Here is a 50,463-nt window from a genome sequence, read left to right as displayed (position 1 = left end):
CCTCGACCGGCTGGCCCTTGGCCCGCGAAATCACACCACGCACTGTCTGAGTCATGCCTGAGACCCTAATGGGTCCGGCACACTCGAGACATGTCTGACCGCATGCCCGCGGTGTTCCTGTCCCACGGCGCTCCACCCCTCGTCGACAGCCCGCAATGGGTCGCCCAACTCGAGGGGTGGGCGCGTGCTCTTCCGACGCCGTCGGCGGTCCTCGTCGTCTCGGCGCACTGGGAGGCCGCCCCGCTGACCATCGGCTCGACCGATCCCCGCACACCGTTGACGTACGACTTCTGGGGCTTCCCGGACCGCTTCTACGACGTGACCTACGCACCGCCGGGAGCAGCCGATGTCGCCACCGCGGTCGAGAAGCTGCTCGGCGGCAGCGAACCGGTGCGCCACGACCCCGATCGCCGCCTGGACCACGGTGCCTACGTGCCGCTGACGGTGATGTATCCGGCGGCGGACATCCCCGTGCTGCAGATCTCGCTACCCACCCTGGACCCGGAACGCCTGCTGCATCTCGGCGAGCGGTTGCGACCGCTGCGTGATGCCGGGGTGCTGATCATGGGTTCGGGTTTCACCACCCACGGGCTGCCGTTCCTGCACGACCCGTCACCGGACGCCGAACCGCCGGGCTGGTCCGTCGACTTCGACGAGTGGGCGGCCGACCGCATGACTGCCGGAGATGTGGACGCGCTCATCGACTTTCGGGTGCAGGCGCCCGGTATGCCCTACGCGCATCCGACGATCGAGCACTTCGCCCCGCTGTTCGTCGCACTCGGCGCATCCGACGATCCGGGACAGCGCCAGAAGCAGGTGGTCGACGGGTATTGGATGGGGCTCGCCAAACGATCGGTCGAACTGGTGTGACCGGCCACCGGGCTCGGCTCAAATATGCTCGGGCGCGATGAGCGCACTCGACATCCTCGACGACTGGCCGGTCCCCACCGTCGCCGCCGCGGTGGTGGGGACCTCCGGCGTGCTGGACCACCACGGCGACGTCGACCACCGCTTCGCGCTGGCGTCGGTGACCAAACCGCTCGTCGCCCGCGCCGCACAGGTCGCCGTCGAGGAAGGGGCCGTCGAACTCGACACCGAGGCCGGGCCGCCGGGGTCGACGGTGCGCCACCTGCTCGCACACACCGCCGGCTACGAGATGACCTCGTCGAAGGTGCTCGCCGCGCCCGGCACCCGCCGCATCTACTCCAACCACGGGTTCACGGTGCTGGCCGAGGCGATCGAGGCCGCGACCGAGATCCCGTTCCCGGACTACCTCGCCGAGGCGGTGTTCACCCCGCTGGGAATGACAGCCACGCACTTCGACGGCGGCACCGAGGCCGCCGGCTACGGTGCGACGTCCACGGTGACCGACCTCATCGCGTTCGCCGCCGACCTGCTCGCCCCCGCGACGGTGTCTGAGCAGATGCACAGCGAAGCGACGAGCGTCCAGTTTCCGGGTCTCGACGGGGTGCTACCGGGCTTCGGCGTGCAACGCCCCAACGACTGGGGCCTGGGTTTCGAGATTCGCGGCAACAAGTCTCCGCACTGGACGGGCGCGCAGAATTCACCGCGCACCTTCGGTCATTTCGGCCAGGCCGGGACGTTTTTGTGGGTCGATCCGGTCGTTTCGCTGGCGCTGGTCGTGCTGACCGACCGCAAATTCGGCGAGTGGGCCCATTCGGTGATGCCGGCACTGTCTGATGAAGTCCTAAGAGAGTGGGGGGCGGACTAGCGCAACATGCGCCTCACGAGGCACAATGGACCCGCAAGTCACAACTTCATCGAACATAACGCGCACCTACCCGTGCTGCTCGGAAACCACCAGGTCGTTGGGGAAGACGTCCCTCGTGGAACCGAAGGAGCAGGAGATGCGTGCAGCGAACCAATTCGCCGACGCGACGACGGGCGTGGTCTACATCCACGCGTCGCCCGCGGCGGTGTGCCCGCATGTCGAGTGGGCGTTGTCGTCGACCCTCAACGCGAGGGCGAATCTGAAGTGGACCCCGCAGCCGGCCATGCCCGGGCAACTGCGCGCTGTCACGAACTGGGTCGGCCCGGTCGGGACCGGCGCTCAGCTGGCAAACGCGTTGCGGTCCTGGTCGGTGCTGCGCTTCGAGGTGACCGAAGACCCCAGCCACGGCGTGGACGGACACCGCTGGTGCCACACCCCGCAACTCGGTCTGTGGAGCGGTGCGATGAGCGCCAACGGCGACGTGATGGTCGGTGAGATGCGGTTGCGCGCCCTGATGGAATCCGGCGCCGACATGCTGGCCGCCGAACTGGACGGGGTGCTCGGCACCGCCTGGGACGAACAGCTCGAGGCCTACCGCGACGGCGGCGAGGGCGCCGAGGTCAGCTGGCTGAGCAGAGGAGTCGGCTAGGCCGGCGATCCGGCCGGGCGCAGCACCGTCAGTGCGTCCGGCACCGCTGACACCCGCACCGGCAGCGGGCACACGTACTCGCCGTCGGCGTAGGCGGTGATCTCCGGTTTCCCGGGGCACTCGACCGTGATGGTGCGCGCACGCCGCGTGCTCACCTCGTCGAGATCGACGTGCGTGCCCTTGAACACCGTCGGGAACAGCCGGATCAGCCGCGTCCGCGACGCCGACGCGACCATCGTCCCGTCGAGCATCCCGTCGCGCGGATCGGCGCCGGGGCAGATCTTCATCCCGCCGCCGTAGCTGCGGGTGTTGCCGAACGCCGCCAGCGTCAGCAACGTGTCGTACTCGTCGTCATCGTCGAAGGCCAACCGGAACGGCAGCAGCCGCAGCTGCGAGATCTCGGCGATCATCGCGAGGTTGTAGCGCATCCGGCCGTGCGGCCAGCGCATCCGGTTGGTCCGATCGGTCACCAGTGAGTCGAACCCGGCGGCCATCACCGTGCCGAACCAGCGGTCGGTGCCGTCCGCGCCCGAGATTCGGCCCAGATCCACCCGGTCGGCGATCCCGTCCACGATCACGTCGGCGGCGGCCTCGGGATCACGGGTCGGGACACCGAATTCGCGGGCGTGGTCGTTGCCGGTGCCGGCCGGGATGATGCCGAGCGGGACGCCGGTCTGCGCGAGCACCTGAAGCGCCAGCGAGATGATTCCGTCGCCGCCGACGACGACGAGCGCATCCATCCCGCGGTCCAGCGCGCCCTCGACCAGGGTGCGGGCGTGGGCCGAGTCCCTGCCCGCGATCGCGACGACGTCCACACCCCGCCGGTGCAACTGCGTGATCGCACGCTCGGCGGCGTGCGGTGCGCTGCCGTGTCCGGAGGCCGGATTGGTCAGCACGGTGACGCGATTCACGGAATCAGCTTGCCCGGGTTCAGGATTCCGGCCGGATCGAGGGCGGACTTGACCGCCCGCAGCACGGCGACGCCGAGGTCGCCGACCTCGTCGCGCATCCACGGCCGGTGGTCGGCGCCGACGGCATGGTGATGGGTGATCGTCGCGCCGGTACGCACCATCGCGTCCGAGGCCGCGGCCTTGGCCGCACGCCACTGCTCGATCGGGTTGCCGCGCTGGGCGGCCACCACCGTGAAGTACAGCGAGGCGCCGGTCGGATACACATGCGAAATGTGGCACAGCACCAGCGCCGGTGTCCCGGAATCGGCGAGCGAACCGGTGAGGGCTTCGGTGACAGCGGATTTGACCGCGGGCACGTTCGACCAGTTGGTCGCCGTCTCCAGCGTCTCGCACAGCGCGCCCGCCGACAGCAGCGAGTCACGCAGATACGGCGCGTTGAACCGGCCGTGCTCCCACGCGCGCGCGGGTTCTTCGCCCAGCGACGTTGCGCCCTTGGCCAGCAACAGGTCCCGGGTCTCGGCGTGCCGGCTCGCGACGTGCGCGTCGGTGCCCTCGAACACGGTGATCGCCAGGCACCCGCCGGAGGCGGTCTGCTCCTCGCCGATGCTCTCGACGGTTGCGAGGTTCACCCCGGTCTCGGCCTCGTCGGACAGCCGGATCACGGTGGGCCCGGTGCCGGTCTGCACCACCGCGCGCAGCGCGTCGGCTCCGGTGGCGAAATCCGGGAACGACCACGCCTCGTAGCGGGTCGCCTCCGGTACGGGGTGCACGCGCACACGAACCCGGGTGATGATGCCCAGCGTGCCCTCCGAGCCGATCAGCAGCTGCCGCAGATCCGGCCCGGCCGCCGACTCCGGGGCCCGGCCCAGGTCGAGGACACCGGCCGGGGTGACGGCCCGCAGTCCGCGGACCATGTCGTTGAACCGGCCATAACCCGCGGAATCCTGACCGGACGAGCGGGTGGCGGCGAAGCCCCCGATCGTCGCGAACAGGAAACTCTGCGGGAAGTGGCCCAGCGAGAAGCCGCGTTCGCCGAGCAGGCGTTCGGCCTCGGGCCCGGTCAGGCCGGCACCGAGTTCCGCCTCCCAGGACACCTCGTCGAGGGAATGCAGTGCGTCGAGTCTGCGCAGGTCCAGCGAGACGACGGCCTTGAAGTCACCGCGCGTCGGGTCCAGGCCGCCGACCACACTGGTGCCGCCGCCGAACGGGACGACCGCGATGCTGTGGTCGGCGCAGAACCCGAGCACCGCGGCGATCTCGTCCTCACTGCCCGGAGCCAGCACCGCGTCGGGCGCGTCCTGGATGCCGAAGTCCTTGCGCCGCAACAGGTCCAGTGTGGATTTGCCGCCTGCCCGCAGTAGCCGGGCGTGGTCGTCGACGGTGACGTGTTCCGTGCCGACGAGCGCGGTGAGCCCGTCGCGGTCGGCCGGTGACAAGGCCGACGGACGCAGCTTGACCTGTTCGAGGGTGGGGGCCGCGACGGTGTCGGTGTCGATCCCGAGCGCCTGGTGCAGCAGTGACCGGATACCGGGGGACAGCGGCTTGGCGGCTGCGGGGTCGCCCCAGGCGTTCCATTGCATCATGCGTTACAGTATTACAGATGGTGTCAATCAGTAAATCTGATTCGAGCGTCGAGCAGCGGATACTCGACGCCGCCGCGGCGTGCATCGTCGCCTACGGCATCGAACGGACGACGGTCACCGAGATCGCGCGCCGGGCCCGGGTGAGCCGGCCGACCATCTACCGCCGCTGGCCCGATATCCGCTGGGTGATCGCCGAACTGCTGACCGTGCGGATCACCGGGGTGCTCGAGGCTGTCCCGGCGGCCGGGGCCGGCCGCGAGGACCTGGTGAACCGGGTGGTCAGGATCGCCGAGCGCCTGCGCAGCGACGAGGTGGTGATGTCGGTGATCTTCAACGCCCCGACACTGGCGATGGTGTACATCACCGAACGCCTCGGCACCAGCCAGCAGCTGCTCGTCGACACGCTGGCCGACGCGATCGCGGCGGGGCAGGAACACGGCAGCGTGCGCCCCGGCGACCCGCACCAGATGGGCGCGATGTGCCTGTTGATCACCCAGTCGACGATCCAGTCGGCGCAGATGGTGGAGAAGATCCTCGACCGCGACGCGCTGAACGCGGAGTTGGCGCTCGCACTGAATGGATACCTGAAACCATGACGGGCTCAACGGCTTTGAACGCCACCCGGCGGGCGGCCGAGCTCGCCGCGCTCGGCGACGGTGCGACTGTCGACCTGGTGGTGATCGGCGGTGGCATCACCGGTGCGGGGATCGCGCTGGACGCGGTCACCCGCGGGCTGTCGGTCGTGCTGGTCGACAAGCACGATCTGGCGTTCGGGACCAGCCGGTGGAGTTCCAAGCTGGTGCACGGCGGGCTGCGCTATCTGGCCACGGGGAACGTGGGCATCGCTCGGCGCAGCGCGGCGGAGCGCGGAATCCTGATGACCCGCAACGCGCCGCACCTGGTGCACGCGATGCCACAGCTGGTGCCGCTGCTGCCGTCGATGAACACCCCGTCCCGCGCGCTGGTGCGGTTCGGTTTCGCCGCCGGTGACGGGCTCCGCAAGCTCGCGGGCACCCCGGCGTCGGTGCTGCCGCGGTCGCGCCGCGTCGACGCGCAGCGGGCGATCACGCTGGCGCCCACCGTGCGTCGTGCCGGACTCGACGGCGCGTTCCTGGCCTACGACGGCCAGCTCGTCGATGACGCCCGCCTCGTGACCGCGGTCGCGCGCACCGCCGCCCAGCACGGCGCGCGGGTGCTGACCCGGGTCGCGGCGTCGGCGGCGTCGAGCAACTCGGTCACCCTGGTCGACACACTGACCGGTGAATCGCTGGATGTGCCGGCGCGCGCCGTCGTCAACGCGACCGGGGTGTGGGCGGGGGACCTCGACGCGTCGCTGAAGCTGCGGCCGAGCCGAGGCACGCACCTGGTGTTCGACGCCGCGGCGTTCGGCAATCCGACTGCGGCGCTGACGGTCCCGATCCCCGATGAGATCAACCGGTTCGTGTTCGCGATGCCGGAACAGCTCGGCCGGGTCTATCTCGGCCTCACCGACGAGGACGCGCCGGGTCCGATTCCCGACGTCCCGGAGCCGACGCTCGCGGAGATCACCTTCCTGCTCGACACCGTGAACACCGCACTGGACACCGCGCTGCGCCCCGAGGACGTCAGGGGTTCCTATGCCGGGCTGAGGCCGCTGATCGACACCGGCACCGGCCGCACCGCCGACGTGTCCCGAGAGCACGCGGTCACCGAGTCGCCGTCCGGGGTGATCAGCGTGATCGGCGGCAAGCTCACCGAGTACCGCTATATGGCCGAGGACGTCGTGAACCGTGCCGTGGAATCACGCGGGCTGGCCGCGGGGGTGTGCCGTACGCGCAACCTGCCGCTGGTCGGTGCGCCGTCGAACCCGGTGGCGACGCTGCGGTCCCCGGTCGAGCTGCCCGGTTCACTGGTGGCCCGGTTCGGCGCCGAGGCGCCGAACGTCATCGCGCGGGCGTCCTGCGAACGCCCGACCGACCCGGTTGCCGACGGAATCGACGTCATCCGAGCGGAATTCGAGTACGCCATCACCCACGAGGGTGCGCTGGCCGTCGACGACATCCTGGACCGGCGCACCCGGATCGGCCTGGTCGCCGAGGACCGCGCCGCGGCGGAGGCCGTCGCGGCGGAGATCCTGGCACAGGCGATCTGAGGCTTACAGCGGGATGTTCTTGTGCCGGCCGCGGCGCATCGGTGCCTCGGCCAGCGCCTGGGTCACCCGGGAGCGGGTGTGCGCCGGGTCGATCTTCTCGTCGACGACGCCGATCTCGATCGCCGAATCCACACCGCCGGCGATCCGCTCGTGCTCGATCGCGAGCTCCTCGTGCAGCGCCTCACGCTCGGCCGAGTCCTCGACGGCGGCCAGCTTCTTCTTGTGCAGGATGCCCACGGCCGCCTTGGCGCCCATCACGGCGACCTCGGCGTCCGGCCACGCGAACACCTTGGTGGCGTTCAGCGACCGCGAGTTCATCGCGATGTAGGCGCCGCCGTAGATCTTGCGGGTGACCAGCGTGACGCGCGGAACCGACGACTCACCGAACGCGTGCAGCAGCTTCGCGCCGCGACGCACCACGCCGCCCCACTCCTGGTCCACACCGGGCAGGTAGCCGGGTACGTCGACGATGACGACCAGCGGGATGCCGAACGCGTCGCACAGCCGCACGAAACGTGCCGACTTCTCCGCGCTTTCGGAGTTCAGGCAGCCGCCCAGGCGCAGCGGGTTGTTCGCGATGACACCGACCGTGCGACCGGCGAGCCGGCCCAGACCCACGACGATCGACGGCGCCCAGCGGGACTGGAACTCCTCGAAGGGCACACCCTCGTCGAGCAGGGCCTCGATCAGCGGGTGCACGTCGTAGGCGCGCCGGGCGGACTCGGGCAGCAGCGCCTTGAGGTCGGTGTCGCCGGCCTCGGCCTTGGAACGGTCGAAATGGCCCTGCTGGCAGAACAATCCGACCAGGCGGCGGCCGCGCTCGTAGGCGTCGAGCTCGTCGTCGGCGACGATGTGGCACACACCGGACTTCTTGTGGTGGGCCTCGGGGCCGCCGAGCGACACCATGTCGACGTCCTCGCCGGTGACGCTGCGCACGACGTCGGGACCGGTGACGAAGACCTTGCTGTCGGGGGCCATCACGATGACGTCGGTCAGCGCCGGGCCGTATGCGGCACCGCCGGCGGCGAATCCGACGACCACCGAGATCTGCGGGATGTAGCCGGACGCACGGATCATGGCCTCGAAGACCAGACCGACCGCGTGCAGCGCCTTGACGCCCTCGGCCAGCCGCGCACCGCCGGAATGCCAGATGCCGACGATCGGGCTCTGTTCCTCGATCGCGACGTCGTAGGCGTCGACGATGTGCTTGCAGCCGTCGACGCCCATCGCGCCACCCATCACGGTGCCGTCGGTGCAGAACGCGATGGTGCGCACTCCGTTGACGGTGCCCGCCGCGGCGAGGACGCCGGACTTGTCGCGCTCGTGCAGCAGCTCGACGCTGCCGTCGTCGAAGAACGTCGCCAGGCGCAGCAGGGGATCGCGGGGGTCGAGGGATTCGTTCGCCGCACCGGGTGCGGGCCGGTTCTCGATGGTCGTCATGGTGTCTCCTGCTCTGCTTCAGTACTTGCCGAAGGCGAGTGCGACATTGTGCCCGCCGAATCCGAACGAATTGTTGATGGCGTACTCGTAGTTTCCGGTCCGAGGGCTGCCTGCGACGACGTCGAGGTCGATCTCGGGATCCAGGTTCTTCAAGTTCAGCGTCGGCGGAATGACTCCGTCCCGCAACGCCTGCACCGTGAGGATCGACTCGACGGCGCCGACGGCGCCGACCGAGTGACCCAACGCCGACTTGGGTGCATAGACCGCGGGGCGGTGACCGCCCAGCGCTTTGTTGATCGCTCTGCCTTCGGCCACGTCGCCGACGGTGGTACCTGTCGCGTGTGCGTTGACGTGGTCGATGTCTTTGGGGGACAGGCCGGCGAGTTCCATGGCGCGCGTCATCGCGTACGCCGCTCGTTCACCGTCCGGGTCCGGGGCCACCATGTGGAAGCCGTCGGAGGTGATGCTGGCCCCCATCAGGCGGGCCAGCGGTGTGGCGCCACGGGCTTTCGCGTGCGCCTCGGTCTCGATCACCAGGAGCGCGCCTGCCTCGCCGAAGACGAACCCGTCGCGGTCCCTGTCGAACGGGCGGCAGGCGCCGGCCGGGTCGTCGTTGTTCGTCGACATCACGATGCGCATCTGGGCGAACGCGGCGATGGGCACCGCCTCGATGCGCTGCTCCACGCCGCCGCAGATCGCGATGTCGGCTTCACCCAGCACGATGTTGCGCCAGGCCTGGGCGATGCCCTCGGAACCGGAGGCGCACGCCGAAACCGGTGTCACCACACCGGCTTTGGCGCCGCGCTCCAACCCGACCACCGCGGACGGGCCGTTGGGCATGTACATCTGCACCGACAGCGGGGACACGGCGCGAAGGCCCTTTTCCCGCAGTCCGTCGTAGGCGAAGACGAGGGCCTCGGCGCCGCCGAGGCCGGTTCCGATCGACACCAGGAGCCGTTCGGTGTCGACCTCGGGTGCGCCGGCGTTCTCCCAGACACGCCGGCCCAGCACCGTGGCCATCTTCTGGATGTAGGACATGCGCCGGTTCTCGACCTTGTTGAGCTGAGAACTGAACTCTTCGAGCAGGTGCCCGCCGATCCGCACGGGAAGATCGAACTGCTCGACGAACGGGTCGTCGAGCCTGCGGATGCCGCTCTGGCCGTCCAGTACGGACTTCCAGGTGGTTTCGGCATCCGTCGCCAGAGACGTGGTCATCGCGATACCGGTGACCACGACGTCCGGCAGTCCGTTACCCGTCGTCGGCGAACTCATACTCGAAACGCGCGCCCTTTCCGCTGTTTAGTAGCGACCAAACGCCAGGGCCACATTGTGGCCGCCGAACCCGAAGGAGTTGTTGATCGCGTACTGGTAGTCGCCGTACCGAGGCTCACCCGCAACGACATCGAGATCGATCTCGGGGTCGGGCGTCTCGTAGTTCAGCGTCGGCGGAATGACACCGTCACGCAGCGCGAGGATCGTCAGCAGGGACTCCAGGGCGCCGACGGCGCCGATCGAGTGGCCCAGCGCCGACTTCGGCGCGTACACCGCGGCGTGCTCCACACCGGCGACACGGATGGCGTTGGCCTCCGCGGTGTCACCGATCGGGGTGGCCGTGGCGTGCGCGTTGACGTGGCTGATGTCCTTGGGGGACAGGCCCGCCGTCTCCATCGCCCGCTTCATCGCGTGACCGGCCCGAAGACCGTCCGCCGCCGGAGCGACCATGTGGAACGCATCCGAGGTGACACCGGCACCCAGCAGCCGGGCCAGCGGCTCGGCGCCGCGGGCCAGGGCGTGCTCCTCGGTCTCGATGATCATCATCGCGCCGGCCTCGCCGAAGACGAAGCCGTCACGGTCCTTGTCGAACGGCCGCGACGCCCCGGCGGGGTCGTCGTTGCGCGTCGACATGGCCCGCATCATCGAGAACGCGGCGATGGGCAGCGCCTCGATGCCGCCCTCGACACCACCACAGACGGCGAAGTCCGCGTCACCCATGACGATCTGGCGCCATGCGTGGGCGATGGCCTCCGAACCCGACGAGCACGCCGAGACCGGGGTGATGACCCCGGCCCGGGCGCCCAGCTCGAGCCCGGCGACCGCCGCCGCACCGTTGGGCATGATCATCTGCACGGCGAGCGGGGACACCTTGCGGGGCCCGCCCTCGTTCATCGCGTCATAGGTCTCGACGATCTTCTCGCCGCCACCCAGACCCGTGCCGATGACCACCGAGAAGCGGTCCGGGTCGACCTCGGGGGTACCCGCGTTCTCCCAGAGCCGCCGTGACAACAGCTTCGACATGCGCTGCACATAGGACATGCGGCGCATCTCGATGCGTGTCATGTGGCTGTCGATGTTGTCGACCAGGTGGCCGCCGATTCGCACCGGCAGGTCCCACTTCTCGACGAAATCGTCTTCGAGGATCCGGATACCGCTCTCGCCGGCCAGCAGACCCTTCCACGTGCTCTCGATGTCCGCCGCGAGGGCCGTGGTGGCCTCTATGGCGGTCACCACGACGTTGGGAAAACCGCCGTTAGCAGTGGAAGGACGGGTCACTTGTCGCCCTGGATCTGAGCGCGGATGGCGGCAGCAGCCTCGGGGTTCTCTTCCTCGAGCTTCTGGATGTAGGCGACGACGTCACCGACGGTGCGCAGACCGGCGAGGTCCTCGTCGGGGATCTTCACGCCGTACTTGTCCTCGGTCTGCACGGCGATCTCGACCATCGACAGCGAGTCGATGTCCAGGTCGTCGACGAAGCTCTTCTCCGGGGTGACCTCGGAGGGCTCGATTCCGGTGACCTCTTCGATGATCTCGGCGAGACCGGCGATGATTTCGTCCTGGCTGGCGGCCACGATGGCTCCTTCTATCTATTTCTTGTTACTTGAACTGGATGTGATCGAGCTGTGTAAATGGTTCTGAACGGCGGCGACGGGCTAGAACAGCCCGGCGACCTCGTCCAGATCAGCGGGGGTCTTGACGGCGTGCGTCGGCGTCCCCCGAAGTTCTCGTTTGGCGATCCCGGCGAGCGTCCCGGCCGGCGGGAACTCCACGATCGCCGCGACGCCCAGTTCCTTCATGGACGCGGTGCACAGGTCCCAGCGCACGGGGCGGGTCATCTGGGCGACGAGCTTGGACAGCGCGTCAGAGCCGCCCGCGACCGAGCGTCCGTCCGCGTTGGACAGCAGCGTGACGTTCGGCTCCTGCGGGGTGATCCGGTCGGCCACCCGGGTGTACTCGGCCAGGGCCGGTTCCATGTAGCGGGTGTGGAACGCCCCCGCGGTGGCCAGCGGGCGCACCCGGGCGCGTGCCGGCGGATCCTCGGCGAGCTTCTCCAGCGCGGCCAGCGCGCCGGCGGCGACGATCTGGCCGGCGGCGTTGCGGTTGGCGGGGATCAGGTCGAGTGCTTCCAGGCGGGCCAGCACCTCGGCTTCGTCGCCGCCGAGCAGCGCCGACATCCCGGTGGGCTCCAGTGCGCAGGCCTTGGCCATCTCCTTGCCGCGGGTCGCGGCCAGCGAGACGGCCTCGTCGGCGGAGATGACGCCGGCGATGGCGTACGCCGCGATCTCGCCGACGGAGTGGCCTGCGGCCACGATCTGCACATCGCCGAAGTCGGCGCGCTTGGTCAGTTCCTCGTAGGCGAGCAGGGTGGCGGCGACGACGAGCGGCTGGGTCACCGCGGTGTCGGTGATCTCCTCGGCGGTGGCGGTGGTGCCGAGCCGGCTCAGATCAAGTCCGCTGATCTCGGACCACGACGCGATGCGCTCAGCGGCTCCGGGAAGCTCGAGCCATTCGGCGAGCATGCCGGGAGTCTGCGAGCCCTGTCCGGGCGCGAGGAATGCGAGCACAGTCGTCTGAGGCACTTCTTAAGGAAACATTGTGAAGTTGGATTTGAGGGGTGTAAGAGATTATGAACCTCGTCTTAGGTTTTTGTAGGTAGTCAACAAATCCGCATGTGATGCGACTTCAACGAGATCTCGGCGCAACATCTGACGTCTAAGACTGTCCGGCCGATGTGACCGACGCGACAGGGTCGACCCGTCCGGATATGCCTCTTTGTGGGGTAGAGAGCGTGGCCTGGTGCGACAGCCTGCCCAGCGAGGTGGCCACCCGCAATACGTACGCATCCCGCGGAACCGTCGGATCGCGGCCGGTGAAGTCGGTGATCCGCTTGAGCCGGTAGCGGACGGTATTTGGATGAACGAACAATTTGCGGGCGCAAGCTTCGATCGCTCCGCCGGAGTCCAGATACGCGTCCAACGTCTCCATCAGGGCCGGACCGGCATCCGCCAGCGGGCGCATCACCTCGGTTTCCAGCGCCGCACCGGCCGTCGCGTCGCCGAGCAGCGCGCGTTCGGGAAGTAGCTCGCGGGCCGAGACCGGACGTGGCGCACCGGCCCAGCCCGCGACCGCGTTCATCCCAGCCAGCGCCTCGGTCGCGCTGCGGTGCGCGGCGCCGAGCGTCGGGGCGGTCGGGCCGATCACCACCGCGCCGTCGGCGAACACCTTCATCAGGTCGGCCATGAACCGTTCGGTCGGTGACAGTCCACCGGAGACGATCGTGACCAGCCAGGTGCCGTGCACATCGCACAGCGCCCCGCGGTCGTGCCGGGCCGCGGCGTCGTGGACGTCCTCGCCGACGAACTCGAGCCGGTCGGGCCGCGGTGTCCCGACGATGACGGTCGCGGGGGCGGTGGCATCCCAGTTCAGGGCCGCGGCCTGGGACTGCAGATCCGGCCCGACGTCACCGCGCACCACGGCGTCGACGAGGTTGGCCTCCATCCGGGTGTCCCACGCACCGCGCGCCTCGGCCTGGTCGGCGTAGGCGCTGGCCGCGGCGAACGCCAGGTCGCGGCTGTAGCGCAGGATGCCCGCGGTGAGCGCGGTCAGCTGCTGCTCGGTGCGGGCCAGCAGCGGTACGACCTCCTCGAAGTACTCCATCGTGACGCGAACCATCTCGACGGACTGGCGCAGCGCGATGCGCCTGCGCAGATCCTGGGGCACGACCTCGAACGCCTGCGCGGTGTAGCTGACGTTGCTCTGCGGGTCGCGCATCCACTCGACGAAGTTCACGACCGCGGTCTGCACCACCAACTGCACGCTGGCGCGCTGAGACGCGTCCATGTCGGCGAAGAACGGCAGCCGCTCCTCCATCGCGTGCACGGCCTCGGTGGCCAGCCGGCCCGAGTACTGCTTGAGCCGACGCAGCGCCGCATCGGGGACGCTTTCGAGCACCTCGACGGTGGATCGCGGCGGGACGAACCGATTGTTGTCGGCCATCCCTAAAATCTACGCCTGTTTTTGTGCAGAACCTCCAGCGGCCCTACGTGACTCTCAGGCTGAATGTCGTCGCTACGCGACCCCGGGATCCGACGTCTGCTCCGGCGCCGCCATCACATCGTCGATCTCGTACTTGCGCGCCGCCTCCGCGGCCGCCGAGATGTCGATGTTGCCGTCGCGCGCCAGCCCCTGCAGCACCGCGACGACGATCGACTCGGCGTCGGTGTTGTAGAACCGGCGGGCGGCCGGGCGGGTGTCGGAGAAACCGAAGCCGTCGGTGCCCAGCGTGACGTAGGTGCCCGGCACCCAGGGCCGGATCTGCTCGGGAACCGCGCGCATCCAGTCCGACACCGCGACCACCGGGCCCTCGGCGTCGGCCAGCGCCTGCGTCACGTGCGGCGTCGCGGCCGGGCGGTCCGGGTGGCGCAACTTCTCCTTCTCGATCGCCACGCCCTCCCGGTTGAGCTCGCCCCAACTGGTCACCGACCAGACGTCGGCGGCGACGTCCCACTCGTCGGCGAGCATCTCGGCGGCCCGCAGCGCCGACGGCATCGCGACCCCGGACACCAGGATCTGTGCGCTGTTGGACTTGCGCTCCGGCGCCGCCCGGTAGCGGTACATGCCCCGCAGCAGACCCTCGACGTCGAGGTTCTCGGGCTCGGCGGGCTGCACGTAGGGCTCGTTGTAGATCGTCATATAGAAGTAGACGTTCTCGGGGTTCTCGCCGTACATGCGGGCCAGCCCGCTCTCGATGATGTAGGCGATCTCGTAGGCGAACGCCGGGTCGTAGGCCACCACGGCGGGGTTGGTGGCGGCCAGCAGCAGCGAATGCCCGTCGGCGTGCTGCAGACCCTCGCCGACCAGCGTGGTGCGGCCCGCGGTGGCGCCCAGCACGAAACCGCGCGCCATCTGATCCGCCGCGGCCCAGAAGCCGTCACCGGTGCGCTGGAACCCGAACATCGAATAGAAGATGTAGATCGGGATCATCGGCTCGTTGTGCGTGGCGTACGACGTGCCGACCGCGGTGAACGACGCCGTCGAGCCGGCCTCGTTGATGCCCTCGTGCAGGATCTGGCCGACCTCGGACTCCTTGTAGGCCAGCATCAGCTCCGCGTCCACCGACGTGTAGAGCTGCCCGTTGCGGTTGTAGATCTTCAGCGACGGGAACCACGAGTCCATCCCGAACGTGCGGGCCTCGTCGGGGATGATCGGCACGATGCGCGAGCCGATGTTCTTGTCGCGCAACAGCTCCTTGAAGGTGCGCACAGTCGCCATCGTGGTGGCGACCTCCTGTTTGCCGGAACCCTTCTTGAGCGCCTTGTAGGTGTCGCTGCCGGGCAGGGTCAGCGCCTTGGTCTTCGTGCGCCGCTCGGGCAGGAAGCCGCCGAGGGCACGCCGCCGGTCGAGCATGTAGCGGATCTCGGGGGCCTCCGGGCCGGGGTGGTAGTACGGCGGCAGGTACGGGTTCTCCTCGATCTGCTGATCGCTGATCGGGATCCGCTGCACATCACGGAAATCCTTGAGATCCTGCAGCGCAAGCTTTTTCATCTGGTGCGTGGCGTTGCGGCCCTCGAAGTGCTTGCCGAGGGTGTAGCCCTTGATGGTCTTGGCCAGGATCACCGTCGGCTGGCCCTTGTGCTCCATCGCCGCGTGGTAGGCCGCGTAGACCTTGCGATAGTCGTGGCCGCCGCGCTTGAGGTTCCAGATCTCGGCGTCGGTCATGTTCTGGACCAGCGCCTTGGTGCGCGGATCGCGGCCGAAGAAGTGGTCCCGCACGTAGCTGCCGTCGTTGGCCTTGTAGGTCTGGTAGTCCCCGTCAGGGGTGGTGTTCATCAGATTCACCAGCGCGCCGTCGCGGTCGGCGTGCAGCAGCGCGTCCCACTCGCGGCCCCACACCACCTTGATGACGTTCCAGCCCGCGCCGCGGAAGAACGACTCCAGCTCCTGGATGATCTTGCCGTTGCCGCGCACCGGGCCGTCGAGGCGCTGCAGGTTGCAGTTCACGACGAACGTCAGGTTGTCGAGCCCCTCGTTGGCCGCGACCTGGATCAGGCCGCGCGACTCCGGCTCGTCCATCTCGCCGTCACCGAGGAACGCCCACACATGCTGCTTGGAGGTGTCCTTGATGCCGCGGTCGTGCAGGTAGTGGTTGAACCGCGCCTGGTAGATCGCGTTCATCGGGCCGAGACCCATCGACACCGTCGGGAACTCCCAGAAATCGGGCATCAACCGGGGGTGCGGGTAGGACGGCAGCCCGCCGCCGGGGTGGCTGTGCTCCTGGCGGAAGCCGTCGAGTTGATCGGTGGACAGCCGCCCCTCCAGGAACGCCCGGGCGTAGATGCCGGGGGAGGCGTGGCCCTGGATGAAGATCTGGTCCCCGCCGCTGGGGTGGGACTTGCCGCGGAAGAAGTGGTTGAACCCGACCTCGTAGAGCGCGGCCGACGACGCATACGTCGAAATATGGCCGCCGACACCGACACCTGGCCGCTGCGCCCGGTGCACCATGATCGCGGCGTTCCACCGGATCCAGGCGCGGTAGCGGCGCTCGACGTCCTCGTCGCCGGGGAACCAGGGCTCCAGCTCGGTCGGGATCGTGTTGACGTAGTCGCTCGACGTCAACGCCGGGATCGCGACGCGCTGCTCGCCGGCGCGCTCCAGCAGGCGCAGCAGCAGGTAGCGGGCCCGCGCGGGGCCGGACCGGTCGAGCAGATCGTCGAACGACTCAAGCCATTCGCCGGTCTCCTCGGGGTCGATGTCGGGCAGATACGACGCGACACCCTCTCGGATGACCCGAACACGATCGTGTTCGGCTGTGCTGCTGGAGTTTTGGGCCAGATCCTGGCGCACGAACTCGGTGGTCAACTTCCGCTCCTTGTCAGGCGGTGAACATGCACGGACACGTCGGCTCGGTTGGTCACCCAGCGTTCGGTGCACGCGCCTCCATCCTCGTCTAATCCTGCCCCATTCGCACCAGCGGGTGGGCCAGTGCGCAGAACCTGGGAACGCCGTTCGGAACACCCGGGTGCCCGGTAACCTCTGCAGGCTGTGCGCAACGGCTCGGAGACCGCCCGCGGGGTGCGGCTCGCGGCCCTTGTGACCGGCGCTTCGGCGGCGATGGCGATGATCGTCGTGGGCTGCACCAACGTCACCGGGGGCGACGCCGAGGTGGCAGCCGGGGAAGCGCCGCTGTACCGGGCGTCGGTGACGGCGTCGCGCGAGGAGGCCGCGGCCAGTTCCAGCGCCCGCGAGTCGCAACGGCAGGCGTCGCTGACCGCCGAGGCGGTACGGACGTCGTGCGAGGCGATGAGTTCGAGCAGCGCCGAGGCCGTCGCGTCGGTGAACAAATACGTCGACGCGATGAACGACAGCCCGGCCGATGTCGCGCGCACCGCGGGCCCTGCCGTCGACGCGCTCAACCACAGCGCCGATCTGGTCGCGGGAAGCCTTTCCGATCCGTTGACCTCGGAGTTGAGGGATGCGCTGAACGCCTGGGTGGACGCCGCGCGCGGCGTCGCGACGGCCATCGCGGGAAATTACGGGGTCGACGATTTCAACACGGCGATCCAGGTGTTGAACGAGGCCAAGACCACCGCGTTGGACCGGTGCGATGCGGCATACCGATGAACCTGCGGCTAGATGTCTTGCTGAGGGCCGCAAGCATGCGACGATAGTGCTGTTCACACATGTAGCGAGCGCATCTGCGCCGTGTCGGCTGAAGGAGGACTGACCGTGGTGTCGGCGGGTGACCCCCCGAACTACGCCCGAAAGCTGGGCATCCAAAAAGATCAGGTTGTGCAGGAGTTGGGCTGGGACGAGGACGCCGACGACGACATCCGAGCCGACATCGAAGACGAGATCGGCGGTGAGCTTCTCGACGAGGACGCAGACGACGTCGTGGACGTGGTGCTGCTGTGGTGGCGGGACGACGACGGAGACCTCGTCGACAGGTTGATGGACGCCATCACCCCGCTCGCCGACGACGGTGTCATCTGGGTCGTGACTCCCAAGACCGGCAAGCCCGGGCACGTCCAGCCTGCCGAGATCGCCGAATCCGCGCCGACCGCCGGCCTGATGCAGACGTCGTCGGCGAATCTGGGGGACTGGATCGCCAGCCGCCTGGTGCAGCCGAAGTCGAAGGCCGCTGGGCGCCGATGAGCGCTTGCGCGAAGAGCAGACAGTCGCGCTAGTGGTCTCCGTCGGTGACACGGCGCCGGACTTCACGCTGAAGGATCAGAACAACCAGCGGGTGACGCTCGGCGATTTCCGCGGCGTGAAGAACGTCGTGCTGGTGTTCTTCCCGCTTGCCTTCACCGGTATCTGTGAACGTGAACTCGACGAAATCCGGGACCACATCGACGATTTCGTCAACGACGAGACCGCGACGCTGACCGTCTCGGTGGGGCCGTCGCCCACCCACAAGGTGTGGGCGCGCGATCGGGGATATTCGTTCCCGGTGCTGTCGGACTTCTGGCCGCACGGCGCGGTCAGCCAGGCCTACGGCGTGTTCAACGAGCCCTCGGGGTTCTCCAACCGCGGCACGTTCGTCATCGACCGCGCCGGCGTCGTCCGGTTCGCCGAGTGCAAGGAACCCGGTGAGGCCAGGGATCAGGCGGTGTGGACGGCGGCGCTGGCGGCGTTGGCGTCCCGGAAGGCCTGACCGGATTTCCAGTTGACCTGCGAATCCGTGTAACCTGCCCGGGATCGGGCGCGTAGCTCAGTGGTAGAGCTCTGGTTTTACACACCAGCGGTCGGCGGTTCGATACCGTCCGCGCCCACCACCTAAATTCAGTTGCCGCAGCGGAATCCGCCCGGCAAGGTGACGGCCATGCAGGGTGCTCCCAACCGCTCGGAGACCCTGCTGGTGTCGGCCGCTGCCGGGGTGACGGTCCTGCTCTGGTCCTCGTCGTTCGTGGTGATCCGCGCCGTCGGCGAGGTGCTGTCCCCAGGGCCGCTGGCGTTCCTCCGGATGCTGGTGGGTGCGACGGTGCTGGTCGCCGTCGCGGCGTGGTACCGCAGACCGGTGCCGCGCGGCCGCACCCTGGCCCTGGTGGTCGGCTACGGCGTGCTGTGGTTCGCCCTGTACACGGTGCTGCTGAACTGGGCCGAACAGCACCTCGATGCCGGAACCGCGGCGCTGCTGGTGAATTTCGCGCCGATCATCGTCGCCGTGTTCGCCGGCCTGTTCTTCGGCGAGGGCTTTCCCCGCACCCGCGTCGTCGGCATCGTCATCGCGTTCGCCGGGGTGGCGCTGATCGCCGTCGGCGGGTCCGGCGGACCGGGCAACGACCGGTTGGGCGTGGCCCTTGGCCTGGTCACGGCGGTGCTCTACGCGGCGAGCGTGCTGATGCAGAAGGTCGCGCTGCGCTCGGTGGATGCGGTGACGGCCACCTGGGTGGGCTGTGTGGCGGGCCTGGTCGCGACCACGCCGTTCGCGCCGGCAGCGTTCGGCGAGCTCGCCGACGCGCCCGCGGGCGCAGTGGCCGGGGTGGTGTTCCTCGGCGTCGGGCCGACCGCCATCGCGTTCCTCACGTGGGCGTACGCGCTGTCGCGCACCGATGCCGGGGCCATGGCGGCGACCACCCTGGCGGTGCCCGCGGTGGCCATCGGCCTGTCCTGGCTGGCGCTGGGTGAGCTTCCGACGGTGCTGGGCTTCGTCGGCGGTGCGCTGGCGCTTCTCGGGGTGGCCATCACCCGGCGCCGCCGAACCGGACAACGGGCCTGACCGTTTCTCCTACGATCGATGGAGCCAGGCACCGTCGACGGAAGCGAGAGCATGATGTCCGACAGCGCGTTTCAGATGGTGGCGATCGGCCTGTACTTCGCCGCGATGATCGCCATCGGCTTCTACGCCTTCCGCCGGACCAGCGACCTCGACGATTACATGCTCGGCGGCCGCAAGCTGTCCCCGGGCGTGGCCGCGTTGTCCGCCGGGGCGTCGGACATGTCCGGCTGGCTGCTCCTCGGCGTCCCCGGCGCCATCTACGCGTCCGGGCTGATCGAGTCGTGGATCGTGATCGGCCTGGTGGTCGGCGCATGGCTGAACTGGAAGTTCGTCGCGCCCCGGCTGCGGGCCTACACCGAGATCGCCAACAACTCGATCACCGTGCCGAGCTTCTTCGAGAACCGGTTACGCGACAAATCGCATGTCCTGCGCATCGCGGCCGGCGCCATCATCCTGGTCTTCTTCACGTTCTACGTGTCGTCCGGCATGGTCGCGGGCGGGGTGTTCTTCGAGTCGTCGTTCGGCTCGTCGTATCTGACCGGCATGCTGCTGGTCGCCGGGGTGACGCTGTGCTACACGCTGTTCGGCGGGTTCCTCGGGGCGTCGCTGACCGACGTCGCGCAGGGTCTGCTGATGCTCGCGGCGCTGATCACCATTCCCGTCGCCGCGATCATCGCCACCGGCGGACCCGGTGAGGTGGTCAACCTGGTGCAGGCCGCCGACGCCGCGCACAACGCGGCCAACCCCGGTGACGAAATCCACCGCACATCACTGTTTTTCGGCGGTAGCTTCCTCGCCATCGTATCCGCTGCGGCGTGGGGGCTCGGCTACTTCGGCCAGCCGCACATCATCGTCCGGTTCATGGCGATGCGTTCGTCGGCCGACGCCAAGGCCGGTCGCCGAATCGGTATCAGCTGGATGATCCTCACGTCGCTGGGCGCGATCATCACCGGTTTCGCCGGCCTGGCGTACTTCTTCCGCGAGGGCGTGACACTGGACAATCCCGAGACGGTGTTCCTTCGGCTGGCGCAGGTGATGTTCCATCCGTTCGTCGCCGGCGTCGTGCTCGCCGCCGTGTTGGCGGCGATCATGTCGACGGTCTCGTCGCAGCTGATCGTATGTTCGTCGGCGCTGGTCGAAGACATCTACCGGGCGTTCGGCAAAGAGGCGAGCTCGGCGAGGCTGGTGCTGTTCGGCCGCCTCGGGGTGCTCACGGTGGCGGTGGTCGCGGTCCTGTTGGCGCTCAACCCCGATGGGACGATCCTCGACCTCGTCGGCTTCGCCTGGGCGGGGTTCGGTGCCGCGTTCGGCCCGTTGATCATCCTGTCGCTGTTCTGGCGCAAGCTCACGTCACCGGGGGCGATCGCCGGCATGATCGCCGGTGCGGTGGTGGTCGGCATCTGGGGCCAGACCGACGCGTTGTCGAGTGCGATGTACGAGATCGTTCCCGGCTTCATCGCGTGTCTCGTGTTCGCGGTCGTCGTCTCGCTGGTGACGGCGCGCGAGGACGACGACATCCAAACCGAGTTCACCGAGATGGCCGAGGCCTCATCCGGGACGGCGGCCAAAACGGCCTAGCCGGACGCCTCCACCAGGACGGCCACCTCGTTGCGCCGCCGGAACGGCAGCGTCCACGGCGGATCGTAGAACCATGCCACCGGATCGCCCTGCGGCTGGAAAGCGCTGTCGCGCAGGGCGTCGAGGAGGTCGCGGCCCTTCTGTGCGACGGCCTGGGGGCTGCGGTCCCCGGTGAAGCGAAGCACCGCGTACGTCTCACCCGGCACCTCGACCAGCTCCACGCGCTCGTCGTCGGGTTCGGGAAGCAGATCCATCGACCACTTCGACGGCATGTAGAACCGGATGACCGATTCGCCGCCCGCCCCGCGTGACTGCGCCACCGGTGCGGTCATCGCGATCTTCTCGTTCTGCTGAGCGACCGGTGCGGTCATCGCGATCTTGGTCTGGCGGTGGTTGCCGCCGAAGATGTAGTTCGCCAGCCGGCGAAACCCGTCGCTGCGTGCCGACTCCTCGGAACCGGTCACCGAGGTCTGCGCGGCGATCCGCGGCCCGTAGCGCCGGATCTCGACGGCGGACCCGAGGGTGCCCTCGGGCACGTACATCGGTTCCTCGGTGCCTGCACGGATGCCGACGAGTGCGCCGACGCCCTCGGCGACCTGTTTTGCGGTGTCGATGATCTTGGCCAACATGGCGACGGGGTACCCAGTTTTCAGCAGCAGCCCTTGGCCGCGCCCTGCCCCAGGTGGGCGTGCTCGGTCACATCGGTGCCGCCGACGGCCGTCAGGAACTCGTCGAGGTCGATCCGGCGCCCGCCCAGCCAGGTGCCCCCGACCCGGACCCGATCGATCAACTCCGAAGGGTCGACGGTCCACGGGTCGGCGGACAGCTCCACGAAGTCGGCCAGCTTGCCCACCTCGATCGAGCCGACCAGGTGGTCGCGGCGCAGCGTGCGGGCCGCGTCGATCGTCTGCGCCCGCCACGCCTGATCCAGCGTGATGGCCTGGTCCGGCCGGTGCACCCCACCGGCGCGGGTGCGCCGGGTGACCGTGGTCGCGATGTTGACCACCGGCGTCGGCGGCGACACCGACCCGTCGTTGTGCAGCGACACGCATGCCCCGGATGCGACCGCATCGCCGAACGCGGCCCACCGCGATCCGTGCTCGTGGTCGAACATCGCGCCGTCGAGCAGATCGCCCCAGTAGTAGTACTGGAACGGCGACAGCGACACGTGCACGCCCAGGCGTGCGGCCCGGTCGAAATGGTCGCGGGTGCCTGCGCCGCAGTGCTCCAGGCGCCACCGGTGGTCGGTGCCGAGCAGGTTGTGCCGGGTCAGCGCGGCCTCGTACGCGTCGAGTGCGAGGTCCAGCGCCAGATCGCCGTTGGCGTGGAACGCCATCTGCCAACCGGCCGGTGCGGCGCAGTCCAGGATCGCGTCCAGTTGCTCGCGGCTGTAGTTCATCGAGTCGACGCCGCCCGCGGTCGCCGGGTCGATCCCGGCCGTCCTGGTGGCCTCGGTATCCAGATACGGGAACGAGATCGCGATGTTGCCGACCCACGGCGAACCGTCGGTCCACAGCTTCACGCCGGCCTTCGTCAGCCATTCCTCGCCGGCGGTGAAAGTCATGGGCTGGGAATAGGTGTCGCTGGTCGACACCTCCCACATGCTGATCCGTAGCGGACACGACGGGGCCGCCGCGAGAGCCCCATAGCCCGCCGCGAACTTCGGGTCGAAGGTCATGTCCGACGTCGAGGTGTACCCGCCGCGCGCCATCAGTGCGAAGTACAGCGCTCCGGCCACCAACGGGTTGCCGAGTTCGGCCATGATCGGGCCGGTCACCTCCGTGAGGACCGGCAGTTCGAAGCCCTGCCCGTTCAGCGTGCCGTCGGGATTGCGCCCGTAGTGCGAGGCGACGGGATCGGCGGGCGGATTGGTGTCCCAGCCGTAGCTGCGGATCAGTGCCGAGTTGAAGTACACGCCGTGGCCGGAGTTGTCGGTGACGAGCGCGACCCGATCGCCGAAGATCGCGTCGAGTTCGGCGGCGTCGGGTTTCGGGTGGCCGTGCAGCAGCGCGTCGAATCCGGCGAACAGCAACGGGGTGTCCGGGTCGCTGGTCGCCAGTGTCTCGGCGAACACGTCGAGCACTTCGGCCCACGTCGGGCAGTCCCACGGCGCGATCGAGCGCGCCGGTGCCTGCGTGGCGACGCCGCTGATCAGCGGATGGCTGTGCGGCTCAACGAAACCCGGGGCCAACGCGGCGGCCCCGGTGTCGACGATCTCGGCATCGGCGAGTACCGCCCGGCATTCGTCGACGCTGCCGACCGCGACGATCCTGCCGTCCGAGACCGCCACCGCGTCGGCGCGGGGCGCGTCCGCGTTCATGGTGATGACCGTCTTTGCTGTCAGGATCGCGTCTGCCATCGGCACAGTGTGTCACCCGAACCCCGTCGCACCCGCCGAACATGCTGTGAGACGCTGCCGGCATGTTCGCTCGCGGATTGGGCATCGCCGCCGGTATCGCCGCCGACACCGTGTTCGGGGATCCGCGCCGCGGTCATCCGGTGGCGCTGTTCGGCGGTGCGGCAGCGGCTTTGGAGCGCCGCAGCTACGCCGACACGCGCGGCGCGGGTCTGCGCCACACCGTCGCGCTGCTGGTTGCGGTCGGCGCGGCGGGTGCCGTCGCACAGCGGATGGGGCGGCGCCGCGGCGCGGTGGGTGAGGCCGCGGTCGTCGCGGCGGCGACGTTCGTCGCGGCGGGCGGGACCACGCTGTGCCGCACCGGGGAGCAGATGGTGGCGTTGCTGCGGGCCGACGACGTCGACGGCGCGCGCCGGTTGCTGCCGTCGCTGTGCGGGCGGGATCCGTCGGTGCTCGACGCGTCCGGCCTGACGCGCGCGGCGCTGGAGTCGATCGCCGAGAACACCTCCGACGCGCAGATCGGGCCGCTGGTGTGGGCCGCGGTCGGCGGGACGCCCGGGGTGCTGGTGTACCGCGGCGCCAACACGCTCGACGCGATGATCGGCAGCAAGTCTGCCCGCTACGCCCGGTTCGGTTGGGCCGCAGCACGCTTCGACGACCTGCTGAACCTGGTCCCGGCCCGGCTGACCGGGCTGCTGGTGGTGGCCTGCGCGCCGGTCGTCGGCGGCTCGCCCGCCGGCGCGTGGCGGGCGTGGCGACGGGACGCGGCCGCCCATCCCAGCCCGAACGCGGGGGTCGTGGAGGCGTCGTTCGCCGGGGCGCTCGGGGTGCGCCTTGGCGGGCCCACCCGGTACGCACACCAGCTGGAGATCCGGCCCACCCTGGGCGACGGGCGGGTGCCCGAGGTCGACGACCTCGCCCGCGGGGTCCGGCTGTCGCGGGTGGTGCAGTTCGCCGCGGCCCTGCTCGCGGTCAGCTGCGCTTGCCGTACCGGTCGGCGAGTTTCTGCTCGGTGGTGAGCGGCGCCGGTGCGTCGCCGGCGTTCTCGCCGGACTCCGTGGCGGCGTTCTTGGCCGAGTTCTTGGCGGCGGCCTCGGCCAGCGCCTTCTCCCGGCGCCGTACCTTGATCTCGGACCACACGAAGTAGCCGACGCCGATCGGCGCGATGATCCCGAACGCGATCCACTGGATTCCGTAGGACAGGAACGGCCCCGGGTCGAGGTGCGGCAGCGGGATCGTGCCCAATCCACCCGGTTGGCCGTCGACCAGTTGCAGGTAGGAACCGGCCAGCGGGACGCCGGTCAGCGTCGAGATCTGCTCGATGTTGATCGAGTAGACCTGCCGGATCCCGTCGGCCTCGAACGGCTCCTTGCCGCGCGCCAGCCCCTCGGAGTCCCGCAACCGCGCGGTGATCGTCACCGTCCCGCTCGGCGGAGCGTCGATCGGGGGCACCCCGGAGCCCTCGACGGGGCGCACATAGCCGCGGTCCACCAGCACCGTCGGGCCGCCGTCGACGGCGAACGGCACCAGCACCTCGAACGCGGGATCGCCCTCGACCGAGCGCAGCCGGGCCAGCACCTGCGCCTCGGGCAGGTAGCGACCGGTCGCCGTCACCCGCTGCCACTGCTCGTCCGGTGCGGCCGAATCCTGGTGCGGCAGCACCGACGTCACCGGCATCGGATCGGCGTTCAGCGAGCGGGAGATCTGGGCGTTCTCGCGGTTGGTCTTGGTGTTCTTGCCGAGCTGCCACGGCGCGAGCACCGTGAAACACAGGTAGGCGAACGCGAGCACCACGACCAACAGCGCGAGCCACTGCGGCCGCAACAGGAACGCCCACCGACGCATGTCAGCCGGCCTGTTCCCGGCCGGCCAGCTGCTCGTCGACCCAGCGGTGCAGGCCGGGCAACGCGGCGTCGATGACCGTGTACGTGGTCTCGAAGTCGTCCTGGGTGCCGTAGTAGGGATCCTCCACGTCCTGGACGTGGGCGCCGGAGCGCGGGTCGAAGGCGCGCAGCATCCGCAGCCGGTCGGCGGGCACGCCCATGTGCTGGAGCATGCGCAGGTGGTTGCGGCCCAGCGCGACCAGCAGGTCGGCGGCGAGGTGATCGTCGGTCAGCTGTGCGGCGCGGTGCGCGGTCGGGTAGCCGTGGGCCCGCAGCGTCTGCGTCGCGCGGCGGTCGGCGGGTTCGCCCTCGTGCCAGTGCCCGGTGCCGGCGCTGGTGACGCGCACGATGCCGGCCAGGCCACGCCCGTCGATCTGGTGGGCGAACATCTTCTCCGCCATCGGGCTGCGGCAGATGTTGCCGGAGCATACGAAGCTGACGTGCAGGTCAGACACCGAGCACCTCGCGCAGTTCGGCGACGACGGCGACGTGGGCGATTGCACCGCCGTCCCCGTCGGCGAAGTCGTGCCGTCCGTATCCCCAGCCCACCACGATGGTGCCGATGCCGTGGACCGCGGCGCCCTCGACGTCGTGCGAGCGGTCACCGATCATCACCACGTTGTCCGGGACCGGCGTCAACTGGCCGAGCGCATGGGCGACCACGTCGGACTTCGCCGCACGGGTGCCGTCGGTGCTGGCCCCGGCGATGACCTCGAAGAAACCGTCCAGGCCGAAATGCGCCAGGATCCGCTGCGCGGTCGGCTCGGCCTTCGACGTCGCCACCGCGAGCCGTACGCCCGCGTCCCGCAGATCGGCCAGCAACTCGGGGATGCCGTCGAACGGCCGGTTCATCGACCAGCCGCGGGTGGTGTAATCGGCGCGGTAGGCCGCCATCGCGTCGGCGGCGGCGTCGCCCAGACCCATCCGCTGGAAGGTCACGTGCATCGGCGGACCGACGATCTGGCCTGCCAGGTCACCGTCGGGAACGGGCGCGCCGACGGTCTGCAGTGCGTGCCGGAAGCTGGTCACGATGCCCTCGGCGGAGTCGGTCAGGGTGCCGTCGAGATCGAAGAGAACCAGATCGCCGCGTCCGACGGGGGCGACGCGGCGAGTGCCGTCCAGCATGTCTGTCACCCGACCATTGTCCCGCAGCCGGGTGGCTGCCCCGGCCGCAGGCCCGAGCGCACTACTGTCGTGCTGTGGCAAGTGTCCGTCTAATCGACCTCATCGACGTACTCGAAGCTGCCTATCCGCCCGCGCTGGCGCAGGGCTGGGACTCCGTCGGCCTGGTCTGCGGGGATCCGTCCGAACCGGTCGAATCGGTGACCGTGGCGGTGGACGCGACCGCCGAGGTGGTCGCCCAGGTTCCCGAGCGCGGCCTGCTGCTCGCGCACCACCCGCTGCTTCTGCGTGGTGTCGACACCGTGTCGGCGGGGACCGCCAAGGGGGCGTTGATCCACTCGCTGATCCGGTCCGGCCGGTCGTTGTTCACCGCGCACACCAACGCCGACAGCGCCTCGCCGGGGGTGTCGGACGCGCTCGCCGACGCGCTCGGGCTCGAGGTCTGCGAGGTGCTCTCGCCGGTGGCGGCCGGCCCGCCGCTGGACAAGTGGGTGGTGTACGTGCCCGCCGAGAACGCCGAGGCGGTGCGGTCGGCGATGTTCGCCGCCGGCGCCGGACACATCGGCGACTATTCGCAGTGCAGCTGGAGCGTGCCCGGCACGGGGCAGTTCCTGCCCGGCGAGGGCGCGTCACCGGCGATCGGCGCCGTCGGCACCGTCGAGCACGTCGCCGAGGACCGGGTGGAGATGGTCGCGCCGGTCGCGCGCCGCTCCGCGGTGGCCGCCGGGCTGCGGTCGGCCCACCCGTACGAGGAACCGGCGTTCGACCTGATCGCGCTGCAGTCGCCGCCCGGTGACGTCGGACTCGGCCGGATCGCCACATTGCCCGAACCGGAACCGCTGGCGGCGTTCGTGTCCCGGGTGCGCGCCGCACTGCCCGCGACGTCCTGGGGGGTCCGCGCGGCCGGCGACCCGGCGACGACGGTGTCTCGGGTCGCGGTGTGCGGCGGCGCGGGCGATTCGCTGCTCGCCGAGGTCAGCGCGTCCGGCGCGCAGGCCTACGTGACCGCCGACCTGCGCCACCACCCCGCCGACGAGCACCGGCGCGTGTCGGACGTCGCGCTCGTCGACGTCGCGCACTGGGCCAGTGAGTTCCCGTGGTGCAATCAAGCCGCGGCGTTGTTGCGCGAGCACTTCGGGCCGTCGCTGCCGGTCACCGTGTCCGATGTGCGCACCGATCCATGGAATGTCGAGGGATGCTGACGTGAAAGCCGATGTGGCTCAACAGAAACTGCTGCTTGAGCTCGCCGAGGTCGATGCCGAGATCACCCGGGCCGAGCACCGCACCAAGAATCTGCCCGAGCAGAAGGCCGTCGACGAGGCACAGGCCGCCCACCGCGAGGTCGGCGACCGACTCGCCGCGATCCGGCTGGCGCTCGACGACATCGACGCCCAGGTCGCCAAGCTCGAAACCGAGATCGACGGGGTGCGGCAGCGCGAGGACCGCGACCGCGCGCTGCTCGACGGCGGCACCGTCGACGCCAAACAGCTCACCGATCTGCAGCACGAGCTGGAGACGCTGCAACGCAGGCAGGCCAGCCTGGAGGACTCGCAGCTGGAGCTGATGGAGAAGCGCGAGGAGCTCGCCGCACAGGAGGCCGAACAGGTCGCGGCGAGCGAGCAGTCGCAGGCCGCGCTGACCGATGCGCAGCGGGCGGCCGACGACGCGCGGGCCGAGCTGTCCCAGACCAAGGAGCGCGCGGTGTCCCGGCGCGCGGAGGTGGTCGCGGCCCTCGACGACGAACTGGCAACGCTCTACGAACGGCAGCGGACCAGGTCCGGCGTCGGAGCCGCACCGCTGCAGGGCCGTCGGTGCGGGGCGTGCCGGATCGAGATCGACAGGGGCGAATCGGCGCGGATCGCGGCCGCCGCCGAGGACGACATCGTGCGCTGCCCGGAATGCTCGGCGATCCTGTTGCGGTTCAAGGGCGCCAACGCGTGAAGGCCCACGCGTGAGGGTCATCGTCGAAGCCGACGGCGGGGCGCGCGGCAACCCCGGACCGGCCGGGTACGGCGCCGTCGTATGGAGCGCCGACCACGAATCGGTGCTCGCGGAAGGCAAGGCGGCGATCGGCACCGCGACCAACAACGTCGCCGAGTACCGCGGGCTGATCGCCGGGCTCGAGGCCGCCGCCGAGACCGGTGCCACCGACGTCGAGGTCCGGATGGACTCCAAGCTGGTGGTCGAGCAGATGTCGGGGCGCTGGCGGGTCAAACATCCCGATCTGGCTGTGCTGCATCGTCAGGCCGGTGAGCTGGCGCGCCGCTTCGACTACATCGACTACACCTGGATCCCGCGGGACAAGAACAGCTACGCCGACCGGCTCGCCAACGAGGCGATGGACGCCGCGGCGGGGGAGTCCGCCACTCCCGCCGCCACTCCCGCCGCCACACCTGCCTCGACGGAGGTCGTCACGAACCCGGCCGGATGGACCGGCGCCACGGGCGCGCCGACCCGGCTGCTGCTGCTGCGGCACGGCCAGACCGCGCTGTCGGTGGAACGGCGCTATTCGGGCCGAGGCAATCCCGAACTGACGCCGCTGGGCGTCCAGCAGGCCGATGCGGCCGCACGGTATCTCGGCGAGCGCGGCGGGATCGGTGCGGTGATCGCGTCGCCGCTGCAGCGGGCCTTCGACACCGCGGCCGCCGCGGCGAAGGCGCTGGGCCTCGACGTCACCGTCGACGACGACCTGATCGAGACCGACTTCGGCGGGTGGGAGGGGCTGACGTTCGGGGAGGCCTCCGACCGTGACCCGGAGCTGCACCGTCGCTGGCTTCGGGACACCTCCGTGCCGCCGCCGGGTGGCGAGAGCTTCGACGCGGTCGCGACGCGGGTGCACCGCGCGCAGCGCCGGATCGTCGACGAGCATGCAGGGCAGACCGTGCTGGTGGTCTCGCACGTGACCCCGATCAAGACCCTGCTGCGGCTGGCCCTCGATGCCGGCCCGGCCATCCTGTACCGCCTGCACCTGGATCTCGCGTCGCTGTCGATCGCGGAGTTCTACCCCGACGGTGCGGCGTCGGTGCGGCTGGTCAACCAGACCGCCTACCTCTGATCGGTGTGCAGGTGCACGCGTTCGCCGTGCAACCCGAACAGCGCGATGGCCTCGACGGCACCGTCGACCGCGCCGAACCAGTGCGGCGTCCACGTCGAGAACTCGACGGCCTCACCGGGTTTGATGGTGAAGTCGCGGTCACCCAGGATCAGCCGTAACCGTCCGGACAGCACGTACATCCAGTCGTGCCCCTCGTGCACCGGTAGCTCGGCCGGTGGGGTGCGCCGGCGCGCGCTGATCCGGATCTTGTGGGCGTGCAGCCCGCCGGCCGGGCCCTGTCCGGTCAACGGCCAGAACGTGATCTGGTTGTGGGTGTGGGACCGGTTGCGGATCCGCGGGTCCTCGACCTCCGGGGTGCGCAGCAGTTCATCGGTGGTGACCGACAGCGCCGCGGCCAACCGGGGCAGATGGTCGAGCGCTAGGCGGCGCTTGCCGGACTCCAGCCGGCTCAGCGTGGACACGTCGATGTTGGAGCGGGTCGCCACGTCCTCCAACGTCATTCCGCGCTGCAGGCGCAGATCCCGCAGCCTTCTGCGGACCCGCGTGTCGACGCTGTCGTCGGTGTCGTTTGCCTCCATGGCAAAACAGCTTGGCATCGGGCGGGGGCGGGGGCAAGGTGGCGGTATGAGCGAGATCTGGGAGTGCGTGGTCATCGGCGGCGGGGCCGCAGGACTGAGCGCGGCGCTGGTGCTGGGCCGGGCCCGCCGTCGCACCCTCGTCGTCGATGCGGGACAGCAGAGCAACCTGGCCGCCCACGGGATCGGCGGTCTGCTCGGATTCGACGGGGTGCCGCCCGCCGAGTTGTATGCGCGGGGCCGCCGGGAGTTGACGCGCTATCCGGCCGTGCGCGTGCACGACGGCGAGGTGGTGTCGGCCGCGCCGTCCGAGGACGGCTTCACCGTCGGGTTGGCGGGCGGGCAGACGGTACGCACGAGGCGGATCCTGCTCGCGATGGGGATGCGCTACGAGTACCCGCAGGTGCCGGGTATCGCTGAGCTGTGGGGGAATTCGGTGTTCCACTGCCCGTTCTGTCACGGCTGGGAAGTGCGGGACAGACCACTGGCGGTGCTGGCCGCGGGGGAGCGCGGCGTGCACATGGCCACGCTGCTGCGGCGGTGGAGCGACGATGTCGTCCTGCTGGCCGCCGATCTGACCGACGATCAGCGGATGCGTCTCGCCGGCGCCGCGGTGGATGTCGACGAGCGTCCGGTCGCCGAATTACGGTCGGCTGACCGGGAATTGACCTCCGTGGTGTTCGAGGACGGGACCGACATCGCGCGCGGCGGCCTGCTGGTCGCGACGACACTGCACCAAAGAGCTTCGCTGGCAACCGAGTTGGGCGTCGGATTCGCCCCGCCGAACCCGGTCACGGCGGAATCGATCGCGATCGACGCGATGTATCAGACCACCGTGCCCGGGGTGTTCGCCGCGGGGGATGTCAGTGCCCAGATGCCGCAGGTGGCTGCGGCGATCGCGGCCGGTTCGGGCGCGGCCGCTTCGGTGGTGGCAAGTATCTCAGAGGAGGAGAAATGACCGACGTCAAACAACATTGGGAAGAGCGGTACGGCCAGCGTGACCGGATCTGGAGCGGACACGTCAACCGGTGGCTCGCCGAGATCGTCGCGCCGCTGGCACCGGGCCGGGCGCTGGACCTCGGATGCGGGGAAGGCGGGGACTCGCTGTGGCTGGCCGAACACGGCTGGGACGTGGTCGGTGTCGACATCTCCGACACCGCACTGGGTCGCGCCGCCGAGGAGGCGGCCAAGCGCGGGCTCACCGCGAAGGTGCGGTTCGTGCAGACGAATCTGTCGGAGTCGTTCCCCGACGGCGTCTTCGACCTGGTGTCCGCGCAGTTCCTGCAGTCGATGGTGCACCTGGACCGCGAGCGGATCTTCGCCGCGGCCACGCGGGCGGTGGCCGTGGGCGGGGTGCTCATCGTCGTCGACCACGGCGCCGCGCCGCCGTGGGCTCCGCCGGAGGTTCACGAGCACCGGTTCGCGACGCTCGACGAGGTGCTGGCGTCGATCGACCTCGGCGACGGCACGTGGGAGCGGTTGCGGGCCGAGGTGGTCGAGCGCGACGCGGTCGGCCCCGACGGGCAGGCCGGGGTGCTGTCGGACAACCTGATCGTGCTGCGGCGCGTGGCGTGAGTTGTCGGTGCGGCGCGCTAGCGTCGGAGCCATGTTCGAAAGTTTGTTCGATGTGGATGAGGCGGCGTCGCAGGCCGAGCTGCGCGCCGTCGTCGAGGACTGTGAGCGGCTGAAGTCGGCCGCTGCGGCGGCGCAGGCACGCGCAACCGCGTTGTGGGCGGCCAAACGCAGGTTGGCCGAGCTCGCCGCGGGTGTGCCGGCGGCACGGCGGGGCAAGGGGTTGACCTCCGAGGTGGCGCTGGCCCGCCGCGATGCCCCGGTGAAAGGCAATCAGCACCTGGGCTTCGCGAACGCGTTGGTGCACGAGATGCCGTACACGCTGGCAGCTTTGGAATGCGGCGCGTTGTCGGAGTGGCGCGCCACGCTGATCGTGCAGGAGTCGGCGTGTCTGAGCGTGGCGCATCGGCGGCAGCTGGACGAGGAGCTGTGCGCCGACCGTCCCGGTTCGAGGGCTGGGGCAGCAGGCGGGTCAGGGCCGAGGCCAGGAACATCGCGGCCCGGCTGGATGCGGCGGCCGTCGTGGACAGGGCCGAGAAGGCGGCCGCGCAGCCGCGGGTGAGTTGCCGGCCCGCGCCCAACGGGATGGTGTATTTCACGGCACTGCTGCCGCTCGCGCAGGGCGTCGGGATGTACGCGGCGCTGAAGCGGCACGCGGACACCACATTCGACGAGAGGTCCCGCGACAGGGTGATGGCCGATACCGCTTTCGAGCGGATCACCGGCCGCGCCGCCGCCACGCCGCTGCCGGTCGAACTGAACCTGGTGATGGCCGACACCACCCTGGCCGGCGACGACGACGCACCCGGCTGGCTCGACGGCTACGGGCCCGTGCCCGCGGGGTTCTGCCGGGGTCTGACCGGTGACGCGGTCGCGGACGCCGAGCCCAAGGCGACGTTGCGTCGGCTGTACCGCCACCCGAGAAGCGGCCAGCTGGTCGCGATGGAATCCCGGGCGCGGATCTTCCCGAAAGGACTGGCGACGCTGCTGAACCGGCGCGACCGGACCTGCCGGACCCCGTACTGCGACGCCCCGATCCGCCATCACGACCACGCTACGCCCGACCGCGACGGCGGAAAGACGAGCGCGGCCAACGGACTCGGCGCCTGCGAGGCGTGCAACTACGCCAAGGAGGCGCCAGGGTGGCGGGTCACCACCTGCGAACGCGACGGTGCGCACACCGCGCAGTACGTGACCCCGACCGGGGCCACGCACTACTCGATCGCGCCTGCGCTGCCCGGCCCGCCCGTCTACCGACGGGTGAGCCGGATGGAGGGCCGGTTCAGCGTCGACCTGATCACGTTCGACGCGGCCGCCTAACCGATCACCGGCACCTCGGCGAGCTGGGTGAGCCGGACGCTGTTGCCGGACGGGTCGCGGAAGCCGCAGTCGATTCCGTACGGCATGTCGTGCGGTTCCTCGGTGAACTCGACGCCGCGCGCCTTGAGCTCGCGATAGCTGGCGTGGCAGTCCTCGGTAGTCAGAAAGATGGTGCCCGCGAAGCCTTTTGCGGTCAGGTCGAGCACCTGCTTTTTGGTGGGCTCGTCCATCACCGGTTCACCCGGCACCGCCATCAACACGATCGACACGTCGTCCTGGCCGGGCGGACCGACGGTGAGCCAGCGGAAGATGCCGTCCACGTCCGGCAGCGAGACGTCCTGGCGCACTTCCATACCGACCTTCTCGGTCCAGAACTTCAGCGCGGTTTCCTGGTCGTGCACCCACAGGTGTGCACTGGCGATTTTGATCATGATCTGAAGCTACGGAGCAGACGGGGCGTCCGTCTTCTCCCCGTGTGCTGTCTTGACCGCCTTCGGCCGGGTGTCGCGGCGCAGGATGCAGCTCGGGATCCGCGCGTGGACCGCCGCGGGCGGCATCGAGGCCCGGTAGGCGGCGGGCGGCAGTCCGTAGGCGCGCGCGAAGCTGGTGGTGAACGAGCCGACGCTCTGCAAGCCGACCATCACACAGATGTCGGCGACCGAACGGTCGGTGTGGCGCAGCAGTGCGGCGGCCCGTTCCAGGCGGCGCGTCTGTAGGTAGGCCCGCGGCGACTCTCCGAACGTCCGGGTGAACATCCGGCTGAAGTGGGCCCGCGACAGGCCCGCGGCGGCCGCGAGGTCGTCGACGGTGATCGGCTCGGCATAGCGCGCGTCGACCAGATCCTTGGCCCGCATCAGGTAGCGGGCGGGTGGCGCCTGCGTCACAGACCCCAGTATTACCGGAAACGCCGCGCCAGCGATTACCTTGTTAGGGCGGATGAGCTGGCTGGGCGGCCGCGGCCCCCGATGGGGGTCGAGGAAAGTCCGGACTTCACAGAGCAGGGTGATTGCTAACGGCAATCCGAGGTGACTCGCGGGAAAGTGCCACAGAAAACAGACCGCCGCCTCCGGGAGACCGGGGGCGGTAAGGGTGAAAAGGTGCGGTAAGAGCGCACCAGCATCCCGGGTGACCGGGGTGGCTCGGTAAACCCCACCCGAAGCAAGGCCAAGAAGGCCGCAACCTGGTTGCGGCCGCGCAGGCGCTCGAGGGTTGCTCGCCCGAGCCTGCGGGTAGGCCGCTCGAGGTACCCGGCGACGGGCTACCCAGATGGATGGTCGCCGCCCTGCAGCCAGATGGCCGCGGGGAACAGAATCCGGCTTACAGGCCGGCTCATCCGCCCCTACTTGGCGACCGCCTTGTGCAGCTTCTTCAGCGCGTCGTCGAGACCGTCCTCGCAACGGCGGCCCAACTCGTCCTCCCGCTGATACAACAGCCCGTAGGTGAACGTGTCCTCGCCCGCGGCGTGCGCCGCATCGGCCTGCCGGCTCAGGTGCGCGCGGCTGACCACGCTGTCCTGGTGATCGCCGAGCAGCGTCTGCACGACTTTCGCGCGTTCGGCGACCCGGTTGTCACCCGTCGCGGCGGCCGTGTATCGAAGAGCCTTGGCGCGCTTACGGATCCGGTGCAAGGACTCGTCATCCCCGACGCGGGCGGCCTTTTTGGCGGCCTTGCGCAGCCGCTTGTAGGCGGCGTCGATGCTCAGCTCGGCCGGCTTGCCGCCCTTCGCCGCCGCCGGCGGCTCGGACGCGACGAGCGATTCGAGCGCGTCGAGCAGGCGGAAGTAGCGCGGCGAGCGCATCGCCGCCAGCGCACGCCGCCATCCGGTCTGATAGCGCTTCTTGGCCCCGTCGACCAGCCGTTCCCGCACCGGGCCGCGCACGTTCGCCTCGGGCAACTCGGCCAGTGCCGTTTCGTACCGCTGGGCCAGCACCTCGGCGTCCCGGGCGACGCCGAGCACGGCCGCCAACTCCCGAAGCTCGTCGAGGATCCACTGGTTCTCGGCGATGTCGAATGACTCCTCGGCCGACTGCAGCAGGCTGCGGATCTTGCGAGTCGTCACCCGCATCTGATGCACCGAGTCCCAGGCGTCGGCGCGCACCGCGCGGTCCCACTCGATGAGTTCGGCGATGTGGACCGCGACGGCACGACGCAGTGGATCGTCGGCGACCACGGCCGTGTCCGGCGTGCCACCGAGCACCCGGGCCAGCTTCGACCCGTGGCCGGCCGGGACCGCCCCGGCATCCAGCAGCCGGTTGGTCAGCCGGTCGAAGACGTCGGGGTCGCCGCCGGGACCGAGCTCGAGCTCCCACTCCCGCCACGACTGCTCGTCCCCGCCGACGGCGCTCGCCGCGACCTGGTCGTCGCAGAACTCCGCCACCACCGCACCGTCGGGCCCGTGAAGCAGCTCGAGAACCCTGGTGGTGTCGATCCGCGCCACCGGTGCCAGCGGGCGATCCCGCACGATCGCCGCCACCACGTCGCGCAGGCTCTCGGGCACCGACGGTTCGGGGGTGTCGTCGTCGAGCGGGGCGTGGATCTCGGTGCGGGAATCCGTGCCGGCCGGCAGCTTCAGGTGCCAGGCGGCGTCCGTCCCGCCGGTGCGCCGGCGCAGGGTGATCCTGTGGCACGCGAGATCGCGATCCGGTGTGTCGAAATACACAGCGGCCAGGGTCTGTGACGGGGGGCGTTCGACGCGCGCGACCGCCGACAGCCCGTCGAACGACGGCGCGACGGTGGCCTCGACCACCTCGAACTTGCGCTCCGTCTCCGTATACCTGGAGGTTTTCGACGATTTGGCGGCCATGGTCACCCTTGTTTCAGACGTGGTCTCCGGAGCGGCATCAGGGGTAGACAGCGTCCCATACCCAATATTGGCATCCGGCGCGCCAGCGCCGGATTACCCGTTTTCGGGGGTCGTCCTCTTAGGATGCTCTTATGAGTCCAGAGTTGCGGCTCGACGATTACCTCGACCGCGAAGGCAACATCGCCATACCGGCGGGTACGACGCTGACCTCATTCCTCGGCCGCAATGCCGTGGAATTCGGCGACACGCCCGCTTACCGGTACCTGGATTTCGACCATGACCGCGTTGTGGAGCTGACATGGTCGCAGCTCAGGGCCCGGTTGGATGCCGTGGCCAACCGCCTTCGCCAGGTCACCCAACCCGGAGACCGGGTGGCGATCCTGACCCCGCAGGGTGTCGAGTACGTCGTCGGCTTTTTCGCTGCCATCGAGGCCGGCACCATCGCCGTCCCGCTGTTCGCCCCCGAGCTGCCAGGTCACGCAGAGCGCCTGCACGCCGTGCTCGCCGACGCCCAGCCGTCCGTCGTGCTGACCACGTCGTCGGCCGCCGAGGCGGTCCGGGACTTCCTTCGCGTCCTGCCGCGCGACCGTCGTCCACGGATGATCGCCGTCGACGCGGTGCCGGATTCCGTCGGCATCGGTTTCGAGCGTGCGCCGCTGCAGACCGACGACATCGCCTACCTGCAGTACACCTCGGGGTCCACCCGGACCCCGGCCGGTGTGGAGATCACGCACCGCTCGGCGTGCACCAACGTCGTGCAGATGGTGCTGTCGGTCGGGCTGGACCGCGACATCAACAGCGTCAGCTGGCTGCCGCTGTTCCACGACATGGGTCTGCTGATGATCATGTTCCCGGCCCTGGCCGGGGGTTACCTGACCCTGATGTCGCCGGTGGCGTTCGTCCGCCGGCCGTACCGGTGGATCAAGGAACTCGGCGCCACGGATCGGCCGATGTTCGCCGCGGCGCCGAACTTCGCGTTCGCGCTGGCCGCCCAGCGCGGTCTGCCGCCCGCCGGCGAGTCGCTCGACCTGAGCAATGTGGCCGGCCTGATCAACGGATCCGAACCGGTCAGCGTCGCCGCGGTCGAGGCGTTCAACGCGGCCTTCGCCCCGTACGGGCTCCAGCCGACGGTCATCAAGCCGTCCTACGGCATGGCCGAGGCCACGCTGTTCGTGTCGACCACGCCGCCGGAGGCGCAGCTCAAGGCGGTCCATGTGGACCGCAAGCAGCTCACCGCCGGGCGCGCGGTACCGGTGGACCCCGATCACCCCGATGCGACGGTGCAGGTGTCCTGCGGCATCGTGGCCCGCAGCCAGTGGGCGGTGATCGTCGACCCGGCCACCGAGTCGGAGCTACCCGACGGGTGTGTCGGTGAGATCTGGCTGCACGGCGATAACATCGGCCACGGCTACTGGCAGCGCCCCGAGGAGACGGAGCTGACGTTCCGCAACAAGCTGCAGTCGCGGCTCGCGCGCGGCAGCCATGCGGATCGTTCCGCCGATTCCGCGCAGTGGCTGCGCACCGGCGACATGGGCGTCTACATCGACGGCGAGCTGTACATCACCGGGCGGATCAAAGACCTGATCATCGTCGACGGCCGCAACCACTACCCGCAGGACATCGAGGCGACGGCTGCCGACGCGTCGCCGTCGGTGCGGGCCGGGTTCGTGGCCGCGTTCTCCGTTCCCGGCGAGGAGCGCGAAGAGGTCGTCATCGTCGCAGAGCGCGCGCCGGGAGCCGGCCGCGCCGAGGCCGCCCCGATCCAGGAAGCGCTCCGCGCAGCGGTGTCCCGTAAGCATGCCGTGCCGGTCCGCGAGGTGAAACTGGTTGCCGCGGGCGTGATTCCGCGCACCACCAGCGGTAAGCTCGCGCGCCGCGCGTGCCGTGCGGAGTATCTCGACGGCACGCTGTAGAAGCGGGGCGTTACAGTCCCGGGTGTGACTGACTACCAGACCATCACGCTCGAACAGACCGGCGCCGTCGCCCGGATCACGCTGAACCGGCCCGATGCCGCAAACGGCATGAACGGCACCATGACTCGTGAGCTCGCCGACGCCGCGGCACGCCTGGACGCACCGGGGACCAAAGTCGTCGTGATCACCGGCTCCGGCCGGTTCTTCTGCGCCGGCGGCGACTTGAAGGACTTCGCGTCGGCGCCCAGCAGGGGGCAGCACGTCAAGGGCGTCGCCGACGATCTGCACCGCGCCGTCTCGACGTTCGCGCGGATGGACGCCGTCGTGATCACCGCGGTCAACGGCACCGCCGCGGGCGCGGGTTTCTCGCTGGCCGTCTCGGGTGATCTGGTGCTGGCCGCGCTGTCGGCGTCGTTCACGATGGCCTACACCCGGGTCGGGCTCAGCCCCGACGGCAGCGCGTCCTACTTCCTGCCGCGCCTCATCGGCGTCACCAAGACCAAGGAACTCATGCTGACCAACCGCACGCTGTCTGCCGACGAGGCGTCACGCTGGGGTCTGGTGACCGAGGTCGTCGCCGACGACGAACTCGCCACCCGCGCCGATGAACTCGCCGCGCAGATGGCCGCGACCGCGGCCGGGTCCAACGGGGGAGTCAAGGCGCTGCTGCTCGACACCTTCTCCAACGGCCTCGAACAACAGATGGAACTCGAAGGACGCCTCATCGCGCAGCGCGCGGAGTCCGCCGACGGCCGCGAGGGTGTCGACGCGTTCCTGGCGAAGCGCAAGCCCGCCTTCTCCTAGTAGGAGTGCTCCTCGGCGGGGAAGACGCCGGTGGCCACTTCGCGGGCGTATTCGGTGGCGGCGCGGCGCAATTCGTCGCCGACCGCACCGAAACGCTTGACGAACTTGGCGGTCTTGCCGTTGGTCATGCCCGCCATGTCCTGCCACACCAGGACCTGCCCGTCGCAGTTGGGCCCGGCACCGATGCCGACGGTGGGGATGGTCAGCTTGCCGGTGATCTGGGTGGCCAGCTCGGCGGGCACCATCTCCATCACGACGGCGAACGCACCGGCCTCCTGGACCGCGATCGCGTCGTGGATGGTCTGCTCGGCGGCGTCGCCGCGGCCCTGGACACGGAAACCGCCGAGGCCGTTGACGCTCTGCGGGGTGAAGCCGATGTGGGCCATCACCGGGATGCCCGCGGCGGTGACCGCCGCGATCTGCTCGGCGACACGCTCGCCGCCTTCGAGCTTGACCGCGTGCGCGCCGGTCTCCTTGAGCATGCGGGTCGCGGTGGCCAGCGCCTGCTGCGGGCCGGCCTCGTAGCTGCCGAACGGCAGGTCCGCCACCACGAGGGCGTGCGGCGCGCCGCGGACCACGCCACGCACCAGCGGGATCAGTTCGTCGAGGGTGACCGGGACGGTGGTGTCGTAGCCGTACACCACGTTGGCCGCGGAGTCACCGACCAGCAGAACGGGGATCTCGGCCTGGTCGAACACGGCGGCCGTGGAGTAGTCGTACGCGGTCAGCATCGCCCACTTGTGGCCTTCGGACTTCCACTTGTGCAGGTGATGGGTGCGCACTTTCACGCGCGGCTTGGAGGTCTCGGCGACAGCACCGTACACGGACTGTTCAGACATCGTTGTCCCCTCATCGGGTTAGTCGTTTCGAAGCCTCGAGGCCACTGCAGGGTCCCCGGGATCGCTGACACGAACAGTCTGCCACCACGTCACTGTGAGTTGAACAACGCGTTAAGTGGATTTCCTCACACGCCCGTGGCCTGCCAGCACTGATTCGGACTCATGGCAGCATGTGGCCCATGAAGCTCACGACCGGGGTTGTCCGATCCGGCCTGCTCCTGACGATGCCGGCGCTGCTTGTCGCCGGCTGCAGCCAGGTGGTGGACGGGGCCGCGACGATCTCGGTGCCGCGGCCGGGGTCGCCCATCGAATGGGGTCCGTGCGAGGCCGGACCGTCGGATCAGACCGGGATCCCGCCCGGTGCCGAGTGCGGCATGCTGTCGGTGCCGGTCGACTGGGACAAGGCCGACGATCCCGACGGTGACGTCGCGCAGCTGGCCCTGCTGCGGGTCAAGGCCACCGGGAACGACACGATCGGGTCGCTTCTGGTGAATCCCGGCGGACCCGGTAAGTCGGGCAGGGAATCCGTGGCGGTGATGGCCCCGAAACTGCCCGACGAGGTGCGCGAGAAGTTCGACATCGTCGGGTTCGACCCGCGCGGCGTCGCAGGCTCCAATCCCGCGGTGTGGTGCAACAGCGACGCCGACAACGACCGGCTGCGCGCCGACAACGTCGTCGAGTACACCGCCGAAGGCGTGGCGCACATCGAGAAGCTCACCAAGGAGTTCGTCCAGCGCTGCACCGACAAGATGGGCACCGACTTCCTGGCCAACGTCGGAACCGCAAGCGTGGTGAAGGATCTCGACGCGCTGCGCCAGGCGCTCGGTGACGAGAAGCTGACCTACGTCGGCTACTCGTACGGCACCCGGATCGGCGCGGCCTACGCCGAGGAGTTCCCGCAGAACGTCCGCGCGATGGTGCTCGACGGCGCGATCGACCCGAATGCCGACCCGGTGGAAGCCGACGTCCGGCAGGCCGCGGCGTTCCAGCAGGCGTTCGACGACTACGCCACCGACTGCGCCATCGACGAGAACTGCCCGCTGGGCACCGATCCCGCCAAAGCCGTCGACGTGTACCACTCGCTGGTCTGGCCGCTGGTCGACGAACCGGCCGAGACCCGGGATCCGCGCGGCCTCAGCTACAACGACGCGGTGGTCGGCACCATCCTGCCGCTGTACTCCCCGGCGCTGTGGCGGCACCTGACCCAGGGCCTCACCGAGATCAAGGAAGGCCGCGGCGACACCATGCTGGCGCTGGCCGACCTGTACATGGAGCGCAACGCCCAGGGGCACTACACCAACAGCACCGACGTGCGCATCGCGGTGAACTGCATGGACAAGCCCGCGATCAGCGACCGCGCGACGCTCGTCGAACAGGACCGCCGGGTGCGCGAGGCCGCCCCGTTCATGGCCTACGGCGAGTTCACCGGGCTGGCGCCGCTGCCGACCTGCGCGTTCTGGCCGGTGCCGCCGACCAGCGAGCCGCACGAGATCAGCGTGACCGGTCTTCCGCCGATCCTGGTGGTGTCCACCACCAACGATCCGGCCACCCCGTACCAGGCCGGCGTCGACCTCGCCCGTCAGCTCGGCGGCACCCTGGTCACCTTCGAGGGCACCCAGCACACCGTTGCGCTGCAAGGGGATACCTGCATCGACGACATCGTGACCCCGTACCTGGTGGACGTGACGGTCCCGCCGCCGGACACCCGGTGCTGACGATCTCGGTGGTCGGCGAGGCCGATCTGGGCGAGCTGGCGCCGATGATGCGCGCGTACTGCGAGTTCTACGAGGTCGACCCACCCGATGAGGACCTCGCGGCGATGGCGCGCGCGTTGATCGCCGAACCGGCCGAGGGACTGCAGCTGATCGCGCGTGCAGCGGATACGACGCCGCTGGGGTTCGCGACGATCTTCTGGACGTGGCAGACCCTGTACGCCGCGCGGGTCGGCGTCCTCAACGACCTGTACGTCGTGCCGGCATCGCGCGGCACCGGTACCGGCCGGGCGCTGATCGAGCACGGCCTGCGCGTGTGCCGCGAGCGCGGCGCACAGCGGTTGGTGTGGGAGACCGCGCCCGACAACACGACGGCGCAACGGCTTTACGACGGGATCGGCGCCGAGAAGTCGACCTGGCTCACCTGCGAACTGGCCGTCCGATAACAGCCAGGTCACCGTTGGGCTCCAGGGGGAGACGGTGCCGCGCAGCCGTGCAACGATGACAGCCATGCTGCGCGCCGTACGGATGATTGCGGCGCTCGCGCTGATCGCGACTGCGCTGTGCCCGTCGGCGTCGGCGGCGCCTGAGGCGTATACCGCTGCGCCCGTGTGGGGTTCGTGCAGCGAGTTCTTCCCCGTCGGCCCGGTCCGTGTCCCGACCGCCCAGTGCGGGACGGTGGCCGTGCCGATCGACTACGCCGACCCCGACGGTGCGAAGGCCCAGTTGGCCGTGATCCGGATCCCGGCCACCGGGCAGCGCATCGGCACGCTCGTGGTCAACCCCGGCGGCCCGGGTGCGTCGGCGGTCGACACCGTCGCGTCGATGGGACTCGCGCTCGGCGGCAGCGAGATCGGCCGCGCCTTCGACCTCGTCGGGATCGACCCGCGCGGGGTCGGACATTCCACACCGCAGCTGCGCTGCCGCACCGACGCCGAGTTCGACGCGTTCCGGACCGAGCCGATGGTCGACTACAGCCCCGGCGGCGTCGCGCACATCGAAGGTGTCCTGCAGCGGTTCGCCGACGGGTGCCTGAACCGGATGGGCCCCGAGTTCCTCGCTGGGGTCGGCACCGCCACCGCGGTGCGCGACATGGACGTCGTCCGGGAGGCGCTGGGGGAGAGCCAGATCAACTATCTCGGGTTCTCCTACGGCACCCAGCTCGGCGCCGTATACGCCGCGCGCTATCCCGATCGGGTGCGGGCCATGGTCCTCGACGGCGCCGTCGACCCCGGTCTCGCGCCGATCGACGAGAGCCTGACCCAGAGCGCTGGATTCCAGCGCGCCTTCGACAGGTACGCCGCCGACTGCGCGAAATCGGCGGGGTGCCCGCTGGGTACCGATCCGGCGCAGTTCGTCGCCCGCTTCCATCAGCTCGTCGACCCGTTGGTGGCCCGCCCCGCCGCGACCACCGATCCGCGCGGGCTGAGCTATCAGGATGCGATCACCGGCACCGTCAGCGGGCTGTACTCGCCCCGGTTCTGGCCGTACCTGACCAGTGGCCTGCTCGGCTTGCAGCGCGGCACCGACCCCGGTGATCTGCTGGTGCTCGCCGACGATTACCAGCGCCGCGACCGCGACGGGCATTACCGCAACCAGCAGGACGCGTTCACCGCGATCCGTTGTGTGGACGCCGATTTCCCGACCGACCCGCACGCGTGGGTCGAGGCCGACCGCCGCTCTCGGGAGGCCGCGCCGTTCCTGTCCTACGGGCAGTTCACCGGGTTCGCGCCGCGCGACGTCTGCGCGCTGTGGCCCGTGCCCGCCACCTCGGTGGTCGCGGACGCGACCTCCCCGGGACCGGGCAAGGTCGTCGTCGTGTCCACCACCGGTGACCCGGCGACACCGTACGAGGAAGGCGTCGAGCTGGCCCGGCAGATGGACGCCCGGCTGATCACCTTCACCGGCTCCCAGCACACCGTCGTCTTCAACGGCGACGCCTGCGTCGACACCGCCGTCGTCGAGTTCCTGCTCAACGCGACCCCGCCGGCGCCCGGGCTGCGCTGCTAGCTACGGCTGGTTGGCGACCGGCCGGATCAGCACCTCCTGCGAGGAGCTGGCCACGGTGTGACCGCCGCGGTCCCGGATCGTGCCGCGGATCAGCGCGCGGTGACCGGCGATCTCGACGGTCTCCTGCATGTAGAGATGCCACTGGTCGAACCGCACGGGGCGGTGCAGCCACAGCGCGTGGTCGACGCTGACGGCGGCCAGCGACCGGTAGTCGGCGGGTTCGGGATGGTTGCGCAACGCCATGTCCAACAGCAGGTAGTCGCTGGCGTAGGCGAGCATCGCGGTGTGCAGCGCCGGCTCGTCGGCGATCGGGCGGGGCAGGCGCATCCAGTGCGACCGCGGGCCGGGCACCTGCGGTCCGCCGAGGAAGTTCGTCGGCTCGGCGATCCGCAGCTCCACCGCGGGCGGCACGTCGATCCAGTTCTGGGCGTGCCGGCGCAGCGCGGGCGGGACGCGGTGCACCCAGTGCTGCAACAGCGGCATGGCCTCGGGGCCTTCGACGTCCGGCGGGGCGCTCTCCAGCACGGTCTCGGCGCCGTTGCTGTGGAACGAGGCCATCGCGGTCAGCAGCGTGCGTTCACCCTGCGTGACGGTGACCTGCCGGGTCGCCATCGACCGCCCGTCCCGGACCGCGGTGACGGCGATGTCGACCGGGGTGTCCGACGCGCCGGTCTGCACGAAGTAGGCGTGCAGCGAGTGGGGTGCGTGCTCGTCGACGGTGCGGGACGCGGCGTAGAGCGCCTGGGCGAGCAGTTGGCCGCCGAAGATGCGGCCGAACCGGTCGCGTTCGCTGGTGGCCCGGAACCGGTTGTCGCCCAACGGCTGCAGCGTCAGCGCCGTCTCGAGCGTGTCGAGGGATTCGAGCACCGGCCCTTCGAGATCGGATCCGTGCAGCGGGCCGGAGAAATCGGAGGTCGTCACAGGGCCGGCACCCGGTAGCCGTCGCGGGTCATGATGCGTACCGGGTCGCGCCCGTCCCAGCGGGCACACGTCTCGGCGATCGCGCTCACCTGTGTCAGGAACGCCGGAGGCGCCTCGACGACCTCGGTGTAGAAGCCGAAGTCGGCGACGGTGTCGACGTAGCCGACCCGGAACCCGCCGCCGGTGCTCTGCGCGGCGATCCGGTAGCCGAGTGCGGCGAAGTGCGCCGTCTTGGCGTCGTAATCAGATGTCACGGTGGCCAACTGGTGGAAGGCGCTGGTCCCGCCGCGGCTCCACTCGGAATAGATGCTCGGGGTGTCGCAATGCTGCTGGATCAGTTCGATCTGCACGGGCCCGGCCTGCGCGACCGCGACCTGCAGCCGGATCGTGTGCACCGCGCCGTCGTGGTTAAATCCTTGCTCGGCGACCGGCAGCACGTGGAAGGGTCCGACCCCGAACGTGCGGGCCCAGTCGGCCGCGGCGGTCAGGACATCGTCGACGACGTGGCCGAGCTGGAAGAATCGGAACTCATCCCCGGACCACGGTTGTTCGAAGAGCGGCACGCGCATGATCATGGCAAACGCCTTCGCCGTGTAACACGGATTTAACAGCTCCGACCTAGGCTGCGGGCATGGATCGGCAGAAGGAATTCGTGCTGCGCACGCTGGAGGAACGCGATATCCGCTTCGTCCGGTTGTGGTTCACCGACGTCCTCGGATACCTGAAGTCGGTCGCCATCGCGCCCGCCGAACTCGAGGGCGCCTTCGAAGAGGGCATCGGCTTCGACGGTTCGTCGATCGAGGGCTTCGCGCGCGTCTCCGAGGCCGATATGGTCGCCCGCCCGGATCCGTCCACCTTCCAGGTGCTGCCGTGGTCCGACAGCTCTGGCAAGCACCACTCGGCGCGGATGTTCTGCGATATCACCATGCCCGACGGCTCCCCGTCCTGGGCCGACTCGCGGCACGTCCTGCGCCGCCAGCTGGCGAAGGCCTCCGACCTCGGGTTCTCCTGCTACGTGCACCCCGAGATCGAGTTCTTCCTTCTCAAGCCCGGCGCCGACGACGGCGCGCCGCCGATCCCGGCCGACAACGGCGGCTACTTCGACCAGGCCGTGCACGATTCGGCGCCGAACTTCCGCAGGCACGCCATCGACGCCCTCGAACAGATGGGCATCTCGGTGGAGTTCAGCCACCACGAGGGCGCGCCCGGCCAGCAGGAGATCGATCTGCGCTACGCCGACGCGCTGTCGATGGCCGACAACGTGATGACGTTCCGGTACCTCGTCAAGGAGGTCGCCCTCGGCGACGGGGTGCGGGCGTCGTTCATGCCCAAGCCGTTCGCCGAGCACCCGGGGTCGGCGATGCACACGCACATGAGCCTGTTCGAGGGCGATACCAACGCGTTCCACAGCCCCGATGACCCGCTTCAGCTCTCCGATGTCGGAAAGTCGTTCATCGCGGGCATTCTCGAGCACGCCAACGAGATCAGCGCCGTCACCAACCAGTGGGTGAACTCCTACAAGCGCCTGGTGCACGGCGGCGAGGCCCCGACCGCCGCGTCGTGGGGGGCCGCCAACCGTTCGGCGCTGGTGCGCGTCCCGATGTACACGCCGCACAAGGTGTCGTCGCGGCGGGTCGAGGTCCGCAGCCCGGACTCGGCCTGCAACCCTTACCTGACCTTCGCGGTGCTGCTGGCCGCCGGTCTGCGCGGCATCGAGAAGAACTACGTGCTGGGCCCGGAGGCCGAGGACAACGTCTGGAGCCTGACTCCCGAGGAGCGGCGCGCGATGGGCTACAAGGAACTGCCCGGTTCGCTCGGCGTCGCGCTGTCGGAGATGGAGAACTCCGAGCTGGTCGCCGAGGCGCTCGGGGAGCACGTGTTCGACTTCTTCCTGCGCAACAAGCGCCGCGAGTGGGAGAACTACCGCAGCCACGTGACGCCGTTCGAGCTGAAGAACTACCTGTCCCTGTAGATCCCGGTTGGGTCCGCGCTACCTTGTTGGCGTGGCCAAACCCGCGACGCAGCGACCCAAGCTGCCCGGAGTCGGTCGGCTCGGGCTCGTTGAACCCAAGGCGCAGTCCGATCTCGACGGACTCGGATGGAACACCGACGTCCACGTCGAACTGTTGTGGTCGCTCTCGCGTGCCCCGGACGCCGACACCGCTCTCAAGGCGATCGTCCGGCTGTCCGAGGCGCTCGGCCCCGACTGGGCCGAGCTCGACGCCGCGCTGCTCAAGGACCGCTCGCTGCGGGGACGGCTGTTCGGTGTGCTGGGGTCTTCGCTCGCGCTGGGCGACCACCTGGTCGCCAACCCCCAGTCCTGGCGGTTGCTCGCCGGTGCCGTATCGCTGCCGGTGCCGCACGTACTGCGCGAGATGTTCGCCGGGGAAGCCGCGAAGACGGAGAACCCCACCGCGGCGGTGCCTCCGCTGCGCACGCTGTACCGCGACCGGCTGCTCGTGCTGGCCGCCCTCGACGTGGCGTCGGTGGTGGAGAACGAGCCGGTGCTGCCGTTCACCGTCGTCGGGGAGCACCTCTCCGACCTCGCCGACGCGGCGCTCGCCGGCGCGCTGCAGGTGGCCACCGCCTCGGTCTGCGGCGACAAACCGGAGCCCGCGCTGACCGTCGTCGCGATGGGCAAGTGCGGTGCGCGCGAACTGAATTACGTCAGCGACGTCGACGTCATCTTCGTCGCCGACGACGACTCCCACAGCAGCCTGGCCACCGCGACCCGCATCGCGGGAGAGATGATGCGGCTGGCGTCCGAGGCGTTCTTCGAAGTGGACGCCGCGCTGCGCCCGGAGGGCAAGCGGGGCCAGCTGGTCCGCACCCTGGACTCGCACGTCGCCTACTACGAGCGCTGGGCCAAGACGTGGGAGTTCCAGGCGCTGCTGAAGGCGCGTCCGGCCGCCGGCGACATGGATCTCGGCAAGCGCTACATCGACGCGCTGATGCCGATGGTGTGGACCGCATCCCAACGCGAGGACTTCGTGCCCGAGGTACAGGCGATGCGCAGGCGCGTCGAGGAACTCGTGCCCGCCGGGATGCGCGACCGCGAGATCAAGCTCGGCACAGGCGGTCTGCGCGACGTCGAGTTCGCGGTGCAGCTGCTGCAGCTGGTGCACGGCCGCAACGACGACTCGCTGCACGTCGCGTCGACCGTCGCCGCGCTGGCCGCGCTGGGAGATGCCGGCTACATCGGTCGCGACGACGCCGCCAACATGACCGCGTCGTACGAATTCCTGCGGCTGCTCGAACACCGCCTGCAGCTGCAGCGCCTCAAGCGCACCCACATGCTGCCCGAGGCCGACGACGAAGAGGCGATGCGGTGGCTGGCGCGCGCCGCGCACATGCGCCCCGACGGACGCCACGACGCGCTCGGGGTGCTGCGCGAGGAGCTCAAACGCCAGAGCCACCGGGTGTCGCGGCTGCACGCGAAGCTGTTCTATCAGCCGCTGCTCGAATCGGTCACCCAGACGCCTCTTGGCATTTCGGACGTGATGAGCACCGAGGCCGCCGAACGCCAGCTGGCCGCACTGGGCTACGAGGGTCCCCAGAGCGCGCTCACCCACCTCGCGGCGTTGACGGGTGGGTCCGGCCGCCGCGGCCGGGTGCAGCAGGTGCTGCTGCCGACACTGCTGGACTGGTTGTCGGACACCCCCGACCCGGATGCGGGGCTGCTGGCCTACCGCAGGCTGTCCGACGAACTCGCCGAGGCGCGGTGGTATCTGGGAACCCTGCGCGACGAGGGCGCGGTCGCCAAGCGGCTGATGCACGTGCTGGGCACGTCGGCGTATGTGCCCGAGCTTCTGATGCGCGCCCCCGAGGTGATCCAGCTCTACGCCGACGGCCCCGACGGCCCCAAGCTGTGCGACGTCGACACCGAAAGCGTCGCAAAGTCTTTGGTGGCCTCAGCGGCCCGGCACACCGACCCGATCCGGGCGATCGCGGCGGCGCGTTCGCTGCGGCGCCGCGAACTGGCGCGGATCGCGTCCGCCGATCTGCTCGGCATGCTGGACGTGACGGACGTGTGCAAGCAGCTCACCCTGGTGTGGGTCGCGGTGCTGCAGGCGGCACTGGACGCGGTGATCCGCGCGAACACCCCGGAAAGCGGTGTGCCGGCACGGATCGCCGTGATCGGGATGGGTCGGCTCGGCGGCGGCGAACTGGGCTACGGTTCCGATGCCGATGTGCTGTTCGTGTGCGAACCCCACGCGGGCGTCGAGGAGTCCGTCGCCGTGAAGTGGGCGGTGTCGGTGGCCGAACAGGTCCGTGCGCGGCTCGGGACGCCGAGCGCCGACCCGCCGCTGGAGGTCGACGCGAACCTGCGCCCCGAGGGGCGCAGCGGACCCCTGGTGCGCACCCTGGCGTCCTACGAGGCGTACTACGCCCAGTGGGCGCAGCCGTGGGAGACCCAGGCGTTGCTGCGGGCGCACCGGGTGGCCGGCGATCTGGAGCTCGGCGAGCGGTTCCTGCTGATGATCGACAAGACCCGGTACCCGGCCGGCGGGGTGTCGCCGGAGACCGTGCAGGAGATCCGGCGCATCAAGGCGCGGGTGGACGCCGAACGGCTGCCCCGCGGTGCCGACCCGAACACCCACACCAAGCTGGGGCGCGGCGGTCTCGCCGACATCGAGTGGACCGTGCAGCTGCTGCAGATGCGTTTCGCGCACAAGATCCCGGCGCTGCACACCACCTCGACGCTGGACACACTGAACGCGATCGGCGCCGCCGAGCTGATCGCCGAGGGCGACATCGAACTGCTGCGGGAGGCGTGGCTGACCGCGACGCGCGCGCGCAACGCGCTGGTGCTGGTGCGCGGCAAGCCGACCGATCAGCTGCCCGGGCCGGGCAAGCTGCTCAACGCCGTCGCGGTCGCCGCGGGGTGGCCCGACGGCGACGGCGGCGAGTTCCTGGACAACTACCTGCGGGTTACCCGTCGGGCAAAAGCTGTGGTGCGGAAAGTTTTCGGCGGCTGAGCCGCCCGATTGTTTCGGCGGCTGAGCCGCCCGATTGGCCGGGAGGCTGAGTGTTCCAGTTCGATCTGATCAGTGCCGAGGAGTATGACCGGGAGCGCGGCCGGTATGCGCCGCTGACCGATGCGTTGCGCACGCTTGTCGACGTCGGCGTCCACACCGACGTCGGTGATGCGACGGTGCGCGAGGCGCTCGGGCACCTGGAGGCCGCCACCGCGCTGCTGCGGCAGCGCGTGCGCGAGGACCGGCCGGTGCTGCGGCACGCGGACACCGGCCGCCCCGTCACCTGGGGCAATCCGGCGGTGGGGCTGCGCAATGCGATCAGCCCGCCGATCGTCGTCGAACACGACCTCGCCGGCCGGTGCTGGAGCGAGTTCACGCTCGGGCCCGTCTACGAAGGGCCGCCGGGATGGGTGCACGGCGGTGTGTGCGCTCTGGTGCTCGACCAACTCCTCGGCGAGGTCGCCAGCGACAGCCTCACCAAGGCCCGGTTCACCGGCACCATCAGCCTGCGCTACGTGCGCGGCACCCCGTTGGGGTCGCTGCGGGCCGAGGCGTTCGTGGAACGCACCGAAGGTGCCAAGACGTTCGCCCGGGGGTACCTGATGGACGACGAGGGGGTCACGGTCGAGGCCGACGGGGTGTTCATCACGCCGGCATGGGCGCGTGACGCCGGATGAAGTTCTACGTGTCGACCGCGTTCCTCGATACCCGGGAGGCCGTCGAGATCGCCAAAGCCGCAGACGAACTCGGCTACCACGGGATGGCGATCCCCGACCACGTGGTCAACCTGGAGACACTGCAGACGCCGTACCCGTACACCAAGGACGGAAAGCGGCGCTGGGAGGCGTTCACCGACTGGCCCGACCCGTGGGTGATGATCGGCGCGGTCGCGCTGGTCACGTCGCGACTGCACTTCGTGACCACGGTGTACCTGCCGGCGATGCGGGACCCGTATTCGGCGGCCAAGGCCATCGGGACCGCCGCCGCACTGGCTTCCGGTCGACTCGAGCTCGGCATCGGAGTGGGGTGGTGCCGTGAGGAATTCGAGCTGCTGGGTCAGCGATTCGAGCGGCGCGGCAAGCGCACCGACGAGATGCTGGAGCTGATGAAGGCGCTCTGGGCGCCCGGCTGGACCGAGTTCTCCGGTGAGTTCTACACGACCCCGCGGCTGGAGATGGAACCCACCCCGCCGCCGATCCCGGTGTACGTCGGCGGGCTGTCCGACATCGCGCTGCGCCGAGCGGCGCGCCACGACGGCTGGATCGGGGACCTGATCAGTTTGGACCGCGCATTGGAACGCGTTTCTGCGCTGGGGGAGTTGCGGGCCGAAAAGGGCTTGGGCATGGAAGGTTTCGAAGTCATCACGCCGCTGACCGATGCGTTCACCCCGGAGCATTACGCCCGGGCGGCCGCCGGTGGGATCACCGGAATCGTCACGATGCCGTGGATGTTCTACAGCGGTCCCGACGCATCCCTGGATCAGAAGATCGACGGGATGCGCCGGTTCCGCAAGGACCTCGAACTCGACTAGGGCGTGTCTGACAAATGCGGCAGCCAGAGGGTGATGGCGCGTAGGACGGCT

The 50,463-nt window shown here is 69.7% G+C and carries 46 protein-coding genes, 1 tRNA gene, 1 other RNA gene and 1 pseudogene; 28 read left to right on the top strand and 21 right to left on the bottom strand.

Annotated features, from left to right (window positions below; translation table 11 throughout):
- Positions 1–90: 90 nt before the first annotated feature.
- From BST38_RS27165 to BST38_RS27155, 3 genes are all read left to right on the top strand, one after another.
- The gene (locus BST38_RS27165; RefSeq protein WP_083146633.1) at positions 91–870 is read left to right on the top strand and encodes a dioxygenase family protein; all 780 of its coding nucleotides are present in this window, start codon (positions 91–93) and stop codon (positions 868–870) included.
- Positions 871–907: 37 nt separating this feature from the next.
- The gene (locus BST38_RS27160) at positions 908–1,732 is read left to right on the top strand and encodes a serine hydrolase domain-containing protein (RefSeq protein WP_083146632.1); all 825 of its coding nucleotides are present in this window, start codon (positions 908–910) and stop codon (positions 1,730–1,732) included.
- Positions 1,733–1,868: 136 nt separating this feature from the next.
- Positions 1,869–2,381, top strand: coding sequence for a DUF3145 domain-containing protein (locus tag BST38_RS27155; RefSeq protein ID WP_083146638.1), 513 nt, complete (start codon positions 1,869–1,871; stop codon positions 2,379–2,381).
- Here BST38_RS27155 and BST38_RS27150 read toward each other — a convergent pair.
- Entirely contained in the window at positions 2,378–3,292 is a 915-nt protein-coding gene (locus BST38_RS27150; protein ID WP_083146631.1) for a diacylglycerol kinase, read from the bottom strand. The two genes, BST38_RS27155 and BST38_RS27150, sit on opposite strands and share 4 nt — an antisense overlap.
- On the bottom strand, positions 3,289–4,872 hold the full coding sequence (locus BST38_RS27145) for an FAD-binding oxidoreductase (protein ID WP_110782019.1): 1,584 nt from the start codon (positions 4,870–4,872) through the stop codon (positions 3,289–3,291). The genes BST38_RS27150 and BST38_RS27145 overlap by 4 nt, the downstream gene beginning before the upstream one ends.
- Before the next feature lie 20 nt (positions 4,873–4,892).
- Here BST38_RS27145 and BST38_RS27140 point away from each other — a divergent pair, with 20 nt between their 5' ends.
- Together BST38_RS27140 and BST38_RS27135 are read left to right on the top strand one after the other, a co-directional pair.
- Positions 4,893–5,471 (top strand): TetR/AcrR family transcriptional regulator, encoded by a 579-nt coding sequence (locus tag BST38_RS27140; protein ID WP_083146629.1) that lies wholly within the window; start codon positions 4,893–4,895, stop codon positions 5,469–5,471.
- Positions 5,468–7,006 (top strand): glycerol-3-phosphate dehydrogenase/oxidase, encoded by a 1,539-nt coding sequence (locus BST38_RS27135; RefSeq protein WP_083146628.1) that lies wholly within the window; start codon positions 5,468–5,470, stop codon positions 7,004–7,006. The genes BST38_RS27140 and BST38_RS27135 overlap by 4 nt, the downstream gene beginning before the upstream one ends.
- 3 nt (positions 7,007–7,009) lie before the next feature.
- Here BST38_RS27135 and BST38_RS27130 read toward each other — a convergent pair whose 3' ends face one another.
- The 7 genes from BST38_RS27130 to aceE all read right to left on the bottom strand — a co-directional run bounded on the left by BST38_RS27130 (position 7,010) and on the right by aceE (position 16,579).
- Positions 7,010–8,446: an acyl-CoA carboxylase subunit beta gene (locus BST38_RS27130; RefSeq protein WP_083146627.1), complete on the bottom strand. Its 1,437-nt coding sequence runs from the start codon at positions 8,444–8,446 to the stop codon at positions 7,010–7,012.
- Positions 8,447–8,464: 18 nt separating this feature from the next.
- Complete coding sequence (kasB, locus tag BST38_RS27125) at positions 8,465–9,718, bottom strand: 3-oxoacyl-ACP synthase KasB (protein WP_083146626.1); 1,254 nt, start codon at positions 9,716–9,718, stop codon at positions 8,465–8,467.
- 27 nt (positions 9,719–9,745) lie between these two features.
- Positions 9,746–10,996, bottom strand: a complete 1,251-nt coding sequence (gene kasA / locus BST38_RS27120; RefSeq protein WP_083146625.1) for a 3-oxoacyl-ACP synthase KasA — start codon at positions 10,994–10,996, stop codon at positions 9,746–9,748.
- Positions 10,993–11,292 (bottom strand): meromycolate extension acyl carrier protein AcpM, encoded by a 300-nt coding sequence (acpM, locus tag BST38_RS27115; RefSeq protein WP_083146624.1) that lies wholly within the window; start codon positions 11,290–11,292, stop codon positions 10,993–10,995. The genes kasA and acpM overlap by 4 nt, the downstream gene beginning before the upstream one ends.
- An 81-nt stretch (positions 11,293–11,373) precedes the next feature.
- Entirely contained in the window at positions 11,374–12,285 is a 912-nt protein-coding gene (locus BST38_RS27110; protein ID WP_083146623.1) for an ACP S-malonyltransferase, read from the bottom strand.
- Positions 12,286–12,433: 148 nt separating this feature from the next.
- The gene (locus tag BST38_RS27105) at positions 12,434–13,717 is read right to left on the bottom strand and encodes a PucR family transcriptional regulator (RefSeq protein ID WP_083146622.1); all 1,284 of its coding nucleotides are present in this window, start codon (positions 13,715–13,717) and stop codon (positions 12,434–12,436) included.
- Positions 13,718–13,789: 72 nt separating this feature from the next.
- A complete protein-coding gene (aceE, locus tag BST38_RS27100) occupies positions 13,790–16,579 on the bottom strand; it encodes a pyruvate dehydrogenase (acetyl-transferring), homodimeric type (protein WP_083146621.1) in 2,790 nt (929 codons plus the stop codon).
- Between the two features lie 183 nt (positions 16,580–16,762).
- Here aceE and BST38_RS27095 point away from each other — a divergent pair, with 183 nt between their 5' ends.
- The 6 genes from BST38_RS27095 to putP all read left to right on the top strand — a co-directional run bounded on the left by BST38_RS27095 (position 16,763) and on the right by putP (position 21,017).
- Complete coding sequence (locus tag BST38_RS27095; RefSeq protein WP_083146620.1) at positions 16,763–17,341, top strand: Rv2240c family protein; 579 nt, start codon at positions 16,763–16,765, stop codon at positions 17,339–17,341.
- A 105-nt stretch (positions 17,342–17,446) separates the two neighbouring features.
- Positions 17,447–17,872: a DUF3052 domain-containing protein gene (locus BST38_RS27090; RefSeq protein WP_083146619.1), complete on the top strand. Its 426-nt coding sequence runs from the start codon at positions 17,447–17,449 to the stop codon at positions 17,870–17,872.
- A 31-nt stretch (positions 17,873–17,903) separates the two neighbouring features.
- Positions 17,904–18,374, top strand: a complete 471-nt coding sequence (locus tag BST38_RS27085; RefSeq protein ID WP_083146618.1) for a peroxiredoxin — start codon at positions 17,904–17,906, stop codon at positions 18,372–18,374.
- 46 nt (positions 18,375–18,420) lie between these two features.
- Positions 18,421–18,495, top strand: a tRNA-Val gene (locus tag BST38_RS27080).
- 47 nt (positions 18,496–18,542) lie between these two features.
- Complete coding sequence (locus BST38_RS27075; RefSeq protein WP_083146637.1) at positions 18,543–19,439, top strand: DMT family transporter; 897 nt, start codon at positions 18,543–18,545, stop codon at positions 19,437–19,439.
- Between the two features lie 54 nt (positions 19,440–19,493).
- A complete protein-coding gene (gene putP / locus BST38_RS27070) occupies positions 19,494–21,017 on the top strand; it encodes a sodium/proline symporter PutP (RefSeq protein ID WP_083146636.1) in 1,524 nt (507 codons plus the stop codon).
- Here putP and BST38_RS27065 read toward each other — a convergent pair.
- On the bottom strand, positions 21,014–21,646 hold the full coding sequence (locus tag BST38_RS27065; protein ID WP_083146617.1) for an SOUL family heme-binding protein: 633 nt from the start codon (positions 21,644–21,646) through the stop codon (positions 21,014–21,016). The two genes, putP and BST38_RS27065, sit on opposite strands and share 4 nt — an antisense overlap.
- Before the next feature lie 20 nt (positions 21,647–21,666).
- The gene (locus BST38_RS27060) at positions 21,667–23,376 is read right to left on the bottom strand and encodes an amidohydrolase (RefSeq protein WP_083146616.1); all 1,710 of its coding nucleotides are present in this window, start codon (positions 23,374–23,376) and stop codon (positions 21,667–21,669) included.
- Between the two features lie 62 nt (positions 23,377–23,438).
- Here BST38_RS27060 and BST38_RS27055 point away from each other — a divergent pair, with 62 nt between their 5' ends.
- Positions 23,439–24,392: a cobalamin biosynthesis protein gene (locus tag BST38_RS27055; protein ID WP_083146615.1), complete on the top strand. Its 954-nt coding sequence runs from the start codon at positions 23,439–23,441 to the stop codon at positions 24,390–24,392.
- Here BST38_RS27055 and BST38_RS27050 read toward each other — a convergent pair.
- Genes BST38_RS27050 through BST38_RS27040 form a run of 3 tightly spaced genes read right to left on the bottom strand, consistent with a single transcriptional unit; the run spans position 24,346 to position 26,381 of the window.
- Positions 24,346–25,218, bottom strand: a complete 873-nt coding sequence (locus tag BST38_RS27050; RefSeq protein WP_083146614.1) for an SURF1 family cytochrome oxidase biogenesis protein — start codon at positions 25,216–25,218, stop codon at positions 24,346–24,348. The genes BST38_RS27055 and BST38_RS27050 overlap by 47 nt on opposite strands.
- Before the next feature lies 1 nt (position 25,219).
- The gene (locus BST38_RS27045) at positions 25,220–25,711 is read right to left on the bottom strand and encodes a low molecular weight protein-tyrosine-phosphatase (RefSeq protein WP_083146613.1); all 492 of its coding nucleotides are present in this window, start codon (positions 25,709–25,711) and stop codon (positions 25,220–25,222) included.
- Positions 25,704–26,381, bottom strand: a complete 678-nt coding sequence (locus tag BST38_RS27040; RefSeq protein ID WP_083146612.1) for an HAD-IA family hydrolase — start codon at positions 26,379–26,381, stop codon at positions 25,704–25,706. The genes BST38_RS27045 and BST38_RS27040 overlap by 8 nt, the downstream gene beginning before the upstream one ends.
- Positions 26,382–26,455: 74 nt before the next feature.
- Between BST38_RS27040 and BST38_RS27035 the strand changes: the two genes are divergently transcribed.
- Genes BST38_RS27035 through BST38_RS27025 form a run of 3 tightly spaced genes read left to right on the top strand, consistent with a single transcriptional unit; the run spans position 26,456 to position 29,433 of the window.
- The gene (locus BST38_RS27035; protein ID WP_083146611.1) at positions 26,456–27,580 is read left to right on the top strand and encodes a Nif3-like dinuclear metal center hexameric protein; all 1,125 of its coding nucleotides are present in this window, start codon (positions 26,456–26,458) and stop codon (positions 27,578–27,580) included.
- A 1-nt stretch (position 27,581) separates the two neighbouring features.
- Positions 27,582–28,319, top strand: coding sequence for a zinc ribbon domain-containing protein (locus BST38_RS27030; protein ID WP_083146610.1), 738 nt, complete (start codon positions 27,582–27,584; stop codon positions 28,317–28,319).
- A gap of 10 nt (positions 28,320–28,329) precedes the next feature.
- Entirely contained in the window at positions 28,330–29,433 is a 1,104-nt protein-coding gene (locus BST38_RS27025; RefSeq protein ID WP_083146609.1) for a bifunctional RNase H/acid phosphatase, read from the top strand.
- On the opposite strand, the gene BST38_RS27020 is transcribed toward BST38_RS27025, so the two are convergent.
- A complete protein-coding gene (locus BST38_RS27020; RefSeq protein WP_083146608.1) occupies positions 29,424–30,011 on the bottom strand; it encodes a helix-turn-helix domain-containing protein in 588 nt (195 codons plus the stop codon). The two genes, BST38_RS27025 and BST38_RS27020, sit on opposite strands and share 10 nt — an antisense overlap.
- 46 nt (positions 30,012–30,057) lie before the next feature.
- On the opposite strand from BST38_RS27020, the gene BST38_RS27015 reads away from it, so the two are divergent.
- The 3 genes and pseudogenes from BST38_RS27015 (at position 30,058) to BST38_RS27005 (ending at position 32,900) form a co-directional block, all read left to right on the top strand.
- The gene (locus BST38_RS27015; RefSeq protein ID WP_083146607.1) at positions 30,058–30,966 is read left to right on the top strand and encodes an NAD(P)/FAD-dependent oxidoreductase; all 909 of its coding nucleotides are present in this window, start codon (positions 30,058–30,060) and stop codon (positions 30,964–30,966) included.
- Complete coding sequence (locus tag BST38_RS27010; RefSeq protein ID WP_083146606.1) at positions 30,963–31,583, top strand: class I SAM-dependent methyltransferase; 621 nt, start codon at positions 30,963–30,965, stop codon at positions 31,581–31,583. The genes BST38_RS27015 and BST38_RS27010 overlap by 4 nt, the downstream gene beginning before the upstream one ends.
- Positions 31,584–31,614: 31 nt before the next feature.
- Positions 31,615–32,900 (top strand): annotated as a pseudogene (locus BST38_RS27005) (HNH endonuclease).
- Here BST38_RS27005 and BST38_RS27000 read toward each other — a convergent pair.
- Together BST38_RS27000 and BST38_RS26995 are read right to left on the bottom strand one after the other, a co-directional pair.
- The gene (locus tag BST38_RS27000; protein ID WP_083146605.1) at positions 32,897–33,331 is read right to left on the bottom strand and encodes a VOC family protein; all 435 of its coding nucleotides are present in this window, start codon (positions 33,329–33,331) and stop codon (positions 32,897–32,899) included. The pseudogene BST38_RS27005 and the gene BST38_RS27000 overlap by 4 nt on opposite strands.
- A gap of 9 nt (positions 33,332–33,340) precedes the next feature.
- On the bottom strand, positions 33,341–33,784 hold the full coding sequence (locus BST38_RS26995) for a helix-turn-helix transcriptional regulator (protein ID WP_083146604.1): 444 nt from the start codon (positions 33,782–33,784) through the stop codon (positions 33,341–33,343).
- 53 nt (positions 33,785–33,837) lie between these two features.
- Between BST38_RS26995 and rnpB the strand changes: the two genes are divergently transcribed.
- Positions 33,838–34,236, top strand: an RNA gene (gene rnpB, locus BST38_RS26990) — RNase P RNA component class A.
- A 3-nt stretch (positions 34,237–34,239) separates the two neighbouring features.
- Here the strand turns inward: rnpB and BST38_RS26985 are convergent.
- Complete coding sequence (locus BST38_RS26985; protein WP_083146603.1) at positions 34,240–35,703, bottom strand: CYTH and CHAD domain-containing protein; 1,464 nt, start codon at positions 35,701–35,703, stop codon at positions 34,240–34,242.
- Positions 35,704–35,834: 131 nt separating this feature from the next.
- On the opposite strand from BST38_RS26985, the gene BST38_RS26980 reads away from it, so the two are divergent.
- Complete coding sequence (locus tag BST38_RS26980; protein ID WP_083146602.1) at positions 35,835–37,616, top strand: fatty acyl-AMP ligase; 1,782 nt, start codon at positions 35,835–35,837, stop codon at positions 37,614–37,616.
- Between the two features lie 24 nt (positions 37,617–37,640).
- Positions 37,641–38,420 (top strand): enoyl-CoA hydratase/isomerase family protein, encoded by a 780-nt coding sequence (locus BST38_RS26975; protein WP_083146601.1) that lies wholly within the window; start codon positions 37,641–37,643, stop codon positions 38,418–38,420.
- Here the strand turns inward: BST38_RS26975 and panB are convergent.
- Entirely contained in the window at positions 38,417–39,259 is an 843-nt protein-coding gene (panB, locus tag BST38_RS26970) for a 3-methyl-2-oxobutanoate hydroxymethyltransferase (protein WP_083146600.1), read from the bottom strand. The genes BST38_RS26975 and panB overlap by 4 nt on opposite strands.
- Before the next feature lie 179 nt (positions 39,260–39,438).
- On the opposite strand from panB, the gene BST38_RS26965 reads away from it, so the two are divergent.
- Genes BST38_RS26965 through BST38_RS26955 form a run of 3 tightly spaced genes read left to right on the top strand, consistent with a single transcriptional unit; the run spans position 39,439 to position 42,981 of the window.
- A complete protein-coding gene (locus BST38_RS26965) occupies positions 39,439–40,974 on the top strand; it encodes an alpha/beta hydrolase (RefSeq protein ID WP_083146599.1) in 1,536 nt (511 codons plus the stop codon).
- The gene (locus BST38_RS26960; RefSeq protein ID WP_237160937.1) at positions 40,968–41,417 is read left to right on the top strand and encodes a GNAT family N-acetyltransferase; all 450 of its coding nucleotides are present in this window, start codon (positions 40,968–40,970) and stop codon (positions 41,415–41,417) included. The genes BST38_RS26965 and BST38_RS26960 overlap by 7 nt, the downstream gene beginning before the upstream one ends.
- A gap of 55 nt (positions 41,418–41,472) precedes the next feature.
- Positions 41,473–42,981, top strand: coding sequence for an alpha/beta hydrolase (locus BST38_RS26955; RefSeq protein ID WP_083146598.1), 1,509 nt, complete (start codon positions 41,473–41,475; stop codon positions 42,979–42,981).
- Here the strand turns inward: BST38_RS26955 and BST38_RS26950 are convergent, their stop codons facing one another.
- Complete coding sequence (locus BST38_RS26950; RefSeq protein WP_083146597.1) at positions 42,982–43,902, bottom strand: acyl-CoA thioesterase; 921 nt, start codon at positions 43,900–43,902, stop codon at positions 42,982–42,984.
- Positions 43,899–44,471, bottom strand: coding sequence for a VOC family protein (locus BST38_RS26945; protein ID WP_083146634.1), 573 nt, complete (start codon positions 44,469–44,471; stop codon positions 43,899–43,901). The genes BST38_RS26950 and BST38_RS26945 overlap by 4 nt, the downstream gene beginning before the upstream one ends.
- Before the next feature lie 62 nt (positions 44,472–44,533).
- Here BST38_RS26945 and glnA point away from each other — a divergent pair, with 62 nt between their 5' ends.
- Genes glnA through BST38_RS26925 form a run of 4 tightly spaced genes read left to right on the top strand, consistent with a single transcriptional unit; the run spans position 44,534 to position 50,412 of the window.
- A complete protein-coding gene (gene glnA / locus BST38_RS26940; protein WP_083146596.1) occupies positions 44,534–45,874 on the top strand; it encodes a type I glutamate--ammonia ligase in 1,341 nt (446 codons plus the stop codon).
- Between the two features lie 31 nt (positions 45,875–45,905).
- Entirely contained in the window at positions 45,906–48,881 is a 2,976-nt protein-coding gene (locus BST38_RS26935) for a bifunctional [glutamine synthetase] adenylyltransferase/[glutamine synthetase]-adenylyl-L-tyrosine phosphorylase (RefSeq protein WP_083146595.1), read from the top strand.
- A 50-nt stretch (positions 48,882–48,931) separates the two neighbouring features.
- Positions 48,932–49,558 carry a PaaI family thioesterase gene (locus tag BST38_RS26930; protein ID WP_083146594.1) on the top strand — a complete coding sequence of 209 codons (627 nt, stop codon included), beginning with the start codon at positions 48,932–48,934 and terminating at the stop codon, positions 49,556–49,558.
- Complete coding sequence (locus BST38_RS26925; protein WP_083146593.1) at positions 49,555–50,412, top strand: TIGR03619 family F420-dependent LLM class oxidoreductase; 858 nt, start codon at positions 49,555–49,557, stop codon at positions 50,410–50,412. Before BST38_RS26930 ends, BST38_RS26925 begins: the two co-directional genes overlap by 4 nt.
- The last annotated feature ends 51 nt before the right edge of the window (positions 50,413–50,463 follow it).

It is taken from the genome of Mycolicibacterium parafortuitum, from assembly GCF_002086815.1.
Taxonomy (GTDB): Bacteria; Actinomycetota; Actinomycetes; order Mycobacteriales; family Mycobacteriaceae; genus Mycobacterium; species Mycobacterium parafortuitum.
Note: the sequence above shows the minus strand (reverse complement) of the source record. Positions and strands in the feature narration are given on the sequence as shown.

What these genes read in the sequence shown, in the direction of transcription:
- BST38_RS27165 (WP_083146633.1), top strand. Translation starts at nt 91, where the DNA reads ATGTCTGACCGCATGCCCGCGGTGTTCCTGTCCCACGGCGCTCCACCC.
- BST38_RS27160 (WP_083146632.1), top strand. Translation starts at nt 908, where the DNA reads ATGAGCGCACTCGACATCCTCGACGACTGGCCGGTCCCCACCGTCGCC.
- BST38_RS27155 (WP_083146638.1), top strand. Translation starts at nt 1,869, where the DNA reads ATGCGTGCAGCGAACCAATTCGCCGACGCGACGACGGGCGTGGTCTAC.
- BST38_RS27145 (WP_110782019.1), bottom strand. Translation starts at nt 4,872, where the DNA reads ATGCAATGGAACGCCTGGGGCGACCCCGCAGCCGCCAAGCCGCTGTCC.
- BST38_RS27140 (WP_083146629.1), top strand. Translation starts at nt 4,893, where the DNA reads ATGGTGTCAATCAGTAAATCTGATTCGAGCGTCGAGCAGCGGATACTC.
- BST38_RS27135 (WP_083146628.1), top strand. Translation starts at nt 5,468, where the DNA reads ATGACGGGCTCAACGGCTTTGAACGCCACCCGGCGGGCGGCCGAGCTC.
- BST38_RS27130 (WP_083146627.1), bottom strand. Translation starts at nt 8,446, where the DNA reads ATGACGACCATCGAGAACCGGCCCGCACCCGGTGCGGCGAACGAATCC.
- kasB (WP_083146626.1), bottom strand. Translation starts at nt 9,718, where the DNA reads ATGAGTTCGCCGACGACGGGTAACGGACTGCCGGACGTCGTGGTCACC.
- BST38_RS27105 (WP_083146622.1), bottom strand. Translation starts at nt 13,717, where the DNA reads ATGGCCGACAACAATCGGTTCGTCCCGCCGCGATCCACCGTCGAGGTG.
- BST38_RS27075 (WP_083146637.1), top strand. Translation starts at nt 18,543, where the DNA reads ATGCAGGGTGCTCCCAACCGCTCGGAGACCCTGCTGGTGTCGGCCGCT.
- putP (WP_083146636.1), top strand. Translation starts at nt 19,494, where the DNA reads ATGTCCGACAGCGCGTTTCAGATGGTGGCGATCGGCCTGTACTTCGCC.
- BST38_RS27065 (WP_083146617.1), bottom strand. Translation starts at nt 21,646, where the DNA reads ATGTTGGCCAAGATCATCGACACCGCAAAACAGGTCGCCGAGGGCGTC.
- BST38_RS27060 (WP_083146616.1), bottom strand. Translation starts at nt 23,376, where the DNA reads ATGGCAGACGCGATCCTGACAGCAAAGACGGTCATCACCATGAACGCG.
- BST38_RS27055 (WP_083146615.1), top strand. Translation starts at nt 23,439, where the DNA reads ATGTTCGCTCGCGGATTGGGCATCGCCGCCGGTATCGCCGCCGACACC.
- BST38_RS27050 (WP_083146614.1), bottom strand. Translation starts at nt 25,218, where the DNA reads ATGCGTCGGTGGGCGTTCCTGTTGCGGCCGCAGTGGCTCGCGCTGTTG.
- BST38_RS27040 (WP_083146612.1), bottom strand. Translation starts at nt 26,381, where the DNA reads ATGCTGGACGGCACTCGCCGCGTCGCCCCCGTCGGACGCGGCGATCTG.
- BST38_RS27020 (WP_083146608.1), bottom strand. Translation starts at nt 30,011, where the DNA reads ATGGAGGCAAACGACACCGACGACAGCGTCGACACGCGGGTCCGCAGA.
- BST38_RS27015 (WP_083146607.1), top strand. Translation starts at nt 30,058, where the DNA reads ATGAGCGAGATCTGGGAGTGCGTGGTCATCGGCGGCGGGGCCGCAGGA.
- BST38_RS27010 (WP_083146606.1), top strand. Translation starts at nt 30,963, where the DNA reads ATGACCGACGTCAAACAACATTGGGAAGAGCGGTACGGCCAGCGTGAC.
- BST38_RS27000 (WP_083146605.1), bottom strand. Translation starts at nt 33,331, where the DNA reads ATGATCAAAATCGCCAGTGCACACCTGTGGGTGCACGACCAGGAAACC.
- BST38_RS26985 (WP_083146603.1), bottom strand. Translation starts at nt 35,703, where the DNA reads ATGGCCGCCAAATCGTCGAAAACCTCCAGGTATACGGAGACGGAGCGC.
- BST38_RS26980 (WP_083146602.1), top strand. Translation starts at nt 35,835, where the DNA reads ATGAGTCCAGAGTTGCGGCTCGACGATTACCTCGACCGCGAAGGCAAC.
- panB (WP_083146600.1), bottom strand. Translation starts at nt 39,259, where the DNA reads ATGTCTGAACAGTCCGTGTACGGTGCTGTCGCCGAGACCTCCAAGCCG.
- BST38_RS26965 (WP_083146599.1), top strand. Translation starts at nt 39,439, where the DNA reads ATGAAGCTCACGACCGGGGTTGTCCGATCCGGCCTGCTCCTGACGATG.
- BST38_RS26955 (WP_083146598.1), top strand. Translation starts at nt 41,473, where the DNA reads ATGACAGCCATGCTGCGCGCCGTACGGATGATTGCGGCGCTCGCGCTG.
- BST38_RS26945 (WP_083146634.1), bottom strand. Translation starts at nt 44,471, where the DNA reads ATGCGCGTGCCGCTCTTCGAACAACCGTGGTCCGGGGATGAGTTCCGA.
- glnA (WP_083146596.1), top strand. Translation starts at nt 44,534, where the DNA reads ATGGATCGGCAGAAGGAATTCGTGCTGCGCACGCTGGAGGAACGCGAT.
- BST38_RS26925 (WP_083146593.1), top strand. Translation starts at nt 49,555, where the DNA reads ATGAAGTTCTACGTGTCGACCGCGTTCCTCGATACCCGGGAGGCCGTC.